The following is a 57671-nucleotide window of genomic DNA, read 5'->3' on the forward strand; positions in this document are numbered from 1 at the left end:
CCCACACACCACCCCCCGGACCCGCCACCCACACCACCCCGGAGGACAGACGCCCGTGCACGACACGACCGCCATGCTGATCGAACTGGGAGCGATCATCCTCGCCCTGGGGCTCCTCGGCCGCCTCGCGGGCCGGGTGGGCTTCTCGCCCATCCCCCTCTACCTGCTGGCCGGCCTGGCCTTCGGGCACGGCGGCATCCTGCCCCTCCAGGCCAGCGAGGAGTTCACCGCCACCGGCGCGGAGATCGGCGTCATCCTGCTGCTGCTCCTGCTCGGTCTGGAGTACAGCGCCTCCGAACTGGTCACCAACCTCAAGACCCAGTACCCCTCCGGCGCGGTCGACTTCGTACTCAACGCCGTCCCCGGTGCCGTCGCCGCGCTGATCCTCGGCTGGGGACCGGTGGCCGCCGTGGCGCTCGCGGGCGTCACCTGGATCTCGTCCTCCGGGGTGATCGCCAAAGTCCTCGGCGACCTCGGCCGGCTCGGCAACCGCGAAACCCCGGTGATCCTCGGCGTCCTCGTCATCGAGGACCTCGCCATGGCCGTCTACCTGCCGATCCTCACCGCACTGCTCGCGGGCGTGAGCCTGGCCGGCGGCACCGTCACCCTGCTGATCTCGCTGGGCACCGTCGGCGCCGTCCTCTACCTGGCGCTGCGCCACGGGCGCCTGATCAGCCGCGCGGTCTCGTCCGACAGTGCGGAGATGCTGCTGCTGGTCGTCCTCGGTCTCACCCTGCTCGTGGCGGGCCTCGCCCAGGAACTCCAGGTCTCCGCGGCGGTCGGCGCCTTCCTCGTCGGCATCGCGCTGTCCGGTGAGGTCGCCGAGGGCGCCAGCAGTCTGCTGACCCCGCTGCGCGACCTGTTCGCCGCCGTGTTCTTCGTCTTCTTCGGCCTGTCCACCGCACCCGCCGACATCCCGCCGGTGCTCGTGCCGGCCCTGCTCCTGGCCGTCGTCACCGCTCTCACCAAGGTCGCCACGGGCTGGTACGCGGCGCGCCGGGCCGGGGTCCAGGGTGCGGGCCGCTGGCGGGCGGGCGGCACCCTGGTCGCGCGGGGCGAGTTCTCGATCGTCATCGCGGGGCTCGCGGTGGGCGTCGAGCCCCGTATCGGCCCGCTGGCCACGGCGTACGTCCTGATCCTGGTCGTACTCGGCCCGCTGACGGCCCGCTTCACCGAGCCCCTCGCGCGCCGCATCACCCGCCGCCAGGGCCCGCACGCCCCGCCCGAGGCCGCCACCGACCCCGAGCCGACGCACGCCAACGCCTGAGCGGCCGGCGGCCGACGGCCGGGTCCGAACGGCCCGGCACGACGCGGAAGAGCCCCACAGGACCGGCGCTCCGGGTACTCCCGGCCCGGCCTGGTGCCTCCGGCCCGCGCGGCCCGCCTGGTGCTCCCGGCCCGCGTGGCCCGCCCGGGTGCTCCCGGCCCGCCCCGCGTTCCCGGGTGTCACTCCCGTCCGAGGATCTCCGCCGCCGTGTCGACACCCTCCCGCGTGCCGATGACGATCAGCGTGTCACCGCCGGCCAGCCGGAAGTCCGGCCCCGGCGACGGAAGGGCCTCGGCCCGCCGCAGCACGGCCACGATCGACACGCCGGTCTCGGTGCGCATGCGGGTGTCGCCCAGCAGGCGCCCGTTCCAGTACGACGTCGAGGACAGCCCGATCCGCTCGGCGACCAGCCCCAGCTCGGTCGTCGACAGCAGGCTCGGGCTGTGGTGGGCGGGCCGGAGCGCCTCGACGACCGCGGCCGCCTCACCCGCGTCCAGCCGTACCGCGAGCGCGCAGTCGTCGGGGTCGTCCTTGCGGTACGCGCTCAGCGTCCGCACCCCGTCCGGCTCGGCCACCACCGAGAGCTTCCGCCGCTCACGGGTGACGAGGTCGTAGCGCACCCCGATCCCCGGCAACGGCGTCCTGCTCGTACGCGCAGCCCCCACGGCCGCCTCCCTGTCTTTCCGGGCCTGTCCTTGGCAACCCGGGACACCCTAAGGGGCTGTGGCCGATTCCGCTCGGTCACCCCACTCTCATCCCGCTCTGTCCGCCCTGCCGCCTCCCTTGTCGGGCACGACGACGAGGCTGACGAGGTGGCGGACGCGGCCGTCGCCCGGGCTGTGTCCGGTACGACGGGCGACCACGTCCTCCAGTTCCGCGACCAGCTCGGCGAACTCCTCGTCGGTCAGCCAGACCGCGCCCTGCCGGTACAGGACGCCCTCGCGGGCGGGCTCGGTGTCGTCCCGGCCGAGATAGCGTTCGAAGTCGGCCATGAGGGCGCCGGTGAAGACGGTGAAGGCCTGCCGGTGGTCCTCCTTGGTCATGGCGGCGCGGGTGTCCTCGTCGACGAGGGCCTCTTCCTGGCGCACGCGGTAGCTGCGCTCGACGGTGCCGCGGACGCGTTTCTCGCTGCTCACCTCCAGGACGCCGGCCTCGGTGAGCGTGCCCACGTGCCGGTACATGGTGGCGGGGGAGACGTCGGGGAGCCGTTCGCGCAGCTGGGCGGTGGTCAGCTCACCGGCGCCGACCAGGGTCTGCAGGATGCGCATGCGGACGGGGTGCAGCAGGAGGTTCGGAGTAGGCATGTGACCTATGATCTCACATCTGATAACGTTCTCGTTGTTGAGAGCGATCGAGAGAGACCGAAAGAGGCGGAGCCTTGCCCGACATCGACATGACGGTCACCGCGGACGACGGAGCCCTGCTGGCCGGGACCCTGACCCTGCCGACCGGGCCGGGCCCGCACCCCGCCGTCGTCCTGCTGCACGGCTCCGGCCCCCTGGACCGCGACGGCAACGCCGGGAAGGTCCCCCTGAACCTCGGCCGCCCGCTGGCCGACGTGCTGGCCGCCGCGGGCGTCGCCACGCTGCGCTACGACCGCCGCGGCGTCGGCGCCACCCCCGGGAACTGGCAGGAGTCCGGCTTCACCGGCAACCGCGAGGACGCGTCCGCCGCCCTGCGGGCCCTGCGTGCCCACCCGGACGTGCGCGGCGCGTCCGTGGGGGTCGTCGGCCACAGCGAGGGCGCCCTGCACGGGATGGCCCTCGCCGCCCGGGGCGAGGCGGATGCGGCGGTACTGCTGGCCGGGTTCGCGAGTACGGGGGAGGAGGCCTTCCGGTGGCAGGCCGCCTCGGTCTTCCGGGGCCTGCCCGCCCCGGTCCGCCTCCTGCGCCGTCCGCTGGGCGCCCTGGGCGAGCGGATCCTGGCCCGCCTCAAGCGGACCACCACCGACGTGGCACGCGTCGGGGGCAAGCAGATCAACGCCCGCTGGATGCGCGAGATATTCGTCCACGACTCCCGTACCGACCTGGCCGCCATCACCGTCCCCGTCCTGGCCGTCACCGGCGACAAGGACATCCAGGTCGACCCCGCCGACCTCGACGTGGTGCGGCGCCTGGTGCCGGGCGCCGACACCGAGATCCGCCGCGCCCCCGACCTGACCCACCTGCTGCGCCGCGATCCCGGGCGGCCGACGATCCGCTCCTACAAGAAACTCCTGAGCCGGCCGGTCGACGCCGATCTGCTCGCCCGCGTCGCCGAGTGGCTCGGCGACCGCCTGCACGAGCCCGCCCCCGACCCGCGGGACGAGCGGCAGGCTACGCGCCCCTGATCCACCGGGCCCGAAGCGGCGCAGGTCACCGTCCCGGCGCCACGGCCCCACACCACGCGAACCTCCATGGCCGCTAGGCCACCCCACACCCGAAGGCTTGGCATGCTCGCTTCACGAAACACCGCACCCGGACCTGCCCCCGCACCGGGACCGGCCCCCACCACCTCCACCGCCGCCCCCGGCCGCAACTACCGCGCCGACCTGACCCTCTTCATGGTCATCGCCTTCGCCGTGAGCTGGCTCTCCTGGGGCACGGCGATCGCGCTCGGCGGCACGGAGACCAACGAGGCCGCCAACGCCCCCTACATGCTGGGCGCCTTCGGCCCGCTGATCGGCGCGCTGGTCGTCCGCGTCCGCCGCCGCCGGCGCGGCGAACCCGTCCCCGAGCACGTCGTCCGCTTCCGCGCGGCGCACCTGCTGAAGGCGCTGCTGCTACTGGTGCTGGGCGCGGCGACCGTGCTGCTCGCGGCCCTGCTGGCGAGCCGGGCGGGCGGCCCCGACCTGAGCCTGGACGTGGCGAAGGACACCGTCGAGGACTTCGGCGGACCCGCGGCGTTCCTCGTCGGCATGCTGGTCAGCGGCCCGCTGTCCGAGGAGCCGGGCTGGCGCGGCACCGCCTACCCGAGGCTCCGCGCGAGCATGGGCACCTTCCGGGTCTGCCTGATCCTCGGCGCCGTCTGGGCCGTCTGGCACCTCCCCCTGTTCTTCATCGACGGCACCGTCCAGCACGACCTGGGCCTCGCCACCCCCAGCGGCATCCTCTTCGTCGCCAGCAACATCCCGATGGCCATGCTCGTCACCGCCGCCTACGAACGGGCCGGCATCGTCGCCTCGATCGCCACGCACTTCGCGGTCAACATGACGATGATCCTGCTGGCCGTCGAGGCCCCGGAGGTCCAGGCGATGATCATCGGCATCCAGGCCCTCACGGTCACCGTCCTCCTCCTCACCCACCGCCGCCGGAGCCCGGCTCCTGCGGCGGGCTCATCAGGCCGTCCCAGTTCTCGAAATCACTGAAGTCCATGTTGGCGAGCCGCAGGTTGCAGTGCATCTCGTGCGGAGTGGACCGGGCCGCCACCCGGAAGGGCGGAGTGTCCTCCTCGGGGTCGGTGCTCACCGCGAGCAGTGTCGGCCCCGTGCCCCGCATGCCGGCGCGGTCGGCGAGGAAGACCACGGCCCAGCCGCACTCGTCCGACTCGTCCAGCTCATCCGGCTCGTCCGGCTGTTGTCCGTCCTCCGGCGCCGTGAGAGCGGTGAGGACGTCGGCGGGATCCGCGTCCGTCCACGACGGGTCCTCGACGAAGAGGATGTCCTCCTTGAGGCCGCCGTCCTCGTCGTTCCGGTCGAACACCCAGGGTTCGTCCAGGGCGGCCTTCAGCCGCTGCCAGGCCTCGTCGTCCCGGTAGTCGGTGCGGATCACCAGAATGGGCGGGGCGTCCTCGTCGGTCTTCGGCAGTACACGCATCACGGATCTTCTTTCAACTGGTGGCACGTCGGCCCGCGTTGACAGTGAGAAGAGCCTAGAGGCGGGGTCGGACAACGGGGTCGGGCAGTGAGTCGGACCGGCCCACGACCTCGGCGGGGCAGCCCGGGCGGGCGCCCGAGACCCGGCAGGGGCTGGCCATTCGGACCGGGAACCTGGCCGGTCGGCCGACGCGGAGCCCGGACGCACGGAACTAGCGTCTGACTCAGCACACGACCCCCCTGGATGCCCCACGGAGAGGAAGGCCCCCGATGAACGAGCGCAAGCCCGACCACCACGCCGGTGCGACCACCGAGTTCGAGAGGGACGTCTACAAGCTGCTGCTGGAGACGGTACGCACGGTCGCCAAGCAGGAGCGCGCGGACATCGGCACGGAGAGCCTGCTGAGCGCGCTCGTGTCGGACGACTGGGCCGCGGGTTCCGCGATCGCCCCCGGCATGCGCAAGGCCGGCTCGCTCGGCGGTTCGATCGGCGTCCGCGGCACCTCCGTGTGGGTCAGCGGCGACACGGCCAACGGCATCACGGGAACTCCCGAGGACGACCGGGACATCGACGCCCTCTGGCGCGAGGTCTGGCACGACGAGGTCAAGAGGCGGCGCTGGAAGAACCGCAAGAAGACGGAAGAGGAGCAGCTGAGCCTCGAACTCCCCCCGATCACCGGCGCACTCCGCGCCTGCCTGCACAAGGCGCTCGACATCGCACGGGAGGAGGGCAGCATCTCCGTGCACGTCCGCCATGTGGCGCGCGCACTGGTCGACCTGCCGGACACCCGGGCCCGCGAGGCCATGGTGGTGGAGAAGCTGGGCGTCTCCGCTGCCGCGACCGCGCTCGACGAGCTGCGGGGGAACGACGAAGTGCCGGAGCCCACCTCGGTGCTGCTGCTCCGCAAGACCGGCACCTTCGGCAAGAGCGGCAACCCGCTGAGCCGTAAGTTCTTCGCCTGGATCTTCGGCGGCGGCGCCGGGTTCGGCTCCGCGATGATCGGCGCGGTGCGTTCGGAGGAACAGCGGTCGGCCGTGCGGCGCGGGGCGGCGGAGTCGGCACCCGTCGACGTACTGATGGCCATGCTGGCGCTCGACCGCTCCCTCACCGTCGCGCAGCGCGAACTGCCCGAGAACCTGAGGGCCGAGAACCGCGGAGCGGAACTCCTGCACCGGCACGGCGCACGCCAGGACACCCTGGCCCGCGTACTGCTCCCCACCACCGGCCTCGCCGACGGCGCTCCGCCGGAGGTGGGCAGCGACAACGAGTTCGCCCGGCGCCTCCTGCACGTCACGGCGCTCACCGCCTCGGCCCACGGCGCACCCACGGTCGGCACGACCCACCTCCTGGCCGCCCTGCTGGACGAGTCCGGCACGGACGCGGAGTCCGTCGCGGAGATCGAGCGCGTCCTGACCGAATGCGGCGCGGACGTCGCCGCGCTGCGGGCAGAGCCCGAACTCCGGGCCCCGAACGGCTCGTCCCGGGCTGCCTGAACGGCTCAGTGGCGGGAGCGGCCGACCTTCAACTCGCCTATGAACCTCGCCCAGGAGCCGTGCTCGAAGCAGAGCACGGGTCCACCGGGGGCCTTGCTGTCACGGACGGGAACGACACCGGTGACTCCGTCGGCGACCTCGACGCAGTTGCCGCCCTCCTGATTGCTGTAGCTGCTCTTGCGCCAGGAGGTTCCGCTCGCATCACGGACGGGGACGACGGCCAGCAGCTCGGTGGCGACCTCGACGCAGTCGCCGCCCGCCTGATTGCTGTAGCTGCTCTTGTGCCAGACGACGTCGTTCAGATCGGGAAGGGACGTTCGCTTCACGGTGGTAGCCCTCCAACACGGATCGGATCATGTCGCGCGACATGACAGTGGGCAGAGCGTCCGCCCGCAGCCGATCGTAAGTCAACGAGAAGCGCTTGACCTCGGTTGGATCTTCGACGAGTTGGCCGTAATGCGCGCCCTCGGTGTAGACGGCATCCGAGCCGTCGGGCAGCGTCAACACGGTCAGTGATCCGCCCATCACGTCATGCTCTCCCTGCTCGAAGGGCAACACCTGCACCTTCGCAAGACGCGACTCCGCCACCTCCAGCAGTCGCCTCAACTGCCCCAGCATCACGAGTCGTCCCCCGACAGGGCGCCTGAGTACCGCCTCGTCGAGCACCACCCACAGCTCGGGGCGTTCGGGCGACCCGAGCCGGAGCTGCCGTGCCATACGTGCTGCGACCCGCTCCTCCAACTGTTCATCGCCGTCGAGCGTGATGCCGACGCTCAGCACCGCCCGCGCGTACGCTGCCGTCTGGAGCAGGCCAGGTACCAGATGCGCCGCATACTCGCGGACGGACACCGCCCGCTCCGAATGGGCGATGAACTTCCGCGACCAGTCGGGAAACGACTCCCGGTACACATACGGCCAGAGCTCCACCAGCAGGTTGTCGGCGCCCAGGACGTCGTCGAGTACCCGCGCCAGCTCCAGCGTGGGCTTCGCGCCGGAGGCCCGTTCGACCTGGGTGATCCGGCTGCTCACCACGTGGGCCTTGGCCCCGAGTTCGGCCTGTGTCAGCCCGGCCGCGATGCGCAACCTGCGTACCCGCAGCCCGAAGAGCGCCGCCACCGACTCACAGGGATCGATTTCCTTGGCCAAGACGTCACGTCCGTTCGTTACGGGCCGAAAGGTAAGGCTGTGCCCCCTTTCGAGAGTAGGGCGTCGGACTCCATCGTGAACGCGGAACGTAACGACTGGGCCACGCACCGCAGTAGCAGACGCCCCGGAAGACAAGGACGTACCGGCCGTGCTGACAGGAACGACGGGAACGACGCCCCCGGACTTCAGGGCGCAGTTCGCCTCCTCCCCGAGAGGGGCCCGGCTGGCCCGGCACCAGGCCGTGCGGCGCATGGAGGAGTGGGGACACGCGCGGTCGTCGGACGCGTCGTGTGCGGTGGCCCTGGTCGTGGGCGAGCTGACCGCCAACGCCGTGCAGCACGCCCACACCCTGGGCCGCACCTTCGGCCTCCGCCTCGCCCTGGAGGAGACGGCGGGCCTGGTCCGCGTCGAGGTGTCGGACGCCGCCGCGGACCGGAGGCCACCGGTCGTCCCGCCCTCCGCCTGCCCGGACGGGGAGTCGGGCCGGGGCCTGTTCCTGGTGGACGTCCTTGCCGCGAGCTGGGGTTGGGAACTGCGCCGCCCGCTGGGCAAGACGGTGTGGGCGGAGCTGCGGCTGGGAACGTGAGACGCGCGGGCACCGGCTCGCCCCCGTGCCTCCCCGGGCCTCAGCGGTCCTGCATGGCGTCGGCGATCCAGCCGTAGGGAAGAGCGTCGAGGTCCTGTCCGGCCGTGCCGTCGTTGATGATCCCCACCAGGGCGACGTACCGCCCGTGGGCCTCCTCGTACGACGGGCCGTCGGAGGCCGCCTCCTCCTCGGCGATCTGGCGGAGGAGAGCGGGTGTGCGCCGGTACCCGTCGGCCATCCGGTCCCGTACCTCGGGAGTGAGGGGCGTACCGGACAGCGCGTTCGCCGCCTCCATGAAACGGACGACGGCCCGCTGCGCCCGGGCGGACCGCGGCGACTCCCCGGCGCGGTGCGCGGCGAGCAACTCCTCCATGAGCGGTACGCCGTCCACGTGGATGAACTGCTGGAACGGCTCGCTCGTGATCGTCCGGGCCTCCGGCACGGAGTAGGCGTCGCTCAGGTAGGCGCGCACGGCTTCACGGAAGGACGTGTCCTGCACCAGGTCGCCCAACTCGATCCAGGCCTCGAGCTGAGCGGCCGAGGGGTCCTCGGAAAGGACGGGCCGCATGGTCCGCAACCGGTCGATGAACCCGTCGGGTACGTCGACGTGCTCGCCGACGTCGTTCCAGAAGTCGTCGATGACCTGTTCGCGCTCCTCGTCGGTCATGGACACCAGCCTGTGCATCAGGTCGGCCCGGGCGGCGCCGTCCCCCTGCTTGATCAGGGCCCGGAGCACCGCCCGCCGCGCCCGCAGAGCGCGTTCCTGGCCCTCCACGACGGCCAGGTGGGCGGTGAGCAGCCCGTGCAGCGTCGTCCCGCCCGCGAGCAGCCGCCGCACCTCGGCGAGATCAGTCCCCAACTCCCTCAGCGTCCGGACGAGTTCGAGACGGGCGACGGCGTCCACCCCGTACATCCGGTGTCCGGCCCGGGTCACCTCCGCGGGCTCGACGATCCCGCGGTCGGCGTAGAAGCGCACGGCGCTCACGCTCAGCCCGCTGCGCCGGGCGGCGTCTCCGATGGCAAACAACTCGGTGTCACTCATGCCGCCACTGTCGTGCCTCAACCCACTTGAGTGGCAAGCCGAGTGGCCCGCATCAAGAAGAACGCCGCCCGGACCCGGCCGCCACGCGGGGTACGCGGCGACCGGGCACCCGTACAACGGCCGGCGGCCGGGGCCGGTTCAACTGCCGGGCCGGGTACGTCAGCCGGCGTCGCGGTAGATCCGGCCGCCGGCGTTGGGTACCGCTCCGTCGTACAGGCCGACCGGACTGGTGCCGGTGGAGAGCGTGAACCAGGCGTAGCGCTCCACGAAGTCCAGGCCGTTCAGCATCTGCGTCGAGGCGGTGATGAAGCGGGTCTGCTCCTCCTCGCTCGGGTAGCGGGGTACGTCCTGCGTGTAGTCGATGAGGGCGTACTCGGTCAGCCACACCGGTTTGTGGTAGCGGTCGTGGACAGCCTGGAGGTAGTCGCGTAGCTGGCCGGCGGCGCCGGGGCCGAAGTCGGAGCCGTACCAGTGCAGCGGAATGAAGTCCACGCGCAGACCGCGCTCCTCGGCGCCGCGCATGAACCGGTCCAGCCAGCCGTCGGCGACATCGCCGCCACCGGCCACGGCGGGGGCACCCAGACGCAGGCCGGTGGCTTCCAGCCGGGGCCACAGGTCCAGGGCCTGCTCGGGCGTCATATTGGCCTGGTCCGCATGGTCCGGCTCGTTGAAGCCGAGCAGCGCGCTGCCCTGCTCGGCGGCCCGGCCCAGTTCGTCGTCGGTGACGGACCCGGGACCCCAGATCATCGGAACGTACTCGACGCCGTCCGGCCTGTTGACGCCGTCGGTGGACGAGGCCCAGTTGTAGTACCAGGACGCGCCGGAGTCGGCCAGCGCCTCGGAGGCGCCGTCGACGGGGTTGAGGCTGATGCCCTTGGGCGACGTGTCCGACGGCGGCTCCGCCGGGCCCTGCTGCGGTGGTTCGGGGGACGGCGCGGGGGGAACGAGCCGCGTGTGGCCGGAGCCGGACGAGGCGGCGGCGTCCTGACCGTATCCGTGGAAGGCGACGGTCAGGCCGGTGCACTCGGTGCACTGGTACATGACCTTGTTCCCCGGTTCGGCGTCCTGCTTGGACCAGGCGTACGCGGTGGGACACGTCTGGTTGATGGCGTCGCTGTAGGGCGTCTTGGCGTCCCGGTTCGGGTTGACGCACACCAGGGGGCGGCCCGTGGCCTCGTCCGTGACGAGGTTGTCGGCCGGGCAGCCGGCCAGCAGGTCCTCGACACAGCCGGCCGCCGCGCAGGCACCGGAGTCGGGCGGCGTCACATCGTCCGGGGTGATGGTGATGGGTGCCGAGACGGCGTTGACGTAGCTGACGTCGTACCAGGGTGCCAGGCCGTCCGCGGGGTCGAAGTTGAACTCGGCCAGCCCGGTGGGCTGTTCACCCGTCGTGCAGCGGTCGGCGTATGGTCCGCAGTCGCCGACGGCACAGTGGAAGGTGCTGCCCTCCTCACCGGTGCAGCCCTGGCGTGCGAAGAAGGTGCCGCGCCAGTGACCGGCGCCGGAGCGCTCGGGGATGGCGACGGTGGCGGACTGGCCCGGATCCAGCACCGGCAGCCCGGTGAGCGCGGCCGAGCCGTCGGCGTTGACGGTACTGCCGACCCAGATCCGGCTGTCCGTCCCGTTCTGCAGGGTCACGGTGTGCTCCGCGTTTCCGGCCTCCGCGGCCGGTTCCCCCTTGAGGCTCACGTTGTCGGAGCGTTGGTCCTGGATCATCAGGGCGGTGCCGGTCACACCGACGACGACCAGGAGCAACGCCAGGAGTAATGACGTGCGTCTGCGCATGGATCGTGCCTCTCCATCGGGCTCGCGCGGATAGTGCGGATCTTCACGTGGACTCGTTGCGGCGCCCGTCACGGTGCCCGTAACGGCGTCCGCGCGGGAACGACGGATGAGCGGAACCTCCGGTTCACCGTTCACGCTCACCGCTTCGCCCGAGCCCGAGCCCGAGCCCGAGTCCGAGCCCGAGCCCGAATCCGAGTCTGCGCCGGGTTGAACCGTGCGCCGGAGCCGCCCGTTGTGTCTCGTGCGGGCAGCTCGTGCGGTGCAGAGAGAGGACGACCATGGCCGACCGCCCTCGCGCCTCCGGCGAAAGGAAGCGGCTGACCAAGCCGATGGGCCCGGCCGACCTGGCCTCGGAACTGCTCGATACGGAATGGGCCCTGAGTAAGAGTCGCCAGTCTCCGCAGACGACGCAGGAACCAGACATATTGAAACAACTGTGGCGATTCCTGCGAAACGCCTGGCGTAGTGTCACGGGCCGCCCCGGGAGCGGGTACGAGCAAGTGGGCGACGGTCCTTACGGGGCCGGGCAGGCGGTGGCCGGCCCCGGCTCATGGGGGAGCGAGCCCAAACCGGCGCAGTACCAGGACCCGAAGCTGGACAGGCTGCGGGAGATCATCGAGACCAGGAAGCGCCAGTCCGCCACCAAACACCAGGCTTTCAGGGACGCGCTCCTGAAACAGCTGTCGTCCGGCAAGTGGAAGAAGAGGTGGGACAGCTCTCGCCAGAGCATGCCGCTCGTCGCCATGTACGTCGACGAGCGGAAGGACGTACGGCGTAAGAGCGAGGTTCCCCGGGCGCAGCCGGCAGCATCCCGGATCGACCGAATCGAAGCAAACCAGATGTACGACGGCCAGGGCTTCACGGCGGCCGAGCGCCTGCGCCGAAAGCGCATCACTGCCCCTTCACCGGTGCCGTCGCGCCCGTCAACCCCCCTGAACCCGCCGGAGCCGCGGGCACCGGGAGGGCCCGAGCAGCAGCGTGCGAGCCTCCTGGACTCCTCACCTCCTGACTCCTTGGCGGGGCTCCCGGCGCTGGAACCGGGACAGCCGGTGGACAATCGGCCGGACACCGCCCGCTGGGCACGCGCGACACCCGGTCGGGGCCACGCCGCCCAGGGCGCCGACACGGCCCCGCGCGAGCAGTTGCACCAGCCCCGGAGCGCCACGCCCGTGGCCGACCACGCGCCCACACCGCCGGTAAGTCCCGAGAGCCCGTTGATCCGCCCGGGCGGGCTCGACGGGCCGCACCGGGCAGCCGATTCCCGGCAGGGGGAGCGGCCTGAGAAGGACGACTGGACTCCCGTTCCGGTGGGGACCACCCACCGGCCGGTTCGGAAAGGTCCGTCGCGGTGAGTCGTTCTGGCAATGCTGCCTGAGGGATTTTCGATCCGTGCGCCTCTGCACCGTCATCCGACCGAGTAGTGCCGCGCACACGGCACACCGCGCACACGACGCACCGCGCCCCGCACACGCCAGTGACCGCCCGCGAGCTGCCTCGGTCGCGGGCGGTCACCGTCGTACGCGTGCCCTCAGTCCGCCGCGTACACCGCGTCGATGGGGCGCCCGCGCAGGGCCGAGCGGGTGGGCAGGCTGATCGACAGCCAGCCCAGCAGGGCGACGAAGGCCACGATGCCGGCCCAGGCCAGCGGCTCGACGTACGGGATCGGCTGGCCCGTCGTGCCCAGGGCGGCGCCCACCGCCGGTGGGATGGCGATGGCGATCCCGACGACGACCGCGGTGAGGATCACCACCCAGGACTCCAGGAACATCATCCGCTGGGTCTGCTGCTTGCTGGTGCCGATCAGCCGCAGCATGCCGAACTCGCGGCTGCGGCCCGTCGTCGCCATGACCAGGGTGTTCACCACGGCGATGAGGACGTAGAGGATCAGCAGCGCGTTGGCGATCAGGCTCGTCCAGGACTGCTGGGTGAACTCCCCCTGCTGGACGGCGCCGAACTCGTCCGAACTCTGCACCACGAGACCGGGGGTCGCGCCGGCCAGTTCCGCCAGCCCGGCCTCCACCTGCCCGTCGGCACCGCCGCCACCGTCCGCGCCGCTGACCAGCAGTGCCGCGTCCTGCTGGTTCGCGGTGTGCTCGGTCACCATCGAGTGCGGGAGGGTGACGTCGCCGAAGCCGAGGCCCTTGCCGTAGAGGGCGACGACCTTCAGCTTCTTCTGGGTCCCGTCGCCGAGGTCCACCTCGGCGGTGTCACCGACGTCCAGCCGCGCGGTGTCGGCGGCGATCTGGCTGAGCGCCACGGTGTCGCCCCGCAGCTCGTCCATGCTGCCCTCGCGCACGTCCAGGTCGAGCGTGCGGTCCAGGTCCCGCGGCTCCAGGCCCTGCGCGCTGAAGGGGTTGGTGACCGGCTTGTCGATCTCGACGTAGGTGATCAGCACCTGCGAACGGGCCACCGGCGTGACGGTGCCGACACCGTCGACGGCGCGGACCTTCTGCGCCAGGTCGGTGGAGAGTCCCGTGGTCCCACTGGTGATCACGTGGTCGGCGACGACACCGGTCGCCGCCTGCTCCTTCGCCGTCACCTCGACCGTGTTCAGCATCGACAGCTGCATCAGCGCCATCGCGGTGCCCAGCGCCAGCGGCACGACCGCGCTGCTGAGCCTGCGCGCGTTGGCGTTGCTGTTGGCCGCGGCCAGGTAGCCGCTCACCTTGGACCGCATCAGCAGCGGCGTCAGCAGCCGGGTCGTCTTCTGCACCAGGATGGGGCTGATCAGCGCGCTGCCCACCATGAGCAGCACCAGCGATCCGCCGGCCCCGGCGATCGCCAGCTGGCCCGGGATCAGCACCGGCAGCACGATCGACGTCACCAGGCCCAGCCCGAGCAGGCCCAGGGCGACGGCCTTGCGGGTCCTGCCCAACTCGCCCTTCTCCACCTGGGACTCGCTCAGCGCCTCCACCGGCTTGATCCTGGCGATCCGGTAGGCCGAGATGAACCCGGCCAGCAGCGCGCCCAGTACGGACAGCAGCACGGCGGCGACGGCCGGCAGCGGGTTGAACGACAGCTCGAAGTCGTGCGGCAGCACCCCGGCGCGCGCGAAGGCGTCCCGCAGCAGACCCGCCACCAGGAAGCCGGGCGCCGCGCCCAGCACCGCACCGGCGGCCCCCACCAGCAGCACCTCGCTGCCGATCAGCTTGTGCACCTGCCGCGGCGTGGCCGCGATGGCGCGCAGCATGGCCAGTTCCCGACGGCGCTGGTGGATGACCAGGCCGAGGGTCGAGGAGACGACGAAGACGACGACACCCAGCGCCGTCCCGCCGAAGGACGCGGACAGCAGGACGAGGAAGCTGCGGGACTGGCCGACGTCGAGGAACTCCAGGTCGCCGAACCCGTCACCGGTGTAGGTGACGACCTCGGTGCCGCTGACGGCAGCCTCGATCTTCCCGGCGAGTTCCCCCGCGTCGACCCCGTCCTCGCCCAGGACGCCGATGGCGGTCAGCCGGTCGGGCCGCTGGGAGAGGTCGGCGGCCTGCGCGTCGGTGAAGAACGCGGCCGACTGCCGGTCCAGGCCGTTCGCGGGCGCGTCGACCAGGCCGACGACCTTGTAGGCCTGCGGCGTCGTCCCGACCGAGAGCCGTACGGTGTCCCCGACCTTCAGTCCGGCCGTGCGGGCGAGCCCGGCGTCCAGCACCGTCTCCCCGGCGCCGCCCGGCCTGCCGCCCTCGGCCAGCTCGAAGGGGCCCAGCGCGGCCGAGGACCAGCCGTGGCCGTAGAGCGGGTGCTCCAGCGGCACGGGCTCCCCCCGCTCACTGCCGTCGTCCTTCTGCGCGGTCATCTCGACGGTGTGGTCGCGTACGACCTTGTCGACGCCGTCGACGCGGGAGATCTGCTCGGCCACCGACGCCGGCACGGTGACGCGCTCGGCGTAGTACGGGTCGAAGTCCTCCTTGACGTCCTTGGTCTGCCGGCCGCCGACCATCACGGTCGCACCCGCGTACCGCTCGGGGGCGACGCCCGAGAGCAGCCCGGACGTGAACAGCACGCCGCAGGCGGTGATGACGGCCGAGCCGCAGACCATGGCGATGAAGGCGGCTATGAACCCGCCCTTGCGGTTCTTGATGGTGCTCCATGCGATGTCGAACACGTCAGCCGCCTCACCAGTTGCCGAGGTGCGTCATGTGCTCGGCGACCTCGGCCGGCGAGGGCTTGTAGAGCCGGCCCGCCAGCTGCCCGTCGGCCAGGAACAGCACCGTGTCGGCGTAGGAGGCGGCGACCGGGTCGTGGGTCACCATCAGCACGGTCTGGCCTATCTCGTCCACGATCTGCCGGAACAGCTTGAGGACCTCCTGGCTGGTGCGGGTGTCCAGTGCGCCGGTCGGCTCGTCGGCCAGCAGCGCGTCGGGCCGGGTCGCCAGGGCGCGGGCGATCGCGACGCGCTGCTGCTGGCCGCCGGAGAGCTGGTTGGGCCGGCGGTCGACGTACTCGCTCATCCCGACCCGGGTCAGCACCTCGCGCAGCCAGGCCTCGTCCACGGTCATGTCCGCGAGCCGCGCGACGAGCGTGACGTTCTGCTGGACCGTCAGCGCCGACATCAGGTTGTACGCCTGGAAGACGTACCCGATCCGCTCCCGCCGTACGGCCGTCAGCTCCGCCTCCTTCAGACCGGACAGCTCCGTGTCCCCGAGGAAGACCCGGCCGTCGGTCGGCTGGTCGAGCCCGGCGATGCAGTGCAGGAAGGTGCTCTTGCCGGAACCGGAGGGCCCCATGACAGCGGTGAAGGTGCCGCGCGGGACCTCCAAGGAGATCCCCCGCAGCGCGGTGACGGCGTTCTGCCCTTCGCCGTACGTTTTCGTGACGGAGTCCAGCCTCATGGCCGCCGTCCGCGTACCCACTGTCATGTCCACTCGCCCTTCCGATTGTTGACAGCTTCACCGTAGAGGGAGGCGGAACGGGGCCACGAACCACCTGGGGCCCATATCGGGGGTGGGGCCAGGTACACCGTCCGTCCGACGGCGCCGGACGGGGAGCCCACTTACCCGGCGCCAGGTGACGAGGACGACGAGGACGACGAAGACGAAGAGGGCGACGAGGGCGACGAAGACGAAGAGGAGGAGGACGACGAGGAAGAGGAGGACGACGGGGCCAGGAGGTCGACGCCGCACAGGGCGGCGAGCTCTCCGGCGACGGCCGTGAGCGGCGCCCGCAGCCCGGCCAGGTCGGCGCGCATGTCGGTGGAGCGCTTCCACCGCCGTTCGTGCTCCACCGGGCTGACGTCCGGCGGGCGGGCGGCCTCGTGTTCCTGGAGTGCCGGATGCCACGTGGTGAGGAAGGGACGCAGATGCGTGTTGATCAACCGCGCGGCGACGGCGGGCAGGGTCAGCGGGGTCGCGGTCTCGGTCGCCACCCGGTGGAGCACGTCGCGTGTCGTGGCGAACAGGGAGTGCAGGGACGCCAGCGCCTCGCGCAGCGAGCCGTGCTCCTCGGGGAGCGGCTGGACACCGACCCGGGTGACCAGCTCGACCTGGAGATCGAAGGCTGCGGCCCGCTCCAGAGGGCTGCCGCGACGGGCGACGGGTGACGTGGCGGGTGGGGCGGGCGTGGCCGGCGGGGCGGCGTGCGAGGCCCGGCCCTCGGCGGGCCCCACCCCGACCGGCCGGACCGGCCGACCGCTGCTGACGGGCTGTTCACCGACGGGCTGTTGGGTAACCGGCTGTTGGCTGGCCGGCTGTTGGCTGACCGGCTGTCGGCTGCTCGGCTGTTCGCTGACCGGTCGGCCGCTGACGGTCCAGGCGCCCGCCGGCCGGCCCGGGGCCGGGTGCCCGGTGGCGGGCCGGCCGTCCGGGACGAGCGAGTGCAGGAGGAGCCGGCGCAGGTCCTCCTGACGGGCCACGTCCGTGTCGTGCCGGTGCACGGCCCGGGCGAGCAACGGGTGGACGGTCCAGGACCGCTCCCGAGGCGGTTCGTCGCGCAGCGCGCCGGAGCCGCGCAGCGCCTCCACGGCCTCGGAGACGAGGCCTGCCACGTCCCACGGGTCGTAGGGCCCGACGGACGACAGCACGTTCTCCAGTGCGGTCTGGGACAGTGGTGCCGGGCAGGCGAGGGCGAGCAGCCGCAGCACGTCGTCGGCCGGATCGGCGCCGGAGAGCGCCCTGGGCAGCAGGGCCGTCGCGAGCGGACGCCGCCCCGGCCCGCCGCTGCCGGACGCGGCACGCCCGGCCAGCACGTCCGTGCCGCGCGTGTGCAACCGGTTGCGTACGTCGGCGAAGTCACCGGTGACCGTCAGACCGGCGAGCAGCTCCAGCGCCTCCGGGTGCCCGCCGACGTCCCGTACGAGCGCGAGCGCGGCGGCGCGGTCCATGTCGCCGAGGGGCGCGCGCCGCGAGGTGAGCAGGCGGTAGCCGTCGGCGTCCGACAACGGAGCGAGGTCGAGGCACTCCGCGAAGGCGTCGTAGCGCTGGGACCGGGTGGTGACCAGGGTGGCCGTGAGCATGTGGGGGCCGCGCAGGAGCGTGAGCTGGTCCGGGGCGAGACCGTCGGGGACACCGTCCACCACCCACAGGCAGGGCAGGTTGCGCTGCCCCAGCGCCACCGCCAGGTGGCTGAGCAGCCCCGGCAGGGACGTCGGCGCCGAGGTGGCCACCCGCAGCGCCGCCAGCACGGTGGAGACCTGCTCCGCGTAGGACTCCATCGCTTCCGCGGGCGCCCCCTCGTAGGCGTGGAGGTCGAACCAGAAGACGCCGCCGGGGAAGGCCGACCCGAAGTGCAGGGCGTACTCCTGCGCCAGCAGCGACTTGCCCAGACCGGGCATGCCGCGGACCTGGGCGCCGCGCCCGCCGCCGGTCCCGGCGACCAGTGGGGCACGGTGGCGGTGCAGGGCCGTGTGAATGCGCCACTGCTCGGCCAGACGGCCGGTGAAGCGGAGCGAACCCGTGCGGGCCGGCGCGGGCAGCCACGGCACGGGCGGCGCGTCCGCCGCGTCCGCCGCATCGCCCATGAGCGTGCCGACGGTCTCCACGTACTCGGCCACCCGCGCGGCGAGCAGGTCCAGCGCCTCCGGAGTGGCGGGCCACGGCCAGTGGCGGGCGTCCCGCAGCTCGACCGGGTGGACGTGGTCGGAGCCGGACTCGGGGTTGACCACGAGCGTCCGCCGGCGCGGATCACCCTCGCGCTGCCCGGTCAGATAGGCGTAGGTCAGCTCCCACTGGCACGCCCGCCGCTGCGGGTAGTCCTCCGAATACAGGGCGAGCAGGATCCGGGAGTGGGCGAGCCCCCGGGTGATGGTCGCGGTGATGGACGCGAAGTCGTCCACGGCCGTGTCGTCGACGAACACCCGCAGGCCGCGCCCCTGGAGCGCGGGGACCAGGTCACCGACGCGACCGGCGTCGGACCGGCTGTAACTGACGAAGACGTCCCAATCCGGCCCGGAGGCTTCGGACCCCGTCATCTCCGCCTCCCCGCGGACACCTCAGTCGACGGGCCGCGCCGCCCTTCGCGACCACTGAAAAAACGCCGGGGGGGGGGTGCGCAGATCGCCGCCCCACCACTACCCGCCCCACCACAACCCGGCAGGCCGAGCGCCCGCACGATGATGACCGTCACTCTGCCATCATGCGACACGGCCCTCACTGCCCGACGCCATCACCCCTGCTCCTCGGCACGGCCGGCCGAACCGACCCCGAAGCGGCCTGCGCCGACTGCGGGGAGCCTGGGGTGCTCGGGGAGCCCGGGGAGCCCGGGGACTGCGGAGACCGCCCCGAGGGCCGCAGGTGCCGCTCCGGATCACGGATACCGGCAATCTCCCCAAGCCCGACGACGTAGGGCCGCAGCCGCCCCTGCAACTGCCGCAGCTCTTCACGGAACGCGGCGTTGTGCGGCCACTCGGACTCGTCCTGACCGGGATGACGCTCCTCGAACTCCTTCAGGCTGGGATGCCACTTGGCCAGAAACGGAGCGAGCTCGAAATTCAGCACGTCCAGGGCCAGTTCGTAGACCGAGTCCCCTCTGGCGGGAGGCGGCGGGGTCGTGTGCCCCTCCAGAGGCTCACGATAAAGATCGAACAGCGTCTTCAGAGAGGTGAGCGCTTCCCGCAGATTGCCGCTGCCGTCCTCCAGCGGACGGGTGGCCACCCGGGTCGCGGCCTGGAAGAACATCCGCTGCGCGGCCTGGCGCATGTCCGTCTTGGTGGTGAAGGACATCTCGTTGCCGAGAAGCTGCAGACGCACCTCGGTCAGCTGGGCGGACCTGCGATACAGCTCCAGCCCCAGCACGACGCCCACCCCGATGAGACACCCCACGATGACCGACAGACGCTGCCCACCGGTCTGGCTGATCGAGTACGCGGCGATACCGACCACGCTGCCGGTGACCCCCGCCAGCACAACCCGCAACACCATCCGCAACACGCCGCCCCCTCCCACCCGCGCTCCACCTCACGCTCACGACTCACAGTCACACGAACTGCCCCCACCACTCTAGGCATTGGCGGCCCCGGCACCCCAGAAGTCGGCCACCGCCCTCCCGTACCCACGGAGCCACCGTCCGCGCGTCCGCCACGAGCCGCACGTCATCGAGGCCGACGCTCAGCCGACCGCACGCAGGCGCTCCCCGACGAGGTGGTCCCGGCAACTGCGGCAGTGCCCCGGTCCCTGGGCGCGGAAGGCGCGCTCGCAGCCGTCGCAGGTCTGGAACGGCAGCACGGCCGGACGCTCGACGGCCGGTGGCAGAGGCGCCGGGGGCGGCACGGGCAGAGGTGTCTCCCGCAGGCGGAAGGCGAGGAAGCTCGCAGGCCGGGCCCGGAAGCGGTCGGGAAGCCGTACGGTCAGCAGCTCGGTGATCTCGCGCGCGCCCACTCCGGCCGCCAGCCACTCGGCCACGGCAGGCGCCAAGCGGGCGGCCTCCGGTGCGGACAGGACGAGACGGGCATCGACCCGACGCAGGGCGGTCAGCACGGCGACCGCCTCCGGATCGGCGTCGGAGAGCCCCGGGGCCGGACTCTCGGCCACCTCGGGCACCTCGGCCACCTCGGGCACCTCGAAACCGGGAGCGGGCGCCACCTCACGCAGCGCCGAAGCCGTCTCTTGGACGACGGGCTGCCGTACCGGCTGCCGTACCCGGGGCCGGGGCGGTTTCGGCGGCACGGGCGGGTCGCTGGGACCGTCGTCACCGGGGACGTCGTAGAAGTACGTGCGAGTGCGGATCTGCCCAGAGGCCAGCCGCTCCCGGCGACGCTCGAGGTACCCGGCGGCTTCCAACTCCCGCAGCGCGCGCGAGATCAGGATCTCGCCCTCGCTGAAGTGCGCGCACAGGGCGGCGATGGTCACGGGGGCGCCGGTGGGCAGCGACAGGATGTACACGGCCACGCCGACCGTGACCGCGCTGCCGCGCCGCTGGGCGAGGGCGTTGGAGACCACCGTGAAGTCGGCGATGAGCCGGGTGCGTACGTGGATCACACCGGAGGTCGGTGCTCCGGCGCCGGCGCGCAGGCGCGCGTTAGACTGCGAGTCAGCCATCGGGAAGCTCTTCTCTTCCTTGATCGGTTAGGCCCTCGTCCGGGACTGCGAATCCCAGCCGGGGGCCGCTCTGTTGCGGGTCGGTGACGCTCTGTTGCGGTGAACGTAACGGCCCGAATCCCGCACCCGCAAGCCAGTCACCCGCACGAGTGACACGCGCGCACCGGCGCGGGGAGGGTGGGCGGGCGGGTAGTTCTTTCTCCGGTTCTTTGGGGAGGTCAGCGTCCCACCGGCACCTGGCGAACGAGACACCGGCGGCCCCGGGCAACCGCCGTCGACCAGCGCCCGGTTGACTCAGCCCCGGCGTCTACTGCCCTTGCCCCCCGCTCAGCGGATCCCGGCACGTCTGTAGCCCACCCAGAACCGGCCGCCGGCCTGCCCGAGCACCTCGTCGACGGCGGTCACGAGAGGCTCCGCTCTTCCGCTCAGTACCTCCTGCAGACCGTGATGGAGACGTGCACCGAGCCCTGGTGCGGCCGCATCGAGGCGGCGTCCCAGCCACTTCCCACCGCCGTCCCAGGTTCCGGCGACCGCCAGCGCCAGCTCACCGGTCCGGCGGACCAGTTCGGTCGCGATGAACAGACGCTCGCTCTGGTCGTCGCTTCCCGCGAGGTCGTCGAGGAGATCGGTGATCACGTAACGGCGATCGTCGATCTCTTCCGCCGACGCCGGGGGCGGCCCGGCTGCGGTCAGCTTGCGGGCGTGCGCGGCGAGGCGCGCTCCGAGCCCGTCGGTGTCGAACAGCAGCAGCCCGGCGGCACACATCCACAGCAGCGGCGACCGGCGCACGGGCAACTCCCGGTCGATGTAGGCGTGCCACGTCGCTTCGGTGTGCACGAACATCTCCACCGGCCAGTCGGCGTACTGGAGGCTCTCACGGTAGGGGGCGGGGTCCCCGTGGAGCAGCACCACCACGTCCAGATCCGACGTCGCCGTACGCCGGCCCGTGGCGACGCTCCCGCCCAGGAACGCGGTGCGCGCTTCGGGGTGCTGTTCCTGTACAACGGCGCGTGCGGCCTCGATGGCATCCATGTGCCAACTCTCAGCGCCGGCCCCGCCGAGCGCACGCCCTTTTCCGTCCTGCTTCCCTCCTGCCACGGAATCTCACCCTCGGGGAAGGAACGGTCCCATGGCACTCGGGAACAGGGCCCCGGCCCGGCCCGCCCGCAGAACGCCCTTCCGAGGTTGGGCTATCGTGTGCGGGGAGTATGAGCAGGCACATGGTCTGTTGAGTCTCAGCCCGGGAGAATCCAGCCGATGGCGAGGCAGCTACGCGCCGAGCGGACCCGCACGACGATATTCGGTGCGGCGGCCGACCTGTTCGACCGCCAGGGCTACGAGTCGACCAGCCTGAGCGAGATCGTCGCCCACGCCGGAGTCACCAAGGGCGCCCTGTACTTCCACTTCGCGGCGAAGGAAGACCTCGCCCACGCCATCATGGAGATGCAGTCCCGTACCTTCCGCCGACTGGCGAAGGACCTGGACGGGCGAGGCTACTCCTCGCTGGAGGCGCTGATGCGCCTCACGTTCGGTATGGCCCAGGTCTACGAGGAGGGGCCGGTGCTGCGGGCCGGAATGCGGCTCGCCACCGCAGGAGTACCAGTGCGGCCGCCCCTGCCGCACCCCTTCACCGAGTGGCGGGAGATTGCCACGTCACGGCTGCTGAACGCGGTACAGCAGTCGGATGTGCACTCGGACATCGATGTCGACTCCATCGCCCACACCCTCGTCTCCTCCGTCGTCGGCACCTGCGTCGTGGGCGGCACTCTCGAACCGGCTGGACGCCGGCCCCGCCGCCTCGCGGAGATGTGGCACCTCCGGATCCGGGGCATGGTCCCGGTGACCCGGCGCGCCCGCTACCTCACCCTCGCGGCCCGCTTGGAACAGGAGACCGCCGCGGCCCCGGTCCGGTGACGTCCAGCCGACGGGACGTCGGCGCGGGCAAGGACCGGCCCAACGCACCGCTCGGGCCCGGCCGATGACGCGACCGCCTCGAGCCACGTACCACCTTCGTCCCACCCCGGCCGGGCCCCTTCGGATGCGCTGCCCGCCTACAGCTGGGCCGATGCGAAGCCCGTCAGCAGGACGGCGGTGCCGCCGATCTCACCGATGATCAGAGCCTCGCGTGCACCGCGCAGGCTGGGCTTCAGGTCACGCATCTGGTTGTCGGTCCTGGCCTGGATGCCGAGTCGTACGTAGTTCGAGACCGTCACGATGAACATGCCGATGATCGCTGCTGCGGCGGCGACGTTCACTGCGCCGGGCCAGCCGGAGAACTGGACGAGCGGTGCCACGATGGCCGAGGTCGCGAAGGAATACATCAGTCCGGCGTTATGGGCGACGTTGACGTAGCGGTGTGCCGTTCCGTCCGGGGACGCTATCGACTGCTGCCATTTCCACACCCCGAGGACCAGCGACGCTATGAAGATCAGTCCGGCAGCGAAGAGGACCCAGGCGGTCTCCTGGCGGATCATTGTGCTCCTCCGAATGATGCCGGAAGCCGCCCGCCTGTCGAGGCCGGACGACTTCGGGCGCTATCGACGTAGGCTGCCCCGGGTGCTGAGCAGTGAGCGACGCCGCCCCTACGGCCGCGCGGCGGCTCTCGGTCCGGGGGCGGGACGCAGAACGACGGCGTTCGCCCGAAGGCAGGTTAGCGGTGAGCTGGTCTGCACGGTCTTCCTCCACCCCACCCCCCGCCGGCAGGCGCTGCACGGTACGGATCACCCGCCGGCACCGACACTGACCGTGCCTGACCTGCTATTCCTCTGTCGGGGCGCCAGAGGACCGGCGCCTCGTGCGCACCCTGCAGCGAGTGAGGGAGGCAGCGCCGATCCCCATGCTGGAGATTCGCTGGGGAGATCAAGCGAGCGGCGGTCGGGCCGTGGAGGTGACCGCAGCCGCGCTGGATTGAGACGAACTGACTGGGCAGCTCAGCGAGGCACATAACGCCTTGAAGGCATTCATCCGGAGCACCATGCGGATCAGAGAAGGGTGCCCGCGGTTTGGAGACCGGCAGCGTCGGCGGGATCCGGTTCTAGTGCTACATGGTCAAGGATTTCCTGCCTATCTCCACGGAGGTCAGCTGCCCCTGCTGCCGCACGAGGCGGGTCCGGAGGCAGGGGCCCGCGTCCCGGCCTGCCCTACTTTCGGGTGCTGACGCCTCGTTCCAGGGATCCGGCGGCGATGAGAGCGGTACCTGCTTCCTCGTGGCCGGTCAGGGAGAGGATCGCACCGGCGGTGCAGCAGGCTGCGGACAGTCCGACTGTGGCCCAGGCGAGGGCGTTGTGGGAGCGCGGCTGCTCCGTGGGGGCCTCGTCCGGCGTGTGCGGCTCGGTCGGCGGCGTTCCGTGCGACTGCGGGTCATCCGAGGCATTGTTTGTGGTGGACATGGCAAGCCTTCGCTTCTTGGGCGTGTTGCGGCACGCGGTGAATGGGTGAAGGGACCATGGCCCGGCGGGGAGTTAGCTGCGCAAGCCCTCCGGTTGTGTCCGGTGGTGCCCCGGATATGGACGAGACCGCACCCTGTGGGAGGTCGATCGGTGTCGGGGACGGTTCCGCCCCTGACGCGGGTGAGGAGCGCCGGCGTGGAACACCTCGCGCTGGGAGCCACCGCGGAGCCTCTCCCCGAAGTCGGCTCCCAAAGCAGGGCGACAAAGCAGAACAGGCCCGGTGCTGATCTCTCAGCACCGGGCCTGACCTGGTGTTCTTCTGTCGGGGTGGCGGGATTTGAACCCACGACCTCTTCGTCCCGAATGAGGTTCGGCTACCACCCCTGCCGGCATGAATCCTGTTTGCCCTGGTCAGGTGGGTGGTCTCGCTTGGTCTCACGCCGTATGGAACGGGCTTGGGGAGTGGGTCGGCTCCCAAACGGCTCCCAAACGGCTCCCACGGCGTTTCCTACCAGCTCGGGCGAGGACCTTCATGCCGGCAACCGTGCGACGTTCCCGTTCACTTGGCCCATCCTCCTGTGCCACCGAGTCGGTGTCGTCTCGGCTCTCGCTGAGTGACCCGTCGACACCGACCCGTGACGTACCTGCGCCTTACAACTTGTGAAGGTTTGGCGTAGGTTTCTATCCTCCTGCTTCGACGACCGATCTGGTAATAACCGGTCGGTCTGTCAGTGGATGCGTCTACAGTCCGTGGCAGGTCGGTGGTGTGGTGGGTGACACACCGTCGGTGAACATGGTGATCGACGTTTCAGGAGCCATGCAAGTGCGGCTTTGGCAGTGGTGCGTTGCTGTGTCGGCAGCGGGGGCGGTGTAGGCGTGGCGACGAATCGAGCCGGTTGGATTCCCGACGAGCGTCTGGTTCGCGAGGTCGACGACCTCTTCGAGCGGGCGACCAACTCGTATCGTGCGAACTCGCACCTGATCGCGGAGCATGCCAATCAGGAGGAGTCCATCCGAGTCGGCGGTTACTCGAACCGCACGCTACTGGAGCTCGTGCAGAACGCGGCCGACGCGATGTCGGGAGCCGCCGAGCACGAGGAGGGGGCCGGGCGGGTCGAGATCGTCCTCGACCTCGATCGCCAGACCTTGTACTGCGCGAACGCCGGGCGTCCGTTTTCACGTAGCGGCCTGACCACGCTCGCGCACGCGCACCTCAGCGGTAAGAGAGGCGATGAGATCGGGCGGTTCGGACTCGGGTTCAAGTCGGTGCTCGCGGTCACCGACGCTCCGCAGGTGTTCAGCCGGTCGATCGCCTTCGAGTTCAACTCTCCCAAGGCGAAGGCGGCCCTCGCGGCGATCGCCCCCGCATCCAGGAGGCTGCCGGTCCTGCGGACCCTGACGCGGATCGATGCCGACGTCGAGTTCGCCGAGGACCCGATCCTGGCCGAGCTGGCGGAGTGGGCGGTGACGATCGTCAGACTGCCGCGCGCGTCGAGGTTGGAGAACCTCCGGAGGGAGATCGAGGAGTTCCGCTCCGAGTTCCTCCTCTTCGTCAACTCGGTGCGCGAGGTCCGGCTCCGGGTCGTCGGCGCCGACGCCGACTTCGTGACGAGCCACGTGTCGCGTGACCTCGGTGACGGTAGGTTCCGCATCGAGCGTCCCGACGGTGACCACGAGGAGTGGTACGTCGAGAATCGGATGCACGCACCCAGCCCCGAGGCTCGGACCGAGGTCGGTGAAGCGGTGTCGCGTGACCGGATGAAGGTCACGGTCGCCATGCCGGCACGGTTCGCCCAACTGAAGACGGGCGGGTTCTGGTCGTATTTCCCGCTCCAGGACAGGACGTCGGCATCCGCCCTCTTCAACGCCCCTTGGAGCGTGAACGACGACCGCACCACGCTGCTCGCGAACACGTACAACCGGGAGATCCTCGTGACTCTCTCCGGGATGTTCCTCGACATGTTGCCGAAGGTTTCGTCCTTCGACGATCCTGCAGCGCACTTGGACTACATGCCTGCACGTGGTCGCGAGACCCACTCGTTCGGCGATGAGATCCTCTGCGTTCATATCCCGCAGCTCGGATGCGAGAGGGCTCTGATCCCCGATGCTGCAGGTGTACTGCGCACGCCGCCGGAGCTCCGTCCTCTCGACTTCCGCGTCAGCGAGGCGTCCGAGCGCGACCACGAAGAGTGGATCAAGTCGCCCCACACCGGTGGCGATGTGCCGCACTGGCGTTGCTACGCCAACAATCAGCGTATGACGCGTCTGCGGACGCTTTACGTGTGCAGTGTCTCCTCCGCCTTCGTCGACTCGCGGCCGAGGGATGAGGCGAAGGCGCTGGAGAAAGTACCCAAGAGAGGCGTCCTGTCGTGGCTGCGCGAGTGGGCGGAGGGGGCCGATGCGGCCTCTGCCGCGAGAGCGCTCGACTTCGTGCTGCGGAATCCCAGAGTCGACGGCATCGGCTCCGCGAAGGTCATACCCACGACTGACGGCATGAAGTCCGTCAAGGATCGCGGTCAGGTCTTCCTCCATCGCGTGGAGGGCATCGAGGTCGAAGGATCGTGCTTCGTCGATCCGGATTTTCTAGCCGTTCCCGGCGTCGAGAAGAAGCTCGGTGACAGGGGCTTCCGGGACCTGGACCCGCTCGCGAAGTTCGAGGCCAGGATGGCCAAGTTGTCGCCGGAGTCGGAGGACGACGAGCTTCCGAAATTCTGGGACGCGGCCGTCGACGTGCCCATAGCGCAGGCGCAGAAGGTCGTGGCGGGCAACAAGGCAGGTTCCCTCAAGGTTCCGACGCGCGACGGCGGCTGGGCGTCGCCCGAGTACGTACTGGACATCGACGGCCTCGGTGACGGCATTGCCGACCGAGTGTTGGACAGGACGAAGTGCGTTCCCCAGCTCGCCCATGCAGCAGGTGTCATCACAGAACCTGTGGCTTCGTACTCGGTCGAAGAGGAGGTCTATTTCGACGACTACTGCCAGTACGTCCTGGACGAGCTGAACCGGAGGCTGGGGCCCGGAGAGCGCCCCGTCGAAGAGGTCGAGTTCGATAGGGGCGACGGTCCGGGTCCGTTCTCGGCGCTCCTGATGCTGAAGGAGGCGGAGGCGCCCGAGGGCATCCGCGAACACTGGACGGAGAGGCTGCTCCGGCTCGACGAGACGGGTCACTGGCTCTGCACGGACGTCGACACGGGGCTCACCCACCGAGTCGCTTCCCCCGTGCGTTGGGCGGTGGACCAGGCTGGCCTGCTGAAGTCGAGCCGCGGTTACCGGGCTCCCGGTCACGTCGTCTCCGCGTCGCTCGTCGAGTACGAGGCCCTGCTGCCTCTCTTCCGCGGACCGCGCCACGTCGAAGACGCCCTGGCACTGCCGAAGGGACTGGACGAGGTTCCGGCGGAAGTCATGCGCGAAGCGCTCCGATCGGAGGTCCTCAAGCCGATCAAGAACGGGGCCCTGACGGGGTTCGTCCTCACTGCCGGCAGGACCGCATTCCCGGACGGGCGTCCGGCACTCATCCCCGCCAGGGTTGGACGCGCCATCGAGGCGAGGCGACCCGACGCGGTGTATTTGGCGACGACCGAAGAAGAACGCGCGTTCCTCAGCATGAGGCAGAAGCCGTACCTCAAGGCGGACCCTGACGAAGCGGAGCTGCTCGTCGAGGAGGTCGGATGTCGTCGGTTCGAGGACAGCTTCTCCTTCTCGCTGCTGGTCGACGGCCGGCAGGGCGAGGAGCGCGTCATCGACTTGTACGCCGGGCTGCGTTCGACGTTCGTCGAGGACAAGGTCGTGAACGCGACCGTGGCGAAGGCCGTCCAGATCACGAAGCGCGTGACCACCGAGGACGGCGTCGAGGACCAGACGCTCGAGTGGCATCTCGAGGGGCTGACTCTTGTGGTCCATGCCGACCTCGACGAAGAGCGCGTTCTGCAGATCGTCAACGGCGCGTTCGACCTGCGTCTGTCGAACGCCGAGCTGAGGGACATCCTCCGAGCACGTGCAGACCAACGTCTGGAGGAACAGCGGCAAGCCGCCCGTGCCGCAACCGGTGATGCGGAGCGCCTGGAGATCTTCTTCGGCGACGACACGCTGAAGGAGTGCCTGCCGAAGGGGCTCTGGCAGGCACTCGAAGGGCAGGGCCTGGTGGACGACTCCACGTCCGTTGCGGAGCTCTTCCTGACGGTCTACGGCAGCGACTCGATCAGATTCCTCAAAGATCAATTCAGCGTCGAGGGGTACACGGACGTTCCCACGGCGTGGGCGGGGGGAGCGTCGACCGTCGCCTGGCTCCGGAAGATGGGATTCGGCACGCAGTATGCCGGACGCCGCGGTCGGCACCAGGACGAGGAGTTCGTCGTGCCCGGTGCCGTGAGGCTCAACCCTCTGCACGATTTCCAGAAGGAGATCAGCCGGGAGCTGAAGGAGGTTCTGACGTCCCGGGAAGCGGACGGGCGCGCACGCAAGGGCATGGTGGAACTTCCGACGGGAGCCGGAAAAACTCGCGTCGCCACCGAAACCGTGCTGCGGCTCTTCGTCGACGGCGACGTGAGCGGAACCGTGATCTGGATCGCGCAGTCGGAGGAGCTCTGCGAGCAGGCGGTGCAGACGTTCGAGACCGTCTGGCGATGGCTCGGCGACGAGCGTCCGTTGACCATCGGCAGGCTTTGGAACTCCAACGTGGTCCACGAGCCCGATACCGAGTTCAGCGTGGTCGTGGCCACCGACGCCAAGCTCGACAGGGTCGCCGACACCCCCGAGTACGAGTGGCTCAGTCGCGCGTCCGCGGTGTTCATCGACGAGGCCCACCGGGCGGGCGGATCGAAGATGTACACGAAGATCCTCAGATGGCTCGGAGTCGACGGCCGTAGCTGGGAGCGGCCTCTGGTGGGCGTCTCGGCCACCCCGTTCAAGGGGAAGAGCGACGTCGTCACCAAGCCGACGGAGGAGCTGGCGGCCCGCTTCGGCCACCACATCATGAGGGCCTTCGGAGGCAACGCCTACGAGGAGCTGTCGAAGAGGGGCGTCCTCGCGCGGGTTCGACACGAGGTGCTGAAGGGCGTGGACGTCGCACTGAAGCCGGACGAACTCGAGCAGGTGCAGTCCTGGCGCAAACTCGAGCCCAAGGTTCTCGACCGCATCGGGCGGGACCAGGCCCGCATGCGGATCCTCGTGGAGGACATTCTTCGCAGGGACCCGGAATGGCCGATCCTCGTGTTCACTCCGAACGTCCTGTCCGCCCAGGTCCTCGCCGCCACGCTTCGTTACCGGCAGGTCGCGGCCGAGGCGGTCAGCGGCCAGACCGGACGGCAGGCACGCCGTGACGTAATCGAGAAGTTCAAGAAGGGGGAGATCCGGGTCCTGGCCAACTGCGATCTGTTGATCCAGGGCTTCGACGCACCCGGTGTCCGGGCCTTGTACATCGCGAGGCCGACGTTCAGCCCCAGCGCGTACATCCAGATGGCCGGCCGCGGACTGCGCGGCCCCGCGAACGGCGGCAAACCGGAGTGTCTCATCGTGGACGTCGCCGACAACTTCGGGGCGGTAAACGATTTCCTCGGATACCGCGCCTACGAAGACCTCTGGCGAAAGCAGGGAGCATGATCCTGGTACCGGATCTCGCCGACGTCGAGACGACGACCACCAGCAACGCCGAACGGCGGGTGGCGCGACTGCTGCGGGCTATCGACGGGCCCCACGGGGCGGTCGCCTTCCACTCGGTGAAGCTGCGGAGTCATGCGGTCAAGCAGCAGGGGGAAGCCGACTTCGTCGTGCTCTGGGACGGTGTCGTCGTCATCGTCGAGGTCAAGGGCGGGGGCGTCAGGAAGTACGACGGCGTCTGGTACTCCATCGACCGCCACGGTGACTGGAAGAAGCTGCGCGAGTCCCCGATGGACCAGGCGCAGTCGGCGATGTACGCGTTGCGGGACATTCTTCAGGAGGAAGGCGTCGGTTGGTTCGCGACCGAGGCCGTCGCCCTCACCCCCGACATCGACGCGCCTCCGGCCGCGGTCGAGTGGAAGGGGAGCCACTGGTGGGCTAGGGACCAGATGACCACCGCGGCGATGACGGAAGCCTTCGAAAAGGTCGCCGGTGAGGCCAGGACCGCACCCTTCGGAGTCAGGATCGCTCGGTCCGAGACCCTGCGGGCACGCCTCTTCGGCGAGTTCACGCGGATGCCCGTCATGGATGCACAGCGGGGCGCCGTCTTGGAGGAGCAGAACCGGGCGACCGAGGGGCAGGCACGGGTCCTGGCCGCGCTCTCCCGAAACCCGAGGATGCTCGTCTTCGGCGGTGCGGGCACCGGAAAGTCCCTGGTGTTGGTGGAAGGCGCGAAGCAGGAGGCGGGCGAGGGAAAGTCGGTTCTCATCACCTTCCACTCACCCGCTCTCGTCGACTTCTTCGGCCCGCGGATCGAGGGCAGAGACATCGATCTTCTTCCGTTCGCGGACTTGTCAGGTGACAAGCAGTACGACGTCGTCTTCGTCGACGAGGCGCAGGACCTTATGAACGCCGAGGGTATGGACGCACTGGACTCCGTGATCCGCGGAGGTCGCGAGGGCGGTCGGTGGAGGATGTTCCTGGATCCGAACAACCAGGCGCGCGTCGACGGCGAATTCGACCCTGATGTCTGTGAGCTGGTCCAGCAGGAGGCGCTCCAGTACGACCTGGACCGGAACGTCCGCAACACCCGGGCGATCGTCCACGTCGTGCAGGAATACCTGGGCGCCGACGTCGGAGACCCGGGCATCGTCCACGGTGACCGAGTGGAATGGCGGTGGTCCGATGCGACGGCCGACGTCGACGCGGCGGAATCCGTGGCCCGGGACCTCGTCGCGGACGGCGCCCGTCGTCAAGACATCTGGATCATCAACGTCTCCGAGGGTGCCGAGCCTTATAGAAGCGAGGCCGGGTTCCTCGTGACGAACCCGCGGTTCGCCAAGGGGCTGGAAGCAGAGCACGTCATCGTCTGCGGCCTGCCCCGTGAGTACGACGATCGGGGCCTGGCCGCCTTCTACGTGGCAGTCACGAGGGCGCGGGTCACGCTCCACGTGATCGCGTCCAAAGAGGACAAGAAGCGGCTCCAGGCTCTTCTTCGAAAGCAGGTCTGCAAGTGAACCTCACCGTGGCTCAGAAGAAGGCCCTGGAACACCTTCGAGAGTCCTACGTAGGGCCCGAGGCGGGCGATGACGAGGTCACGACGAACCTGCCTCACCGGCAGTACGCCGTCGGCATGCTGTTCCCGGTCGAGGCCGGGAATCGAGGGACTCACGGCGGCGGAGACACGGACGAACACGTTTCCGCCGACGTCACGGACGGCGAGGTGGAGGAGAGCGGCGCCGGGGTCCCCCTGGCAGAGGACTGGAGGCCCTCGTCCGTCGCGATCTCCTTCGTCACCGACGGCGATTCCGTCGACGTCGACTTCTCGTGCGGCACGTACGCCGTCGTCGACGGGGACGGGCCACCCGGATGGCGGCGTACTCCGTTCTCCGCCGGCGTCATCGAGCTCCGGCGGGAGAAGAAGATCGAGCGCCTGTCCGTCGGGGGTGTTTCGGTCGAGGTCGGATCGCGCTGGCGCGTCTTCGGGGGAAACTCGTTGGTCACCGTCCATGTACGGGTTCTGACCGAGTCCACGGGTGACGACCGTCTCGACATCCCCGGGATGCTGTTCCAGGTCCGTCTGGCCGTCACTCCGCCCGCTGGTGCAAAGATCCTGGAGTACGACACGACGCGTTCGTTCGACGCCGATCCGGAAGCCGCCGAGCTGCGTCTGCGGTACCGCAACCGAAAGGTCTACGCGGTCGGGCACGGAATGGCCGCGGACTGGGAGTTCACGGCTGGCCGTTGCACACGGATCTTCCTCGAACCCGTCCCGGCGTTCGTGGTGCCCGCCGTCGAGACCACGGGTTTCGACGAGGGGACGGCCGAAGCCGGGGCCTTGGAGCTGAGGCACCTCCAGCAGATCGACGAGGACCCCGGAGCGGTACTGCAATCGTTGGACGCCTTCGTCGAGGCGTTCGCCGGCTGGGCTTCCCGGCAGATGGAACGGGCGGAAGCGTTCGGCGACGACAAAGCCGTGGCCGTCCGTATCGCCGAACGTTCGGAGAACACGGTCGGCAGGATGAAGAAGGGCGTCGACCTCCTCCGGTCACCGGAACAGCAACATCTCCGAACGGCATTCTCACTCGGCATGGCCGCCATGCGCCTTCAGATGCGGCAGGGGGCGATCAACCGTGGGGAGCCGGAGGACCAGGTTCGGGAACCGGAGTGGCGGCCGTTCCAACTCGGCTTCCTGCTAGTCTCGTTGGCTTCCACCGTTGACGAGAGGCACGAGGACCGGGGACTCGTCGACCTCATCTGGTTTCCGACCGGTGGTGGTAAGACCGAGGCATACCTGGGTCTCGCCGCGATCGAGGTCTTCCGCCGACGGCTCGACCACGGTACGGCCGGTGGGGGAACCGCCGTCATCACCCGCTATACCCTGCGGCTCCTGACCGCTCAGCAATTCCAGCGGGCCGCGGCATTGGTCTGTGCGATGGAGAGGTTGCGGGCCACGGACGGCCGGGCGAAGGGGATGGCGCCTTTCTCGATCGGTCTGTGGGTCGGCAACGAAGTCACCCCCGGTACGCGTGGAGAGGCGCGTGACGCGCTCAAGCGTCTTCAGAAGGCCGCGCGTCCGGAAGAGGCGAACGAGTTCCAGGTCGAGAGCTGCCCGTGGTGTTTGACGCCGATGGTGCCGAAGCTCAGGAGCGACAAGCCGCATGACTACGGCATGCGTCTGGTGGGACCGGACGTCGTACTCCATTGCGTCGACGAGTCGTGCGAGTTCACCGACGGGCTTCCGCTCGCGGTCGTCGACGAGGTGCTGTACGAGGAACCGCCCACGATCCTGCTGGCCACCGTCGACAAGTTCGCACGTCTGCAGTTCAAGCCGGAAGCCGGGAGGCTGCTCGGTCTCGGGACCATTTTCAAGCAACCGTCCGTGATCATTCAGGATGAGTTGCACCTGCTCTCGGGGCCGCTCGGGACCACCGTCGCCGTTTTCGACGCGGTGATCCAGCTCCTGCTGAGCCGGTCGGGGGTCAGCCCCAAGATCGTGGCTTCGACGGCCACCATTCGCGCGTCCGAGGAACAGGTGGGAGGGCTCTACGGACGAAAAGTCGCCCTGTACCCGCCGTCGGGGCTCGACGACGACCGGACGTTCTTTTCCCGCCCCGTCGAGAGCGGAGAAGGGCGTCTCTACGTCGGTTTGATGCCGCAGTCGGTCTCGCAGCCGTCGGCCGTCATCGCCGCCGTCACCCCCATGGTGGAGATGCCCGAGGCACTCGCCGCCCGCGCTCCGTCCGCCGCGCCACGGGACGCGTACTGGACACTGGTCATGTACCACAACAGCCTCCGCGAGCTCGGGCGTACCGGAACGCTGGTCGTCGACGACGTCAACGGCCGTCTGGAGCCTCGTGCCGAAAGGCTCGGTTTCCCGCTGCGTCCCGTCAGGGCCGGAAAGGTCCTCGAACTGACGAGTCGCCGCGGAGCGGAGGAGCTGCCGAACGACCTCCGTGCGCTCCGGATCGGGGTCGACGAGTCGTCGGACGCCGTGGACGTGGTCCTCTCGTCGAACATGCTCTCCGTGGGCATCGACATTCCGAGGCTCGCGCTGATGCTCATGGTGGGGCAGCCGAAGACCACGGCCGAGTACATCCAGGCCACCAGCCGTGTCGGGCGTGGAGACACGCAAGGCGTCGTCGTCACGCTGTTCCGGTCGAGCAGGGCCCGCGACCGATCGCACTTCGAGACCTTCCGCGGTTATCACGAGGCTCTTTACCGGAGCGTAGAGCCCACGAGTGTCACGCCGTGGTCGTTGGCCTCGCGCAACCGCTCGCTCGCCGGCGCACTCGTGGCGCTGTTGAGGCAGTCGTTCAGCGCGCTCGCCCCGAACGACGCCGCGGGTCGGCTCGACCTCGGGGACGACAAGATCCGCGAAGCGGTCGACCGACTCGTCGACGGGTTTCTCGGTTACGTGACGCGCGCCGACGGTCTCGAAGCGGAGGAGACGCGCTCTGCGGTGGGCAGCCTTCTGAGGGATTGGGACCGGCGGGCGGCACAGGCACGCGAGGTGGACGAGCCGCTGTACTACCAGCGCACGAAGAAGGATCAAGCAGCTCTGTTGAAGAGGTTCGGTCAGCCCGGAGAAGGGTGGCTCGTCGGAGACTCGATGAGGTCTGTGGAGCCAAACGTGGCGGTCGAGGTCCAGGAGCCGCAGGAGGAGGTGCACCGTGGAGAAGATCAGGCATGACCTGCGCCTCTCCGAGACGATCTCGCCGTTCGGTGTGGGAGCGATCGTCGACGTCCGGGGTGAGTCGCTCATGGCGCCGGACACGTCCTGGTGGGACAAGAGATTCGCCCATGAGATCAGCTGTGAGCGTCTGATGGCGCGCCTCGGTGCCGGCGTTCTCAGGCAACCGCCGGAACATGCGGGTCGCGCCGGCAAGGACACTCCCGCGTTGCCCTACTGGCGCTTTCCCGCTTGGCGGTTCTGCGAACGCTGCGACAAGCTCTCGAAGCTGACCGGGAAAAAGAAAGGTAAGTGGAGTAACGCCTGTGAGTGTGGCGGCGCCCTCGTACCGATGCGCTACATCGCCGTCTGTGAGAAGGGTAGCCACGCCCAGGACGTCAACTGGTTCAAGTGGGCGCATCGTGGGCGCGGGGCGAGCCTGAGCGAAGCGGTCCGTTTCTGCCGCGATTACAAGGCGCTCAGGTTCCACAAGCTGGCCACCCGTGGCGAAGGTCTCGCGGCGTTGGTGGTGAAGTGCTATGGATGCGGAAACGAGCGCAGACTCGCGGAACTCGTGACGAAGGGGGCTCTGCACCGGGACGGGATCCGTTGCGCGGGGCGGCAACCCTGGGAGCCGGAGGACTCCGTCAAGAAGCCCTGCCCGTACGAGCTGGTCGCCGTTCAGCGCGGTGCCACGGGCAACTACATCGCCGAGAGAATCTCGGCTCTCGACATACCCGAGGAACGTCCGCAGTCCGCGGAGGCGGCCGACAAGATCCGCGGGCACGTGTTCTTCGAGAAGGTGGTGACGGACAACGGCGGGCCCTTGTCGGAGCAGGTGGCGGAGTGGATCGCCGACGATCTCGGAGTTACGTCGGAAACCGTCCTCGCCGTGGCGGCGGGGGAGGAGACCGCACCGGACGAGATGCTGCTCGATCTCAAGGATGGTGAGTGGGCGGCGTTCCTGAAGAAGCTGGACGGTGGACGCGACGGTTCGGGAAGCGACTTCGTCGTCGACGGACGAAGCCTCGGAGGCGTCACAGGGCCGCAGAGTCTGCTCGGCAAGATCAGCGGCATCGGGCAGGTGCGCAGGGTCCGTGAGGTCCGTGCTCTACGAGGATTCCGGCGTCATGACGCAGAAGCGGCGATGATCAGCGTTGATCTGGGCTCGGACCAGCGGCGTTGGCCCACCTACCCGGCGATCGAGCTGTTCGGGGAGGGGATCTTCCTGCGGTTCGACGAGCGGAAGCTCGCCGAGTGGGAGGCGCAACCGGAGGTGGAGGCACGCGCCGGCATCCTCAAGGAGCGCAGGGCCGACTCTCCCTGGGCCGGCCGCCTCGACATGCCGGAACCCAGGTACATCGCCCTGCACACGCTGGCGCACCTGCTTATCCGGCGACTGGCGTTCGCAAGCGGTTATGCATCCGCCGCGCTGCAGGAGCGGATCTACGCTAACTCCGACCGTACGGACAAGACCGCCGGGATCTTGATCTACACCGCGGCGGGGGACGCTCAGGGGACCCTCGGCGGCCTCGTCAGACTCGGGGCCCCCGAGAAGTTGATCCCGCTCCTGGTGGCCGCTCTGGACGACGCGGACATCTGTTCCAACGACCCGGTCTGCATCGAGAGCGATCGGCAGGGAGCCTCGCAGCTGAACCTCTCGGCCTGCCACGGTTGCTCCCTTGTGAGCGAGACCTCCTGCGAAACCGGGAACCGGCTGCTCGATCGACAGCTGGTGCTGGGCGGAAGCGATGTGAGGGGACTCTTGGACGATGTTCTGGCGGAGGTCCGACAGCCCAGGTGATGTGGCCTCCAGGCCGTCATGCGACGCGCAATGTAGGACGGGCCGAAGCGGCTCGTTGCGGATTGCGAACCCGTGCAGAGCGACTACGAGGTCTGGTCACGCTGGATGCGCCTGCCGCCCCCAGGGCAAATACGGGGGTGGGAGCGGCGTGCGATCCTGGCGGCATGATCCGAGAACCGGCTGAGGCCATGGTGCGTGAGGACGGCTCCGTAGAACTTCCCATGGGGATTCTCGTCGAGGCCGGTCTGGCCCCCGGCGCCCGGCTCCTCGCCTACAGCGACGGAGACGGGCGAATCGTGCTGCGAAGGGAGGCGGACGCCCTGGACGATCTACTCAACGGACGTCCGCTCTGAGCACACGGGCGGCGTGCTTCGACTTGGACTCCTCCAGTCCGAGTCGTACGAGGGCGGCCGCGTCGTCGATCGGCGTGTGCTCCCAGACTCGGACCACGAACCAGCCGTGTTCCACCAGGAGGCTGTCCGTCTCTCTGTCACGGCTCTTGTTGCCTTCGATCTTCGACACCCAGAAGTCCCTGTTCGTCGATGGGATCGACCGGTGGGTGGAGCACCCGTGCCAGTAGCAGCCGTCCACGAACACCGCCACCTTGTGCTTGGTGAAAAGCACGTCCGCGGTTCGGCGCAACGTGGCCACCGGCCTGGCGTTCACCCTGAAGCGCAGCCCTTCCCGATGCAGAGAGGAGCGGAGCCTGAGCTCGGGCTTGGTGTCGCGTGCTCGATTGGAACGCATCGACGCCCGGGTACCGCTCGACGAGGCCCAGGAGTTCCCTATCTCCTCCGCCACCAGGAGCCCGGCTTCTTCGGCCAGGAGCCAAGCGGCACGAAGGTTCGCGCTCCGGGTGGGGTGGTCCACTTCGCCGAGGGAGTATCGGCGTCTGCGTCCTGCGACAGCCCATTCGAGTCTGGCGACGACGTGCCCCGTCCTTCGAGACTCGGTCAGGACGACGGTGGCGGGTACTTTGACGCCGGACTCGTCGCTCACGAAACGCTTGGCGTGACCTCCGGCGGCTCGATCCTGTTCACGTTTGCGATCAGTCCTCGTCATCCCGGCCCTTGGGCGCCAAGCGCGGGAGGGCGGGCGGTAGGCAGAGGTGCGCCGTCGGCTCGCGGGGCCGTCGGATGATCCGCGTGAAGGGTGCCCAAGGTCCACTCCTCGAGCTTAAGGTGCTGCATGACCTGATCGAGCAGTCCGAAATGGACCTGATTGGGGGCCGGCGCGAAACGCTGTTGAGCTGTACAGTCGGGAGATTGCCTTCCGGCCTGGTGGCCGGCTACAGTGCGCCAATGCGCCAACCACACAATGAAGTCGACGCCTCCGAAGTGGAGGCGGGGGATCCCGGTCTCGCTCCGCTGAGGACGATCGACCTCTTCGCCGGCTGCGGTGGGCTGACGCAGGGCTTCGTCGACGCGAAGTGCGGCGGCCGTCCGGTGTACCGGCCCGTCGCAGCCGTCGAGCTCGATCGGGCAGCGGCGGCTACGTACGCGGTGAACTTCACCGAGAAGTTCGGGGCGCATATCCACCAAGGGGACATCGCGGACTGGGTCGACAGGCCCGGAGGACTCCCCGAAGCCGACATCGTGTTGGGTGGCCCGCCCTGCCAGGGGTTTTCGAGGCTTGGAAACCAAGATCCGAACGATGCGCGCAACCAGCTTTGGCGCCATTATCTGGATGTGGTTTCAACCGTCCGGCCGATGGCTTTCGTTATGGAGAATGTTGACGCCTTCAGGAATTCTCCCGAATTCGAACTCTTGCGCAGAGAAGTTCGGGATGGGGGGGCTCTCTCCGAATACTTCATCTACGATGATCTTCTCAACGCTGCTGATTATGGTGTGCCGCAACGACGTTTCCGTGCGATTGTCGTCGGAATCCGAAAGGATCTACGATCCGCCGTGGACTCGGCTCGTCTAATCGATGACCTGACGGACATGGAACTACAGGCCGCGCTCATCCCGACTCCGGCTGCCGGGCCCGAACGCACCGTATGGCAGACGATTTCCGACCTCGTGCTGCGCAAGCTCTCCTCCGATCTACCCACACGCGAGGTGTCCGCTAACGGGCGTAAGATCGCCGGCCCGTTCCGTATGGACGAGCTTCATCTGCGCCGAAACGGCATAAAGCCGATCTCGATGGCGCGCTATCGTTCCATTCCCGAGGGGGGAAACCGGTTCGACATCCCCTTCGAGTTGCTTGCGCCTTGTTGGAAGAAGCACAAGAGCGGTTCCGCCGACGTCATGGGGCGACTGCACCGCGACAAGCCGTCGGTCACCATCCGTACGGAGTTCTTCAAACCGGAGAAGGGCCGTTACCTGCACCCTTGGCTGCATCGGCCCATCACACACCTGGAAGCGGCCAGACTGCAGGGCTTCCCGGAGTCTTTCCAATGGTGTGGAAGCAGGAGCGACATCGCACGGCAGATCGGTAACGCCGTGCCCGTCGGGCTGGGACGGGCCATCGCCGAGCACCTCGCCCCGCTGCTACTCGCTCAGCGGGACCTTCAGGCAACGACCACGGTGAAGGCTCCCCGTCCGCCCAAGCGGCGACGAAAGCTGGCGGCGGCTGCCTGATCGGTCCTGCGTAGAACGTTCGGTGATTCCGTACGGGGAACTTCCCGCATCCGGGCCCGGTTGTCGGTGCGCGCGGATATAGAGTTGTTTCATTGGACACCGACGCCGGGGCCTCAGCCGTTGGTTCACCTAGGGGAGGGTGAGCGGTGGTGGCCGTGGCCGACCTGACGTCCGCGGCCGACGGGCGCGCGGGTCGGACGCCGCTCGTATGGCGGTCGACCCGTAGGCCACCCCTACGATCGCGGTACGCCGTGTATCCGAGGGGTGGGGCTTGCAGGAGTTCGAGGATCAGTACGAGGCGTTCAAGCGCCTGATCAAAACGCACACGCCCGAACAGGCGTTGGCGACGATCAAGCTCTTCGGTATGTCCGACGAGCTCGCCAAGCGCATTGCGGAGCGTCATCAGCAGGAGACCATCGCCGTCCGCGAGAAGCGGGAGCCCGGTTCCGTCGTCCGGAACAACCGCGAGACTTGGTACGTCGGCCCCCAGGACGACGACAGGTGCTGGCCCGCTCTCAGAAACCTGCTGGCGAAACAGTCGTGGGACGAGGACAGCCTGCGCGGCCTCGACTCCGCTTCGACCAAGGTCGTTTCTATGCTCGACCACCCCCTAGAGAGCGCGTTCTCTACCAGAGGGCTGGTCGTCGGCTACGTGCAGTCGGGTAAGACCAGCAACTTCACCGCGCTCATCGCGAAGGCGGCCGACGCCGGATACAAGTTCTTCATCGTCCTCGCCGGCGTCCACAACGGGCTGCGACTGCAGACCCAGCTCCGACTCGAGCGGCAGCTCGTGGAGCCGGTGATAGACCAGTGGCACCCGCTCACCGGTCGCGTCGGGGACTTCGAGCCTCCCGCGGGCAACCCGGCGGCCTTCTTCGGCGACAAGAGTCAGCAGCACGTCCTTTGCGTGATCAAGAAGAACGTGCCCAGGCTGCGGAAGCTCAAGGCGTGGTTGGAAAAGGCGCCCGACTACCTGCGCAACTGCCCGACACTGATCATTGACGATGAGGCCGACCAGGCGAGTGTCGCGTCACGTAGCACCAATCCGCTGATCCGGGAGATCGTTGATCTGTTCCCCCGCGGGGGATACGTCGGTTACACCGCCACGCCCTTCGCCAACCTGCTGATCGACCCCGCCGCCAAGGACCTCTATCCGGAGGACTTCGTCGTCAATCTGCCGAAGCCACGCGGACACTTCGGCACCGAGGTTCTGTTCGGCCGGGACGCTTTGGACGGCGAGGACCCCCAGGAGGTACCGGACGGATACGACATGATCCGCACGGTCCCCGACGAGGAGGTGCCCCTCGTTCGACCGGGACGAGACGAGATCGAGGGGTTCGTACCCGAGATCAGCGGTGCCTTGAGGACGGCAGTCCTGTACTTCTGGCTCGTCACGGCCGCCCGACGGGTGCGTGGTACGGGGGTCCCCCACTCCACGATGCTCGTCCACACGAGTGTCAGCACCGTCGTCCACGAGAGCTTCGAAAGGCCCTTGGAGGCGTTTCGCAAGCGGACGGCGGGGTGGCTCGATGCCGCGGACGGGGAACTGCTCGAGGAGCTGAGGCGGCTCTGGGAGGCCGAGATCGCCCGTGTCCCCGGTAACGAGCCGGACCTCGGGGAGACGCCCGTTCCCTTCGACGCTCTCCTTCCGTTGTTGGCCGGTGTGGTGGACGACTGTCGCATCATCCTGGACAACTCGAAGAGCGTGAAGCGATTGGACTACGAGGCCGGCCCGGTCGTCGCCATCGCCGTGGGCGGCAACACTCTGTCGCGTGGCTTGACCCTGGAAGGGCTCGCCGTCAGTTACTTCGTGCGAAACGCCACGACGTACGACTCTTTGCTGCAGATGGGCCGCTGGTTCGGCTTCCGCGAAGGGTACGCAGACCTGCCGCGCATCTGGATGACGGACGGGATGCGCGACTGGTTCAGGCACATCGCCACCGTCGAGTCGGAGATGCGTCGGGACATCGATGTGTACATGGTCGAGGACAAGACGCCCAGGACCTTCGCCGTCCGCATGCGGACCCACCCCTCACTCCGTATCACGGCGGCGGGCAAGATGCGGGACGCGGTGAAGGCGAGTGCGGCGTACGGAGGGCAGCGTGTGCAGACCCGCTACTTCCGTACGCGGGACGCCGAGTGGTTGCGGGCCAACCGGCAGGCCGCCCACGACCTCGTCGACCGCTCCCTGCGATTGGCGGGAGCCCGACACCAGGACAACGGAATGCAGGGCAGGCACATCCTCCGAGGTGTGTCCTACGACATCATCCTGGACTTCCTCGACGAATACCGCTTCCACGGCAAGTCGTTGGAGTGCGACGCGGGTCTGTTGCGCAGTTACGTAGAGCGTCGGGTGCGGTCCGGGGGCGGCGGTTCGCTGAAGCGCTGGAACGTGGCGATCATCGGCAATCCGCTCAGCGGTGATCCGGAAAAGCGGTACGAGTTCGGTCCCGGGCTCGCCGTGGACCGCGTCATCCGAGCGAAGCTCGGCGAAAGCGGAGGCGACGCCGCCGACATCAAGACCCTGATGAGCCGTCGCGATGCCGGCGTCGATCTCGACCTCGGTGCGCTGACGGAGATCAACGAGGCGGCGCTGAAGAACGCCAGGCGCGAGCAGGCGCCCGACACCGCGTTGCTGACCCTGTACCCGATCGACGCTCTATCGCCGTCACCGACGAACCGCGAGAGGCGTGCTCCGCTCGATGCCGTCGACCACGTGATCGGCGTCGGTCTGGTCTTTCCGATGCCTCGGGGTGAGGACAGTGAGGTGGAGTACTACAGCGCCGACCTGTCCCGCGTACAGGACGACGAGGAGGAAGACCTGTCGTTGCTCTTCGAGGAGGACGACAGTTGAGCGGGGGCGCCGATCTGCGGCGTGTGCTCGACCGGCACTGGGCCGAGTTGGATCTCGCCCCACTCGGCCCAGGAGCTGCTCTCAGGACCTCTCCGCTCCCCGTCGTCACCGAGCACGGGGCGGTCGCTGCGGCTACCGACGGTGACTCGTTGCGTCACTTGCTGATCCCCCTCCGGGGACGTCGACGTGTCCCCACCGGGCGGATCGGCGGAACACTCCGCGTCATGGAGCGGGCGTTGCAGGACGACGAGACCTACGGACGTTTCGCGGACATCGTCTGCACCCGTAGGGATCTCGACGACGTCTTCACGGGGCTGTGCGCCGACGTCCTCGTGGCACTGGAGGCGGACGGGCGGCAGCCCTACCGCACTACGCTGGCGGTGGTGAACCGCTGGCGTCAGCTCTTCAGCGGCATACCCCGCACGCTCACCGAGACGCAGGAGATCGGCCTCATCGGCGAGTTGTCGGTCCTCCTCCGCCTGCTCGTCAAGGACCCGGGCGCCGTGAGGTGGTGGACCGGCCCCGAGGGAGGACGGCACGACTTCTCCGACGGCCTCCGCGCCGTGGAGGTGAAGAGCACGCACACGACCTCGGAGCGTAGGACTTTCGACGTCCACGGACTCGACCAGCTGGAGGCACCGCAGGACGGTCGTCTGATGCTGGCCTGGCAGCGGTTCGAAAAGAGCCCGCGGGGGCGGACCGTCGGTGAGCTCGCCGCGGAGGCGGCCCGGATGTGCGACGACGAGTCGGAGCTGTGGCTTCGACTGGCACGTGTCGGCTATCGGCACGGACAGACGGACGACGAAGGCGCACTGCGCGTGTCACCGCTTGAAGAACGTTGGTACGAGGTCGACGGGGCCTTCCCCCGCCTCACGGCCGCTTCGCTGACGGAGCCGGTACCCGACGCACTCCTGGACGTTCGCTACACCGTCGACCTGGCCGGTGTCCACTCGCCGGTGCTGGACGACGCGTCCGTGGATGCCTTCCTGGACGAGCTGGGGTGGACGCCATGAGCGCGGAATCCCCGCGTTGGTCGTCCGAGCCCTACGCCCCCGGCGGCGGAGGGACGGCCGAAGGTGCCTTGAAGAACCTCGACGGCACCGAGCTCGACCCGCTGACACTTCTGGTGAGGGAGTCGGCTCAGAACAGCTGGGACGCACGAACCGGGAATGGTCCGGTGAACTACCGAGTGGAACTGCGCACCCTCGGGCCCAGTGAGGCTCCGGTGTGGCGCGAACTCCTGGCCGCGGGCGCGCCTCAGCTTCGACACCTCAAGCTCCGGGCCTCGCTGGCACGTCCCGCCCCGCGCATCCTGACCGTGACCGACACGGGGACGAGGGGACTGGGCGGACCCACCCGCGCCGACGTCGCGGTTCCCGGGCAGTCGGACTTCGCGTCGTTCGTCCGCAAGACCGGCAGCTCCAGCAAGGTCACCGGCCGTGGTGGCACCTACGGTTTCGGGAAGGCGGTTTTCCACCTCCTCTCCGCATCGCACACGGTGATCGTGCACACGCGCTGTCGGGTGGACGACCGATTGGAGACCCGACTCATCGGGTGGGCGGTCCACGAGAGCTACACCGTGGAAGGTGACGACGGTGCGAAGACGTTCACCGGCCGCCACTTCTGGGGAAGGGTCCGCCGCGGTTACGTCGAGCCGCTGCTCGGGGATGAAGCGGACGAGGTCGCCGGAAGTCTCGGCCTGAACTCCCTCCCCGACGGCGACACCGGGACTTCCGTCGCGATTCTCGACCCGGTCTTCGGCGAACGCGACGACGCCGAGGCCATGAGGTGGATCGTCGACGCGATGGTCTGGAACCTTTGGCCGAAGATGCTCCCGGAGGGAGGAGACGCCCCCATGCGCTTCTCCGCCCACCACGAGGGCCTGGCCGTCCCCGTTCCCAGGCCGTCGGAGGTGCCCCACCTGCGACCGTTCGTCTGGGCCTACGACGACATGACCCGTCTCGTCGAGCACAAGTCCATGGGGCGCGTCCTCGGCCGACTCGGTATGCGGAAGTTTATCTCCCCGCAGGGAAGGCCCCCTCGGGTGGCGCAGGAGGCGGGTATCGGGGACCGGCTTCACCACACGTGTCTCATGCGGCCGGTCGACCTGGTGGTGAAGTACCTCGAAGGTCCCCCGTTCTTCGAGGAGAGCGGAGGTTACGCCGCGGTCTTCCGTGCCGACGCCGCAGTGGACCGGGTCTTCGCGGCGGCTGAGCCCGCATCGCACGACGCCTGGTTGGTGGACAAGCTCAGTGGCGACGACCAGCGCCTGGCCAAGCACGCCCTCCGGAAGATCAACGACGCGATGAAGGAGGTTTCCGGGCCGGCCCGGGTGGCGAACGAGGCGGGCGAAGGTGTCTCCCTCGCGGGGATGAGCCGACTCATGGCTGGACTCATGGCGGGTACGGCGGGGGAGGGGGCGGAGGCGGTATTCGCCGCGGATACGACGCCCCCGGGAGGTTCCTCGGGCACCGGACGGGGCTCCGGAGGGCCGGCCGGAGCCGGCGGGAGCCCCGGCCCCAGAGGAGGATCCGGCGTCCCTCCCGGTCGCAGGCGCGTTCTGTACGACGGAGCCCCCGAACACGACGTCGTGGACGGTGAAGCCGTCATCGTCCAGCGATTCACCCTGCCCGACGCGGGCTCCTACGTCGTCCACGGTCGCCCCGCCGTCGCGTTGGGCGACGGACGCGGTGTCGAGACGGAGCCGCCCATCGGAGCGTCGATCCCCACGGTGCTGGGATGGCGTGCGGGGAGCGGACCCGTGACTGACGGGTCCTCGTTGCACACGGTCGGCGGTGACGGCACGGTCTGGTCGCTGGTCGTCCGGCCGGCCCCCGACACCATGACCGAGGTGACGGTCGTGGCCGAGGCAGGGGGTGACGATCGGTGAATCGTCGCGCCTACCCCTATCGCAGCGCGGCCGTCGGGTCGGTGACGATGTCCGAGTGGTCCCTCAAGTCCGAGGACGGGGAAGCCGTTCCGCTGCCCTCCTTCATACCCGACTGGGACTTCCAGAGAGACCTGTCCCTCGAGACGGTGGTCGAGGTCGACCTCGACGCAGTCAGGGCTTCGGCCGGACTCCCATACGAGGCCGAGCTCGCCCTCTCCGCGATCTGGAGTTCCACCGGCAGCGGCCTCCGGCGACTGGCCCACCGAATCACACTGCACGGTGGGGGCATCCGATCGGCACAGCTCTCGTTCACCGTGATCGGACGCGACAGCGGCGGCCGATTGTCCCTCGACACCCAACTGGTTCTCGCGAAGGCCCTGGACAATCCGGAACCGACCGGCCCCCGACGCGCGGGGTCCGTGCTCTGGCAGCACCGGGCCGGGGTGCGGCTGCAGGGCGACGCGTCGCAGTTCCCCATGGCCGTGGTCGACTTCAAGAGTGCCGGCTACCCGGAGAACGCTCCCTGGTACCTCGACGTCGGTCCGAACCTGGAGGCGGCGACGATGGGCGCCGTCGTGCTGCTCGTGAACAGCGGCACGCCGGTCGTGCTCAACGCGCTTCGCCGCGCGGAGAAGGCGTCGTACGCGGAACGGCTCATCCAGTCCGCCGTCCGACAGGACGTCGTCCGCCTGATGATCGAGCGGGCCGTGTCCGACGAAGAGCTGACGGACTCGTCCCGGTTCGAGCCGGACACGCTCGGTCACACACTGCTCGGCCTTCTGCGTACCTTCCTCCCCGGTACATCCCTCACCTCCCTGCGCATGACACGTCGCACGGATCCGGCGCTCTTCTCGGCGAAGATCCAGCACGCCGTCGGCCTCTTCTCCAAGGAAACGTGATGGTCCACCTGTATCCGCGGCTTCTGCCCGCGGCCGCGGCCAACCTCCGGGAGGAGTGCCTACACCGTTCCGTCGAGTATCTGCGTGATCGTTCGGCTCTCTCCCACCCGGCCATGTTCTACGCGGCCACCGGCGGGTCCCGTCTTCCCGAGCGGAGCCTCGGCTCCCTACGCGAGGCGGTGCTCGCGTGCGCCACCGAACGCGGCTATCCCGCCAAACCCGGCAGGAGGCAGGCGGCGGGTTTCGACATCGACGTGGCGACGGTCCTCCACCGAGATTCGGGCATCGTTCCGGCGGAGGCGGTCGCGGGTGACCTCTGGGCCTTCCTCTCCCTCGTCGTCCTGCCGGACGTGTCCGCGTGGAGATTCGCGGACCTGCATCGCGACCGGGTGCTGGGGACCGACGTCACACGCCACGTCTTCGGCCGGTTGTGGTGGCGAGCACACCTTCTGTACGACGAGGACGGAGGGAGGGAGGACCTCTACGCCTCGTTGTCCGTGCTCAACGAGTCGGACTTCGACCAGATCTACGCCCGACGCACCTCGATCGGCGGGAGCCCGCATCTGGTGCGGGCGATCGTCAGGGTGTGGCAAACGCTCGACGTTCCGCCCAACGCGGAGAGGCGGGTACTCCGCGATTTCCTCATGCGTGTGCTCAGGCTCAACGCCTTCATCTCCTTCGACTCGCTGCCGGCGGAAGTACTCGACGAGGAGCTGGAAGGCGTGTTCCGGGAGTCGCTCTCCGTGGCGGCCGGAGGGTGAATCCCCGATTGCCGTCGGGCGCGTTCGCCCTGGAAGGAGAGCTGTCGGGGTTCACCGTGCGTAGGAGCGGCCGGTGGCCGGCTACTGCAGCAGGATTTCCTCGGGGCGTCGGTTCGTGATCGCGACCTCCCGGCCGGCAAGGACGTGCTCGATGCATGCCGCCAGATCGCCGCCGTGGTCGTCCCTGGCCATGCTCCGCAGTTCCGCGACCAGGCTCGTGCCGTTGAGGAGGATGATCGGATACTGATCCTCCACCATCTCGGTCTGTGCCGACTCGGAGTAGGCGCCGGTGGTGACGTAGACCCCGATCCATCCACGTCGGAGCCGGGCGACCACTCGGGCGATCTGCTCCGCCGTGATGAGTGTGTCGGGTTTGACGCACTTCGCCTGCCCGAGCACGACGAGGCTCGTGCCCGCCAGGCCGCTTCCGCCGCCGAGGTCGAGACGTCCGACGAAATCGGCTCCGCCGTCACCCGACCGACGTGTGAGCCAGCCTTCCACGTACCCGTGACCCGCCCCACGCAGTACACGGGCCGCCACCGCGGCGGCCAGAGCCTCGAAGTCGTGCTTGCGGCCGTCGAAGTACTTGTAGATCGTTTCCAGGTCCGCGGCTTCACCACTGCCTGGCTTCGGGCGCTGATCACGCACTTTGGCCACCTGAGCCCGGGCGACCCGGCGACGAAGTCCCGGGAGGGCCGAGGAACCGTGCTTGACCCACTCCCGCCATGCCCGTGGCGCGAGGTCGAGTGCTTGAGCGTGGGACACGCCCTTGTCTCTGCGGGCCCCGATCCATTCCCAATCGACTGTGTCGTCCTCGGAGGTCAGGTCGATGAGGGCGATGTCGTAGACGTAGTTCACGAACGGGGTGTGCTCGCGGCCTCCCCATTGCACCAACCGTTCGGTCCGCTCGATGACGCCGAGCCCACAGAACGCCACATGGCCCTTTGGCTTGCCGTTCCGGGGCACTGCGCGGAACAGCAGCAGAGGCGTGGCGGCGGCTCGTTCATCGGCGGTTCGCCCCTGGTGGTCGGTGAAAGCGTCGAGTAGGGCGGCGTTGCCGGTGGTCGTGCCGGGCGGAACGCTCGAACCGGCCTTGTGATCGCCGAAATAGCGGACGTGGCCGTTGTCCATGTCGAAGACGTCGTGCCAAGGCGTCTGCTCGGTGCCGGCCTTCCAGGGACTGGAGCGGATGAGGATCGCCGGGCGCCGTATGCCGTCGGGGGTGGAGACCTTGGCCATCCCGTTGATGCCCGCTTCCAGAAGAGCCCGTTTGTGGCCCGACGAGTGCGTCACGTGGTGGAAGTTCGGGAAGCCGTCGAGCGACTCCGGCTTCGGGTCCTTGCCGCTCGCGTAACGGTAGACCTGTCCCACCCGTAGCTTCCCACCCACAGCCGGCCCTCTCCCTGGACTCGCTCCCCTATGCGTCATCACGACAGTAGCGGCGGGTACTGACAGAGCGGTGTGTCTGCTCCGCAGCCGAGGAGCTCGGAGAGTCCGGCCGGCGGCAGACGGGCGCGCTACGGCGATGCCCGGCTGACGCAGGTCGGGTCGAAGGGCGGTGCCTGGCGTCCATCGCCCCGGGTGGCCAGGCGGATGACCGAAGATCTCCCGCGGTTTCACCGCCAGGGACGCCGACCGGCTACGCGAGAGCCTCACGCACCGCATCGACTAGGGAGGACGCACGCACATCGTCGATGCCCCCGACGATGTTGTTCATCGCATACCCGAAGGCGACACCGTGCTCCGGATCGGCGAAGGCGAGCGACCCTCCTCGACCCGTGTGGCCGAATGAGCTTGACCCCAGCATCGGGTTGCTCTCGGTGGGCAGCATGTACCCGGCGCTGAAGCGGCTGGGGATCAGCATGACCTGATCTTTCCCGCCGGCCTGCTCCTCGGTCGCCGACGCCAGGGCGGCCGAGGAGAGCAGGCGCACGCCGTCCACCTCACCGATCAGCGCGGCGTACATGCGGGCCAGCGCACGGGCCGTACCGATGCCATTGGAGGCCGGGAGTTCCGCGGCCTGTACCTCCGGTGAGTCGAAGTCGATCGCGGCCGGGTCGGTGACCGCGTAGGCCCGGTTGCTGAATGAGTTCGGGTCCCGCCAGGCGGCGACCTGTTCGCGGAGTTCTTCGGGGACCGACTCGGCGGGCAAGGTGGTGAGGTCGACGTCTGGCCGCTGGTACGCCATGCGGCTGACTCGGTCGCGTTCGTCGGCGGGCAGGCCGATGAAGAAGTCCAAGCCCAGTGGAGCCGCGATCTCGTCGGCGAAGAAGCGCCCCGGCGAGCGGCCGGATACTCGTCGGATCACCTCGCCGACCAGCCAGCCCCAGGTCCGGCCGTGGTAGCCGTGCGCCGTACCCGGAGTCCAAAGGGGGCGTTGAGCGGCCAGTGCCTCCGCCATCGGGTGCCAGGCCAGCGCCTTCTTCAACGGCACCGGGTGATCGAGCGCGACGAGGCCGGCCTGGTGGGACAGGAGCCAGCGCACGGGGATGTCCTCCTTGCCGTTCGCGGCGAACTCCGGCCAGTACTTCGCGACGGGTGCGTCCAGGTCGAGCGCGCCACGCAGGACCAGCGAGTGCACGACGGTGGCGGTCGCCCCCTTGGTCGCCGAATAGACCAGTTGAAGCGTGTCCCGCGTCCAGGGACGGCCGGTTTCGGCGTCGGCCACGCCTCCCCACAAGTCCACCACCGGGCGGCCGTTCCTGTACACGCACACCGCCGCGCCGAGGTCGCCGTGCCGGGTGAAGTTCTCCGCGAACGCCGCCCGTACCGGCTCGAATCCGGGAGCCACCTCGCCGCTGATCGTGGTCATGCTGGCCATCTTGGCAGTGTTGTGCTGCCCTTCTCCGGCCTCGGAGATGTACGCACGCCCCCTTGCGTCATGTCGCGAAGCGCGGCGGGCGTCGGCGGCGCGGGTGCTCCGCAGCGCCCCGATGCAGTAACCCTGTCCTGCGGAGAGCGAGTCGGCGTAGACCATCATCACGTCCGTGTGAACCCGTTCGTCGCTGGGCGTTGCGGCCCAGGAGGGAATGGGAGACGAGCCTGACGGGCATGAAGTCGCTAATGGACGAGGTAACGCTGGATTGGGCAGGGCGCATCGCGGAGGTGGAGCTCCGTGAGTTGCTGCCTCGACGATGGCTGCACAGTCAGGGAGTAGCCGGCAGAGCGGAGGAACTAAGGTGCCTCCTGCGTACGGACGCTGAACTGCTGACCGCGGCCGCCATTCTGCACGATGTGGGATACGCGCCTCGCTTGGCCCTCTCAGAGTTCCATCCGCTCGACGGAGCACGCTTCCTTCGGGACGAACACGGAGCCGATGAGCGGCTGACCCGCCTGGTGGCGAACCATTCGTTCGCGCTTTTGGAAGCCGAGGAACGCGGGTTGAGGGAAGTGCTGGCTACGGAGTTTCCTCTGCCGGACGATCCGCTGCTTGTTGACGCCCTCGTGTACTGCGACATGACGACGACGCCCGACGGTGGCGGGACGACCGCGCGAGAGCGGGTTGCGGAGATCGTCGGCCGCTACGGCGCGGACGGCGTGGTCGGTCGGTTCATCCGGCGGGCGGCGCCGGAGATCTTCTCCTCTGTCGAGAGGATCGAGGCCGCTCTGGCGGCTCAGCCGAGGTAGGGATAGGTGCCGGCGAGGTAGTCGCCGATCTGCTGGCGCATGCTCGGGTGGATGTCGTACTGGTCCAGGTCGGCGGGTTGGACGAAGCGGACGCCGTCGGCCTCGTCGTTGATTGTGGGCTCGCCGCCGACGGGGCGGCCGATGTAGGTGTTCTCGTACTGCTGGCGGATCTCGCCGTCGGTGTAGGCGACGATGTGGTTCGGGTTGGTGTAGATGCCGAGGAAGCCGGTGATCTCCGCGATGATGCCGGTCTCCTCCAGGCACTCGCGGACCGCGCACTGGGCCGCGGTCTCGCCGATGTCCTGGGCTCCGCCGGGGAGTGCCCACTGTCCGGTGTCGCGGCGGCGCTGGAGGAGGATGGCCCCCGTCTCGTCGGCGACGAGCAGGTTACTGGCCGGGATGAGGGTGTTCGCTTTCGGCGCGGCCGGGTCGTTGTAGTACTCAGTCCTGCCCATGGTCGGCGGTCCTCTCCTGGTCGGGCGCCCATGGCCGTGCGGCGGCCCAGACGGCGTCGAAGCTCTGAGCGTAGTTGTCGAACCACCCCATGCCGTCGGCTCTCCTGAGGTGGAGGAGGGGGTTGGCGCTGGCCGGCTGCCCCCAGATGTGGGGATTGACGAGGAGGTCGTCGTCGTAGCGGAACATGGACGTGTAGAGCGTGGTGTCATGCAGACGCACCGCGCACCCAACCTCGCCCAGCAGGGGGCGGTAGTACGTCAGCGAGGCGCGGATCTTGGCGGCGAGTGTGTCGCCGATTCCCTCTTCGCGGCCCCGGACGGCGACCGCCTGTCCGTCGGGGTCACCGAAGCACAGGCGAACCCGGACGCCCTCGGCGGCGCGTTCGGAGAGCATCTTGGCGACGTGCGGGTTGGACTGTGCGAAGAACGTGCCCGAGAAGACGAGGACGCTGATCTCCTGCCGTGCCTCCCGCAGCAGCGAGAGCCATACGTCCCGCGGCACGCTGGCTCGGTTCTGGTAGGTGCCGACCAGTTCGGTGCCTAATCCGTCGCGGGGTGGACCGGGCCGCTTGGAGGGCGTCGGCCAGAGGAAGGTCTCCTCCACGCGCAGATGACCGGCCACGCGAAAGCGATGCCGCGCGTGAGGAACCCGTCCTCCCAGCCACCGGCTCACTGTCTTGGGGTCGACCTCGCAGATCTCCGCGAGCGCATCGGGTGAGACCCCTCGCTGGGCGAGCACGGTATGCAGTCGGTCGTTCACAGAAACCATGCAAGCGGTGCAACGCGTGATCGCGCAAGGACGTTGTGGGACGCTGTCGCGGAATCACGGTGTTGCCGATGGCTGCTTACGCTGGCGTCATGGAGCTCATCGTCCTGTGGGACATCGACCACACCCTCATCGAGAACGCGGGGGTGAGCAAGGAGATCTACGCTGCTGCTTTCTCGGCACTTGCGGGACGCGAGCCGACGGGGCCGGCACGGACCGAGGGGCGTACGGACCGATTGATCATGCGCGACATGTTCGCTCGTGATGGGCTGCCCGTGCCCGACTGGCCCGGCATCGAGGCGGCCCTCGAACGGGCAGGGAGTGAGCGCCGGGACGCTCTGCGTTCGCGCGGATGGGCCTTGCCAGGAGCCCATGAAGCATTGAAGGCCGCCTCAGCACGGAGCGGCTGGGTCTCCTCTGTCCTGACCGGCAACATCGCGGCCAACGCCCGCGTGAAGCTCTCCGCGTTCGGCCTCGACTCCTTGCTGGACCTGCCGGTGGGCGCCTACGGAGCGGACGCCGATCTCCGTCCCGATCTGGTCGCGGTCGCCCGCGAGCGAGTGCGGCGGCTTCGTGGTGTCCGGGTCGACACGCCCATCGTCCTGGTCGGGGACACCCCTCGTGATGTGGAGGCTGCCCTGGCCACGGGGTGCGGGATCGTCGCCGTCGCCTCCGGTCTGCACGATCGCGCGGTACTCGCAGCGGCCGGCGCCGCCGAGGTCCTGCCGGACCTGGCAGACGCCAAGCGCCTTCTAAGCGTCCTGGAGTCGGTCGCAGGTGACGGAAAACGTCCCAGGACGTCCTCGGGCCGTCCCTGAACGCGGTGACGAGGTCCCCGGGCAGACAGCCACGATCGGGTTCCCGAAAGGCAGCCAGCCGAAGGAGCCCAAGTGATCAGGGAAGTCACCGGGATCAGGAAGATCCGGATGCTGTACCTGCAGCTGCTCTACCGCTGCAACTTCACGTGCCTGCACTGCTTCCACGGCAAGCGGCTTCAGTACGCGGACGCCTTCACCGTCGACGAAGCCAGTCGCCTCCTCACTCTGATGCGAGACGAGTACGGCACGGAGGAAGTCACCCTGCTCGGCGGGGAGCCCTTCGTTCATCGGGACCTCCCGCAGGTCGTCCGCCACGCCAAGGAGGAACTGGGCCAGCGCGTCGAGATCTGCACCAACGGGTACCGGATCGAGCGACGCCTGACAGAGATCGCGCCGCACCTGGACCTCCTCAGGGTGTCCCTGGAGGGCGTTGGATCGACCAACGACGGCATCCGCAGGCAGGGCAGCTACCAGAGCGCCCTCGACGCACTGAGCCTGGCACGGGACCTCGGAGTTCCGACCGGTGCGACCATGACCGTGACCTCACGGAACATCGGTGAGGTACTCCCCCTCGCCGGCATCCTGGCCCGACTCGGGGTCCAGCAACTCAAGCTCCACCACCTGCGGCCCGTCGGCAACGCCGCCAACCATCCCGAGCTGCTGGTCACCGGCCCGGGTGCCTACGGCCGGCTACGGGAACAGCTCGCGGCGGCCGACCTGCCCCTGGAGGTGATCGTCGACGAGGACCTCTCCGAGCACGGCGCCCCACAGCTCTGCGCCCCGACCGGCGGGCCCCGCGAGATCGACCGCATCGAGGCCGACCCGCGTGGTGCCCTGACCATGTCCTGCAAGGCCGTGGGCAAGGACTCTCACGCCTTCTGGTACAAGAAGAGCGCTGGCCGCATCGTCCACCAGCCCTCGGCCAGCGACGAGCTCACGCTCGCGGTGCCGGACGTGGTGTACGCCCGTGCCTGACCACCCGCGATTCGAGAGCCTTGAGGGCTTACGGGGCACCGGCAAGTCGACCATCGCCCCGATGCTCGCCGCCGCCCGACAAGCCGTCCTCGTCCCCACCGTGCCCGCCCTGTACCAGCCCCTCAGAGCGGCCGTGGACCAGCGCACCAACGTCGACGCGCGGATGTGCCTCTACCTCTCCGCGCTGTTCACCGCGACCGAGGAAATCCAGAGCCACCTCGACGCCGGCGTCCCCGTAGTCGTCGAGAGCTACTTCGCCCGGTGCCTCGCCACCCACCAGGCCATGGGGGCTCGGCTCGGCGTCACGCTGCCGCGCCGGCTCCCGACACCCGTCACGTACTACCTCGTCTGCGGCGACGACGAACGCCGCCGTCGTCTGGCCGCTCGGGACAAGCCAGCGACGCAGTGGGACGCACTGGTCGAAACCGTCCCGGACCAGGTGATCGACGCCTACGCCTCGTTCCCGATGCGTCGCGTCGACACCACGGGGCGCAGCCCCGAAGAGGTCCTCCGTGTGATCACAGAAACCGACAGGCAAGGAGCGAACTCCCATGCAGACCCAGAGCGTGTGGGAGCACACCCTCACTTTCTTCCCCCAGTTCCTCGGCACACTGCGCGAGCGTGTCGCCCCTGACGCCACCGTCGCGGTCGTCGGCGCGAGCGACGGCAAGTTCGTCCTGCCGTTGGCCGCCGCCGGCTACCACGTGGTCGCCATCGAACGCGACGCGCTCGCCCTGCACGGAGGCGAGGTACGCCTTCCGGGTGACAGCGAGGCCCATGCGATGGGCCTGATCGACCGGCTGAAGCTCGAAGAACTCCACTCCCGTGTCCACGTGGTTGAGGACGACTTCCTCGAGGGCAAGCCCCTGGGCATGCAGTGTGAGGCGATCTGGACGAGCTGCTCGTGGCACTACAGTGCCAACCACCACCGCCCGCTCGCCGAGTTCGTCGACCGCATGCAACGCCTGGTCCGCCCGGGCGGTGTGTTCGGTGCGGAGTTCATGATGCCCGTCGAAAGACGCCACCACATGACCGAGCACTACACCTCTCCCGAGCGCCTGCTCCCTCACTTCATCGGTGACTGGGAAATCCTGCTCACCCTGCGCACGAACGAGTTCACGGAACGGGCCCACGTCGGCCAGCCGAACGACCACACCCACCGCATGGGCCTGCTCATGGCAGCCCGAACGTCCCCCTTCACCGACCACTTCTGAGAGAAGGACACATGAAGCACGAGTACGAGGCGAAGTTCCTGGCCGTCGACGCCACCGGCCTCCAGGCCAAGCTGACCGCCCTCGGAGCCGTCCAGGCGTTCCCCCGCACCCTCCTCACCCGCAAGATCTTCGAGAACGACTCCCTCGACGGAGGGGCCTGGATCCGCCTTCGGGACGAAGGCACCCGGTCGACCCTCACGCTCAAGCAGGTCACCGACGCCACGACGATCGACGGCACCAAGGAGATCGAGACGGAGGTGTCCGACCTGCACGCCATGGCCGACATCCTGCGGCGGGTCGGCCTCACCGAGGTGCGCTACCAGGAGAACTACCGCGAGGAGTGGCGTCTGGGCGGGGTCGCCTTCGACTTCGACACCTGGCCCGACCTCCCCACCTTCCTAGAGATCGAGGGGCCCGACGAGGCATCGGTCCGGCAGGCCGCCGCGCTGCTGGACCTCGACTACTCCGAAGCCCGATTCGGCAGCGTCGACGAGATCTACAAGAGCGAGGTCGGCCGCGACATCCTCGCCGAGCCCACCCTCCTGTTCTCCGACGCCGAGAAGCAGGAGGACGCTTCCTCGGCGGTCCGAAGCAAGTGACCAGGGAAGCGGACAAGCCATGCTCACGGAAGCCGCATTACGGCACAGGGTGATCCCCGGGATAGCCGAGTTCGCACGCGGTGGTCTGCCTGCTCCCGCGGCCACGGACGACGGCAACGAGTGGGTCGACGGGCCCTGCTGGCTCTACTGCGGACAGCGGTGGACTCGAGTCCTGTGGATCGGCCCCGCCCGTGTCGCGGGCGCCCAGGCACCGATGTACGCGTGCGGACCCTGCATCCGAGCGCTTCAGGAGAGGGTCTGGCAGTCTCTCCTCAGCCGGGACGAACCTACTCGCCCTGCGCGGCCGAGTGATGCCCCCGCAGCCGGACCACCCGCCGCCCGGCGCGTCGGCAGGCACCGGAGCCAGCGCAGATTCCTCCGCCGCGGTTAAGCCCCCGCCCTGGTCATGGAAGTGCCTACCGTCCCCCGCGGCATGAGCCCCGTGACCAGGGCGGGTCTCTGGGTATGCCTGCCACTGCTGAAGCGGGTTGCCGTGAGATGCCACGGCCCTTGGCAAGCTTCTGGGGATGGAACCGTCAACTGTTGCGGCGTGTCCACTGCGTGGCCCGAACTGTTCCCTCCTGGATGTCCTGCCTGGGCAGTTGGAGGTCGAAAGCGTCCTCCAAGGCGTGAAAGTACAGCTCGAACTCGCTGGTGAGTTCGGGGTGGTCCAGTTCGGCGCGGCGTATGGCCTGGTTGAGAAAGTCGAGCTGACCGCCTCGGAAGTAGGGGGTGCAGCCTCGGTCGTACCAGATCAGCTCCAGGACGCCCCAGTCGTCGTCGATACGGTGGCCGTCGCGTATGTAGTCGAAGGTGTAGATGGCCTTCGCGGAGGTGGCGTTCAGGTGTACCGCCTCGGTGACACCGAGTCGGGCGAGGGCCTCAAGGTCGGGCCCGTAGCCGGGTGTCTCGTGGTACATCATGAACGCCCAGTCGCCGGCCTGCCCGTAGCAGCAGGTTTCCCAGACGATGTCCCAGTAGTCGAAGGTCCCGCCGTCCATGCTACGTAGATCCGCAAGGCGGGTCCCGGCGGCGATCTGTGCGGGGTCGGCGCCGTGGAGCAGGGCGATCTGTTCGGCGCTGGTGTTCTCGCCGCGGAAGAAGGCAAGGTGGGTATAGGGGTCCTGCTCGCGCCAGCTGCCTGCGATCCAGGCGAGGCGCTCCAGTGGATCGCGTCCGCATGTGGCGGAGGGCTGCGAACCGTCCATGCCGCCGTTGCGGAATCGGCTGCCCCAGGCGGGGTTGATTCGGTCCAGCAGCTCGGCCTGCCCGGAGACGAGATTGGCCACTGGGCCGCGGCCCGGGGACCGTGCTGCGATGTGCTCGGCGAGCTTGCGGATCGCGTCCTCGGCGGCGAAGTACAGCACCTGATCCAGATCCTGAGTGGCGAAGACCTCCCGGTAGGGGCCGATGTGGCCGCGCACCGTGCCGTCGTCGTCCAGGACCAGGAAGAGACGACCGTGCGACTCACCCATGTGCTGCTCGTACTGGTCGGGTGAGGTGCCGATGGGCGGGAGCATCGCGTCGTCGAGCACGTCAGAGTCCGCGGACACGTGGTGCCAGGCCCGCTTGAGTGTGTACGCCGAAAGCTGCATGGGCGTCAGTATGCGACCGGACACTGACATGGCTGGTTGATGTGCGACGACTCGGCTGGATGGCAAAGAGCAGCGCCGCCTGGGGTCGGTGTCGAACGCGCCGCGGTTGGATGTCAGGGCGACCGGCTTCGGTTGTCCAAGGACAGTTCGCCGGGGGCAGACAACAAAGATCGGCCAATGACTGGCCAGTCCGGCACGGGCATGTCAACGTGGACGACCTGTTTGTAAAGCACCAGGTCAAAGAGGTGATTCCCGGTGACTGAGCCGTCCACCAGGCTCGGCTTTTCCAGCACCGTCGAAGCCCTGCGGCTGCGTGATTGGCTGCTCGGGCCGGGCCAGGCCACGCTCGTGACGGATCAGTTCTCCGCCGACGACTTCCACGTTGTGGTGGACGACCGCGCGGATGTACACGTCAATTCGAGGGATGGTCGCTTCTACCTGGGTTGGTTCCCCCTCGGGCGCCCTGGCACCGAGGGCGAGGGATGGAAGATCGCCGTCACTGGTACGGCCACGGTGCGTGGCTACCAGATGTCCTTCGATACCGAGACGCCGGCCGATGTCGTTGCCGCCGCAGTAGCTCGCGTGCTGGAAACCTCCCGGCAGTTGTGACATCCCGAAACTCGGGTCGGAGTCTCTCGGAGGACCTGTGTCCTGCCTGGTGAAGGCGAGGCACGGGCACGCGGCCTGGCCACCTGCCCCAGATACTGCCGCACGGCTGGCGCGGTCCCCGTTCGCGTGCCGCTGGCGGCATCAACACTCCCAAGTCTTTGGAGGCGTACCTGCATTCCGACGTCCCGTTCGACCCGTCTGTCCAAGGCGGAGCCCCTTCCTCGTACTGGGTCGGCCCCCGGCACCTGGCCGGTGACGACGGCCGCTTGTACGACGTCGTCGCCGACACACTCGCCGGCCTCGGCTGGACGAGCCTGGTGATCGTCCGCGGACGGCAGGAGCCGGACGAGGCGCCGGAGGACCGTCAGGTCCTGCGAAGCACCGTCTTGCACATCAGTCCCGACTCCCTGCGGTGGGCGCAGTGGGTCTTGCCGGACGAGCCGTTCCACCTGGGTGACCTGCCGATCGCCTGGCAGGTGTCCGCACGTACGGACCTGCGCAGCCCGCTCGCCCAGTGGTCGGCCTACTTCACTCCGGAGGTCCCCGGAGAGGCCCTCGGCGCGTTCCTCACCGCGCTCGACGCCCGTGAACAGCCCACCCTGTCGCTCGGTGGCCCGGAACTGGTCACCGCAGCGGTTGGAGCGCACGGTTGGATGCGTGACGTCGATCAGTTCGGTCAGGGCATGGTGGATCCGACCTTCGCCTCCCACGTCCGCCTCGGTGAGGTGCCGCCCCTCATCCAGGACGGTGACCCGCTGGTGCTGGTGACTGCGGTTGGCGATGCGGTCCCGGTGGGGTGGCAGGCGTGGGCCGAGCCGGTGTTCGGTGCGGGCTACCTGTGGGCAACTTCGTTCGGTGCAGGCGTACCGCACGACCTCGTCGCCGCGTTCGCCGATTCCCTCAGTTCCAGCGCACCGGTCCTGCGCCGGGTACTGCCCGAGAGTACTCGCGACCGGCTCCTGCGAGCTCCAGCGGTCTGAGGTCAACCGA

General features: G+C 69.0%; 47 protein-coding genes. 26 read left to right on the plus strand and 21 right to left on the minus strand.

All coding sequences use genetic code 11. The features are described from left to right. The first annotated feature begins 55 nt into the window (after nt 1-55). Complete coding sequence (locus tag HZS56_RS07290; RefSeq protein WP_216719866.1) at nt 56-1267, plus strand: cation:proton antiporter; 1212 nt, start codon at nt 56-58, stop codon at nt 1265-1267. A 179-nt stretch (nt 1268-1446) separates the two neighbouring features. Here HZS56_RS07290 and HZS56_RS07295 read toward each other — a convergent pair whose 3' ends face one another. Both HZS56_RS07295 and HZS56_RS07300 read right to left on the minus strand, forming a co-directional pair. Next, complete coding sequence (locus HZS56_RS07295; RefSeq protein ID WP_216719867.1) at nt 1447-1932, minus strand: cation:proton antiporter regulatory subunit; 486 nt, start codon at nt 1930-1932, stop codon at nt 1447-1449. 87 nt (nt 1933-2019) lie between these two features. Continuing rightward, nucleotides 2020-2571 carry a helix-turn-helix domain-containing protein gene (locus HZS56_RS07300; RefSeq protein ID WP_216719868.1) on the minus strand — a complete coding sequence of 184 codons (552 nt, stop codon included), beginning with the start codon at nt 2569-2571 and terminating at the stop codon, nt 2020-2022. A gap of 74 nt (nt 2572-2645) precedes the next feature. Here HZS56_RS07300 and HZS56_RS07305 point away from each other — a divergent pair, with 74 nt between their 5' ends. Together HZS56_RS07305 and HZS56_RS07310 are read left to right on the plus strand one after the other, a co-directional pair. Then, entirely contained in the window at nt 2646-3596 is a 951-nt protein-coding gene (locus HZS56_RS07305; protein ID WP_216719869.1) for an alpha/beta hydrolase family protein, read from the plus strand. A gap of 102 nt (nt 3597-3698) precedes the next feature. Next, nucleotides 3699-4613, plus strand: a complete 915-nt coding sequence (locus HZS56_RS07310) for a CPBP family intramembrane glutamic endopeptidase (RefSeq protein ID WP_253913871.1) — start codon at nt 3699-3701, stop codon at nt 4611-4613. Here the strand turns inward: HZS56_RS07310 and HZS56_RS07315 are convergent. Further along, a complete protein-coding gene (locus tag HZS56_RS07315) occupies nt 4543-5061 on the minus strand; it encodes a DUF6924 domain-containing protein (protein WP_216719870.1) in 519 nt (172 codons plus the stop codon). The two genes, HZS56_RS07310 and HZS56_RS07315, sit on opposite strands and share 71 nt — an antisense overlap. Nucleotides 5062-5330: 269 nt before the next feature. Between HZS56_RS07315 and HZS56_RS07320 the strand changes: the two genes are divergently transcribed. After that, nucleotides 5331-6554 carry a Clp protease N-terminal domain-containing protein gene (locus HZS56_RS07320; protein WP_216719871.1) on the plus strand — a complete coding sequence of 408 codons (1224 nt, stop codon included), beginning with the start codon at nt 5331-5333 and terminating at the stop codon, nt 6552-6554. Between the two features lie 5 nt (nt 6555-6559). Here the strand turns inward: HZS56_RS07320 and HZS56_RS07325 are convergent, their stop codons facing one another. Next, entirely contained in the window at nt 6560-6856 is a 297-nt protein-coding gene (locus HZS56_RS07325; protein WP_216719942.1) for a DUF397 domain-containing protein, read from the minus strand. Further along, nucleotides 6756-7670 carry a helix-turn-helix domain-containing protein gene (locus HZS56_RS07330; protein ID WP_216719941.1) on the minus strand — a complete coding sequence of 305 codons (915 nt, stop codon included), beginning with the start codon at nt 7668-7670 and terminating at the stop codon, nt 6756-6758. Before HZS56_RS07330 ends, HZS56_RS07325 begins: the two co-directional genes overlap by 101 nt. A gap of 178 nt (nt 7671-7848) precedes the next feature. On the opposite strand from HZS56_RS07330, the gene HZS56_RS07335 reads away from it, so the two are divergent. Then, entirely contained in the window at nt 7849-8286 is a 438-nt protein-coding gene (locus tag HZS56_RS07335) for an ATP-binding protein (protein WP_216719872.1), read from the plus strand. Nucleotides 8287-8326: 40 nt separating this feature from the next. Here HZS56_RS07335 and HZS56_RS07340 read toward each other — a convergent pair whose 3' ends face one another. Continuing rightward, nucleotides 8327-9328, minus strand: a complete 1002-nt coding sequence (locus HZS56_RS07340) for a helix-turn-helix domain-containing protein (RefSeq protein WP_216719873.1) — start codon at nt 9326-9328, stop codon at nt 8327-8329. A gap of 159 nt (nt 9329-9487) precedes the next feature. Then, nucleotides 9488-11113 (minus strand): glycosyl hydrolase, encoded by a 1626-nt coding sequence (locus HZS56_RS07345; RefSeq protein WP_216719874.1) that lies wholly within the window; start codon nt 11111-11113, stop codon nt 9488-9490. Nucleotides 11114-11391: 278 nt separating this feature from the next. On the opposite strand from HZS56_RS07345, the gene HZS56_RS07350 reads away from it, so the two are divergent. Further along, nucleotides 11392-12465 carry a hypothetical protein gene (locus HZS56_RS07350; protein ID WP_216719875.1) on the plus strand — a complete coding sequence of 358 codons (1074 nt, stop codon included), beginning with the start codon at nt 11392-11394 and terminating at the stop codon, nt 12463-12465. 176 nt (nt 12466-12641) lie between these two features. On the opposite strand, the gene HZS56_RS38040 is transcribed toward HZS56_RS07350, so the two are convergent. The 6 genes from HZS56_RS38040 to HZS56_RS07380 all read right to left on the minus strand — a co-directional run bounded on the left by HZS56_RS38040 (nt 12642) and on the right by HZS56_RS07380 (nt 21609). Continuing rightward, nucleotides 12642-15212 (minus strand): ABC transporter permease, encoded by a 2571-nt coding sequence (locus tag HZS56_RS38040; protein WP_216719876.1) that lies wholly within the window; start codon nt 15210-15212, stop codon nt 12642-12644. Nucleotides 15213-15222: 10 nt separating this feature from the next. Next, nucleotides 15223-15939 (minus strand): ABC transporter ATP-binding protein, encoded by a 717-nt coding sequence (locus HZS56_RS07360; protein WP_374201098.1) that lies wholly within the window; start codon nt 15937-15939, stop codon nt 15223-15225. Between the two features lie 161 nt (nt 15940-16100). Beyond that, nucleotides 16101-18512, minus strand: a complete 2412-nt coding sequence (locus HZS56_RS07365) for a TIR domain-containing protein (RefSeq protein ID WP_253913873.1) — start codon at nt 18510-18512, stop codon at nt 16101-16103. A 178-nt stretch (nt 18513-18690) separates the two neighbouring features. After that, nucleotides 18691-19470 carry an MAGE family protein gene (locus tag HZS56_RS07370; protein ID WP_216719878.1) on the minus strand — a complete coding sequence of 260 codons (780 nt, stop codon included), beginning with the start codon at nt 19468-19470 and terminating at the stop codon, nt 18691-18693. A gap of 177 nt (nt 19471-19647) precedes the next feature. Beyond that, nucleotides 19648-20577 carry a hypothetical protein gene (locus HZS56_RS07375; protein ID WP_216719879.1) on the minus strand — a complete coding sequence of 310 codons (930 nt, stop codon included), beginning with the start codon at nt 20575-20577 and terminating at the stop codon, nt 19648-19650. A gap of 327 nt (nt 20578-20904) precedes the next feature. Next, nucleotides 20905-21609 (minus strand): nucleotidyltransferase domain-containing protein, encoded by a 705-nt coding sequence (locus tag HZS56_RS07380; RefSeq protein ID WP_216719880.1) that lies wholly within the window; start codon nt 21607-21609, stop codon nt 20905-20907. Nucleotides 21610-21834: 225 nt separating this feature from the next. Between HZS56_RS07380 and HZS56_RS07385 the strand changes: the two genes are divergently transcribed. Then, nucleotides 21835-22491 (plus strand): ScbR family autoregulator-binding transcription factor, encoded by a 657-nt coding sequence (locus HZS56_RS07385; protein ID WP_216719881.1) that lies wholly within the window; start codon nt 21835-21837, stop codon nt 22489-22491. Between the two features lie 137 nt (nt 22492-22628). Here the strand turns inward: HZS56_RS07385 and HZS56_RS07390 are convergent, their stop codons facing one another. Next, on the minus strand, nt 22629-23051 hold the full coding sequence (locus tag HZS56_RS07390) for a hypothetical protein (RefSeq protein WP_216719882.1): 423 nt from the start codon (nt 23049-23051) through the stop codon (nt 22629-22631). A 666-nt stretch (nt 23052-23717) separates the two neighbouring features. Then, nucleotides 23718-23966, minus strand: coding sequence for a hypothetical protein (locus HZS56_RS07395; protein ID WP_216719883.1), 249 nt, complete (start codon nt 23964-23966; stop codon nt 23718-23720). Nucleotides 23967-24842: 876 nt separating this feature from the next. Between HZS56_RS07395 and HZS56_RS07400 the strand changes: the two genes are divergently transcribed. From HZS56_RS07400 to HZS56_RS07420, 5 genes are all read left to right on the plus strand, one after another. Next, a complete protein-coding gene (locus HZS56_RS07400; protein WP_216719884.1) occupies nt 24843-29564 on the plus strand; it encodes a DEAD/DEAH box helicase in 4722 nt (1573 codons plus the stop codon). Continuing rightward, entirely contained in the window at nt 29561-31078 is a 1518-nt protein-coding gene (locus HZS56_RS07405; protein ID WP_216719885.1) for a nuclease-related domain-containing DEAD/DEAH box helicase, read from the plus strand. Before HZS56_RS07400 ends, HZS56_RS07405 begins: the two co-directional genes overlap by 4 nt. Continuing rightward, nucleotides 31075-34254 carry a helicase-related protein gene (locus HZS56_RS07410; RefSeq protein ID WP_216719886.1) on the plus strand — a complete coding sequence of 1060 codons (3180 nt, stop codon included), beginning with the start codon at nt 31075-31077 and terminating at the stop codon, nt 34252-34254. The genes HZS56_RS07405 and HZS56_RS07410 overlap by 4 nt, the downstream gene beginning before the upstream one ends. Then, nucleotides 34235-36037, plus strand: a complete 1803-nt coding sequence (gene drmB / locus HZS56_RS07415; protein ID WP_100455315.1) for an MrfA Zn-binding domain-containing protein — start codon at nt 34235-34237, stop codon at nt 36035-36037. The genes HZS56_RS07410 and drmB overlap by 20 nt, the downstream gene beginning before the upstream one ends. A gap of 164 nt (nt 36038-36201) precedes the next feature. Continuing rightward, entirely contained in the window at nt 36202-36390 is a 189-nt protein-coding gene (locus HZS56_RS07420) for a hypothetical protein (protein ID WP_100455316.1), read from the plus strand. Here HZS56_RS07420 and HZS56_RS38690 read toward each other — a convergent pair. After that, nucleotides 36371-37036: a very short patch repair endonuclease gene (locus HZS56_RS38690; RefSeq protein WP_308408016.1), complete on the minus strand. Its 666-nt coding sequence runs from the start codon at nt 37034-37036 to the stop codon at nt 36371-36373. The two genes, HZS56_RS07420 and HZS56_RS38690, sit on opposite strands and share 20 nt — an antisense overlap. A 137-nt stretch (nt 37037-37173) precedes the next feature. Between HZS56_RS38690 and HZS56_RS07430 the strand changes: the two genes are divergently transcribed. The 6 genes from HZS56_RS07430 (at nt 37174) to HZS56_RS07455 (ending at nt 46023) form a co-directional block, all read left to right on the plus strand. Continuing rightward, nucleotides 37174-38619 (plus strand): DNA cytosine methyltransferase, encoded by a 1446-nt coding sequence (locus HZS56_RS07430; RefSeq protein WP_253913875.1) that lies wholly within the window; start codon nt 37174-37176, stop codon nt 38617-38619. Nucleotides 38620-38890: 271 nt separating this feature from the next. Beyond that, nucleotides 38891-41473: a Z1 domain-containing protein gene (locus HZS56_RS07435; RefSeq protein WP_216719887.1), complete on the plus strand. Its 2583-nt coding sequence runs from the start codon at nt 38891-38893 to the stop codon at nt 41471-41473. A gap of 23 nt (nt 41474-41496) precedes the next feature. Continuing rightward, complete coding sequence (locus HZS56_RS07440; protein WP_238156425.1) at nt 41497-42486, plus strand: PD-(D/E)XK motif protein; 990 nt, start codon at nt 41497-41499, stop codon at nt 42484-42486. Further along, a complete protein-coding gene (locus HZS56_RS07445) occupies nt 42483-44363 on the plus strand; it encodes a hypothetical protein (protein WP_216719889.1) in 1881 nt (626 codons plus the stop codon). Before HZS56_RS07440 ends, HZS56_RS07445 begins: the two co-directional genes overlap by 4 nt. Continuing rightward, nucleotides 44360-45262, plus strand: coding sequence for a hypothetical protein (locus tag HZS56_RS07450; RefSeq protein WP_216719890.1), 903 nt, complete (start codon nt 44360-44362; stop codon nt 45260-45262). The genes HZS56_RS07445 and HZS56_RS07450 overlap by 4 nt, the downstream gene beginning before the upstream one ends. Continuing rightward, a complete protein-coding gene (locus HZS56_RS07455) occupies nt 45262-46023 on the plus strand; it encodes a DUF6339 family protein (protein ID WP_216719891.1) in 762 nt (253 codons plus the stop codon). Before HZS56_RS07450 ends, HZS56_RS07455 begins: the two co-directional genes overlap by 1 nt. Before the next feature lie 81 nt (nt 46024-46104). Here HZS56_RS07455 and HZS56_RS07460 read toward each other — a convergent pair whose 3' ends face one another. Further along, on the minus strand, nt 46105-47394 hold the full coding sequence (locus HZS56_RS07460; protein WP_308408017.1) for a restriction endonuclease: 1290 nt from the start codon (nt 47392-47394) through the stop codon (nt 46105-46107). A 268-nt stretch (nt 47395-47662) separates the two neighbouring features. Further along, nucleotides 47663-48835, minus strand: a complete 1173-nt coding sequence (locus tag HZS56_RS07465; RefSeq protein WP_216719892.1) for a serine hydrolase domain-containing protein — start codon at nt 48833-48835, stop codon at nt 47663-47665. 251 nt (nt 48836-49086) lie between these two features. Between HZS56_RS07465 and HZS56_RS07470 the strand changes: the two genes are divergently transcribed. Then, a complete protein-coding gene (locus HZS56_RS07470; protein ID WP_216719893.1) occupies nt 49087-49650 on the plus strand; it encodes an HD domain-containing protein in 564 nt (187 codons plus the stop codon). On the opposite strand, the gene HZS56_RS07475 is transcribed toward HZS56_RS07470, so the two are convergent. Both HZS56_RS07475 and HZS56_RS07480 read right to left on the minus strand, forming a co-directional pair. Continuing rightward, nucleotides 49638-50105, minus strand: coding sequence for an NUDIX hydrolase (locus HZS56_RS07475; protein WP_216719894.1), 468 nt, complete (start codon nt 50103-50105; stop codon nt 49638-49640). The genes HZS56_RS07470 and HZS56_RS07475 overlap by 13 nt on opposite strands. After that, nucleotides 50092-50865 carry a DUF5919 domain-containing protein gene (locus tag HZS56_RS07480; RefSeq protein WP_216719895.1) on the minus strand — a complete coding sequence of 258 codons (774 nt, stop codon included), beginning with the start codon at nt 50863-50865 and terminating at the stop codon, nt 50092-50094. The genes HZS56_RS07475 and HZS56_RS07480 overlap by 14 nt, the downstream gene beginning before the upstream one ends. A gap of 98 nt (nt 50866-50963) precedes the next feature. On the opposite strand from HZS56_RS07480, the gene HZS56_RS07485 reads away from it, so the two are divergent. The 5 genes from HZS56_RS07485 (at nt 50964) to HZS56_RS07505 (ending at nt 54477) form a co-directional block, all read left to right on the plus strand. Then, complete coding sequence (locus HZS56_RS07485; protein WP_216719896.1) at nt 50964-51689, plus strand: HAD family hydrolase; 726 nt, start codon at nt 50964-50966, stop codon at nt 51687-51689. Between the two features lie 72 nt (nt 51690-51761). After that, nucleotides 51762-52664 (plus strand): radical SAM protein, encoded by a 903-nt coding sequence (locus tag HZS56_RS07490; RefSeq protein WP_216719897.1) that lies wholly within the window; start codon nt 51762-51764, stop codon nt 52662-52664. A gap of 61 nt (nt 52665-52725) precedes the next feature. Then, nucleotides 52726-53298 carry a hypothetical protein gene (locus HZS56_RS07495; RefSeq protein ID WP_216719898.1) on the plus strand — a complete coding sequence of 191 codons (573 nt, stop codon included), beginning with the start codon at nt 52726-52728 and terminating at the stop codon, nt 53296-53298. After that, on the plus strand, nt 53216-53878 hold the full coding sequence (locus HZS56_RS07500) for a class I SAM-dependent methyltransferase (RefSeq protein WP_216719899.1): 663 nt from the start codon (nt 53216-53218) through the stop codon (nt 53876-53878). The genes HZS56_RS07495 and HZS56_RS07500 overlap by 83 nt, the downstream gene beginning before the upstream one ends. A gap of 11 nt (nt 53879-53889) precedes the next feature. Next, entirely contained in the window at nt 53890-54477 is a 588-nt protein-coding gene (locus HZS56_RS07505) for a class IV adenylate cyclase (protein WP_216719900.1), read from the plus strand. Nucleotides 54478-55013: 536 nt separating this feature from the next. On the opposite strand, the gene HZS56_RS07510 is transcribed toward HZS56_RS07505, so the two are convergent. Continuing rightward, entirely contained in the window at nt 55014-56072 is a 1059-nt protein-coding gene (locus tag HZS56_RS07510; protein ID WP_216719901.1) for a hypothetical protein, read from the minus strand. 255 nt (nt 56073-56327) lie between these two features. Here HZS56_RS07510 and HZS56_RS07515 point away from each other — a divergent pair, with 255 nt between their 5' ends. After that, nucleotides 56328-56681 carry an SPDY domain-containing protein gene (locus HZS56_RS07515; protein ID WP_216719902.1) on the plus strand — a complete coding sequence of 118 codons (354 nt, stop codon included), beginning with the start codon at nt 56328-56330 and terminating at the stop codon, nt 56679-56681. A gap of 158 nt (nt 56682-56839) precedes the next feature. Continuing rightward, nucleotides 56840-57661, plus strand: a complete 822-nt coding sequence (locus HZS56_RS07520) for an SPDY domain-containing protein (protein WP_216719903.1) — start codon at nt 56840-56842, stop codon at nt 57659-57661. The last annotated feature ends 10 nt before the right edge of the window (nt 57662-57671 follow it).

This window comes from Streptomyces mayonensis (genome assembly GCF_018982965.1).
GTDB lineage: Bacteria > Actinomycetota > Actinomycetes > Streptomycetales > Streptomycetaceae > Streptomyces > Streptomyces mayonensis.

Excerpts from the sequence above, each read along its gene's own strand:
- HZS56_RS07340 (WP_216719873.1), bottom strand. The coding sequence starts at position 9,328 with ATGAGTGACACCGAGTTGTTTGCCATCGGAGACGCCGCCCGGCGCAGC.
- HZS56_RS07315 (WP_216719870.1), bottom strand. The coding sequence starts at position 5,061 with ATGCGTGTACTGCCGAAGACCGACGAGGACGCCCCGCCCATTCTGGTG.
- HZS56_RS07420 (WP_100455316.1), top strand. The coding sequence starts at position 36,202 with ATGATCCGAGAACCGGCTGAGGCCATGGTGCGTGAGGACGGCTCCGTA.
- HZS56_RS07430 (WP_253913875.1), top strand. The coding sequence starts at position 37,174 with ATGATCCGCGTGAAGGGTGCCCAAGGTCCACTCCTCGAGCTTAAGGTG.
- HZS56_RS07390 (WP_216719882.1), bottom strand. The coding sequence starts at position 23,051 with ATGATCCGCCAGGAGACCGCCTGGGTCCTCTTCGCTGCCGGACTGATC.
- HZS56_RS07405 (WP_216719885.1), top strand. The coding sequence starts at position 29,561 with ATGATCCTGGTACCGGATCTCGCCGACGTCGAGACGACGACCACCAGC.
- HZS56_RS07300 (WP_216719868.1), bottom strand. The coding sequence starts at position 2,571 with ATGCCTACTCCGAACCTCCTGCTGCACCCCGTCCGCATGCGCATCCTG.
- HZS56_RS07495 (WP_216719898.1), top strand. The coding sequence starts at position 52,726 with ATGCTCGCCGCCGCCCGACAAGCCGTCCTCGTCCCCACCGTGCCCGCC.
- HZS56_RS07310 (WP_253913871.1), top strand. The coding sequence starts at position 3,699 with ATGCTCGCTTCACGAAACACCGCACCCGGACCTGCCCCCGCACCGGGA.
- HZS56_RS07485 (WP_216719896.1), top strand. The coding sequence starts at position 50,964 with ATGGAGCTCATCGTCCTGTGGGACATCGACCACACCCTCATCGAGAAC.
- HZS56_RS07510 (WP_216719901.1), bottom strand. The coding sequence starts at position 56,072 with ATGCAGCTTTCGGCGTACACACTCAAGCGGGCCTGGCACCACGTGTCC.
- HZS56_RS07455 (WP_216719891.1), top strand. The coding sequence starts at position 45,262 with ATGGTCCACCTGTATCCGCGGCTTCTGCCCGCGGCCGCGGCCAACCTC.
- HZS56_RS07350 (WP_216719875.1), top strand. The coding sequence starts at position 11,392 with ATGGCCGACCGCCCTCGCGCCTCCGGCGAAAGGAAGCGGCTGACCAAG.
- HZS56_RS07365 (WP_253913873.1), bottom strand. The coding sequence starts at position 18,512 with ATGACGGGGTCCGAAGCCTCCGGGCCGGATTGGGACGTCTTCGTCAGT.
- HZS56_RS07470 (WP_216719893.1), top strand. The coding sequence starts at position 49,087 with ATGGACGAGGTAACGCTGGATTGGGCAGGGCGCATCGCGGAGGTGGAG.
- HZS56_RS07360 (WP_374201098.1), bottom strand. The coding sequence starts at position 15,939 with ATGAGGCTGGACTCCGTCACGAAAACGTACGGCGAAGGGCAGAACGCC.
- HZS56_RS07475 (WP_216719894.1), bottom strand. The coding sequence starts at position 50,105 with ATGGGCAGGACTGAGTACTACAACGACCCGGCCGCGCCGAAAGCGAAC.
- HZS56_RS07500 (WP_216719899.1), top strand. The coding sequence starts at position 53,216 with ATGCAGACCCAGAGCGTGTGGGAGCACACCCTCACTTTCTTCCCCCAG.
- HZS56_RS07345 (WP_216719874.1), bottom strand. The coding sequence starts at position 11,113 with ATGCGCAGACGCACGTCATTACTCCTGGCGTTGCTCCTGGTCGTCGTC.
- HZS56_RS07465 (WP_216719892.1), bottom strand. The coding sequence starts at position 48,835 with ATGACCACGATCAGCGGCGAGGTGGCTCCCGGATTCGAGCCGGTACGG.
- HZS56_RS07385 (WP_216719881.1), top strand. The coding sequence starts at position 21,835 with ATGGCGAGGCAGCTACGCGCCGAGCGGACCCGCACGACGATATTCGGT.
- HZS56_RS07445 (WP_216719889.1), top strand. The coding sequence starts at position 42,483 with ATGAGCGCGGAATCCCCGCGTTGGTCGTCCGAGCCCTACGCCCCCGGC.
- HZS56_RS07505 (WP_216719900.1), top strand. The coding sequence starts at position 53,890 with ATGAAGCACGAGTACGAGGCGAAGTTCCTGGCCGTCGACGCCACCGGC.
- HZS56_RS07320 (WP_216719871.1), top strand. The coding sequence starts at position 5,331 with ATGAACGAGCGCAAGCCCGACCACCACGCCGGTGCGACCACCGAGTTC.
- HZS56_RS07395 (WP_216719883.1), bottom strand. The coding sequence starts at position 23,966 with ATGTCCACCACAAACAATGCCTCGGATGACCCGCAGTCGCACGGAACG.
- HZS56_RS07380 (WP_216719880.1), bottom strand. The coding sequence starts at position 21,609 with ATGGATGCCATCGAGGCCGCACGCGCCGTTGTACAGGAACAGCACCCC.
- HZS56_RS07375 (WP_216719879.1), bottom strand. The coding sequence starts at position 20,577 with ATGGCTGACTCGCAGTCTAACGCGCGCCTGCGCGCCGGCGCCGGAGCA.